Source organism: Parasphingopyxis sp. (genome assembly GCF_052168295.1).
Classification (GTDB): Bacteria; Pseudomonadota; Alphaproteobacteria; order Sphingomonadales; family Sphingomonadaceae; genus Parasphingopyxis.
Genome location: NZ_JBQLZN010000088.1, coordinates 1 through 49,820 on the forward strand (window position 1 = coordinate 1; position 49,820 = coordinate 49,820).

General features: G+C 63.9%; 38 protein-coding genes and 1 pseudogene. 9 read left to right on the forward strand and 30 right to left on the reverse strand.

Annotation, left to right across the window (positions count from 1 at the left end; all coding sequences use genetic code 11):
- On the forward strand, positions 1 to 547 hold a 547-nt coding region (locus ACTS1Z_RS14060), incomplete at its 5' end, for an aminotransferase class I/II-fold pyridoxal phosphate-dependent enzyme (protein ID WP_442625102.1).
- Between the two features lie 71 nt (positions 548 to 618).
- Here ACTS1Z_RS14060 and ACTS1Z_RS14065 read toward each other — a convergent pair.
- The 3 genes from ACTS1Z_RS14065 to ACTS1Z_RS14075 form a co-directional block, all read right to left on the reverse strand.
- Positions 619 to 1,131: a c-type cytochrome gene (locus ACTS1Z_RS14065; protein ID WP_442625103.1), complete on the reverse strand. Its 513-nt coding sequence runs from the start codon at positions 1,129 to 1,131 to the stop codon at positions 619 to 621.
- A 73-nt stretch (positions 1,132 to 1,204) separates the two neighbouring features.
- Complete coding sequence (locus ACTS1Z_RS14070; protein ID WP_442625104.1) at positions 1,205 to 2,503, reverse strand: DUF3422 family protein; 1,299 nt, start codon at positions 2,501 to 2,503, stop codon at positions 1,205 to 1,207.
- 104 nt (positions 2,504 to 2,607) lie between these two features.
- The gene (locus tag ACTS1Z_RS14075; RefSeq protein ID WP_442625105.1) at positions 2,608 to 3,981 is read right to left on the reverse strand and encodes a DcaP family trimeric outer membrane transporter; all 1,374 of its coding nucleotides are present in this window, start codon (positions 3,979 to 3,981) and stop codon (positions 2,608 to 2,610) included.
- Between the two features lie 193 nt (positions 3,982 to 4,174).
- Here ACTS1Z_RS14075 and acs point away from each other — a divergent pair, with 193 nt between their 5' ends.
- Complete coding sequence (acs, locus tag ACTS1Z_RS14080) at positions 4,175 to 6,139, forward strand: acetate--CoA ligase (RefSeq protein ID WP_442625137.1); 1,965 nt, start codon at positions 4,175 to 4,177, stop codon at positions 6,137 to 6,139.
- A 1-nt stretch (position 6,140) separates the two neighbouring features.
- Positions 6,141 to 6,785 (forward strand): response regulator, encoded by a 645-nt coding sequence (locus ACTS1Z_RS14085; protein WP_442625106.1) that lies wholly within the window; start codon positions 6,141 to 6,143, stop codon positions 6,783 to 6,785.
- On the opposite strand, the gene ACTS1Z_RS14090 is transcribed toward ACTS1Z_RS14085, so the two are convergent.
- The 17 genes from ACTS1Z_RS14090 to ACTS1Z_RS14170 form a co-directional block, all read right to left on the reverse strand.
- A complete protein-coding gene (locus ACTS1Z_RS14090) occupies positions 6,782 to 10,159 on the reverse strand; it encodes a hybrid sensor histidine kinase/response regulator (RefSeq protein ID WP_442625107.1) in 3,378 nt (1,125 codons plus the stop codon). The genes ACTS1Z_RS14085 and ACTS1Z_RS14090 overlap by 4 nt on opposite strands.
- A gap of 147 nt (positions 10,160 to 10,306) precedes the next feature.
- Entirely contained in the window at positions 10,307 to 12,082 is a 1,776-nt protein-coding gene (locus ACTS1Z_RS14095; protein WP_442625108.1) for a sodium:solute symporter family protein, read from the reverse strand.
- 12 nt (positions 12,083 to 12,094) lie between these two features.
- Positions 12,095 to 12,391 (reverse strand): DUF4212 domain-containing protein, encoded by a 297-nt coding sequence (locus tag ACTS1Z_RS14100; RefSeq protein WP_442625109.1) that lies wholly within the window; start codon positions 12,389 to 12,391, stop codon positions 12,095 to 12,097.
- Between the two features lie 138 nt (positions 12,392 to 12,529).
- Positions 12,530 to 13,210 carry an exonuclease domain-containing protein gene (locus ACTS1Z_RS14105; RefSeq protein WP_442625110.1) on the reverse strand — a complete coding sequence of 227 codons (681 nt, stop codon included), beginning with the start codon at positions 13,208 to 13,210 and terminating at the stop codon, positions 12,530 to 12,532.
- Positions 13,207 to 15,075, reverse strand: coding sequence for a putative nucleotidyltransferase substrate binding domain-containing protein (locus ACTS1Z_RS14110; RefSeq protein WP_442625111.1), 1,869 nt, complete (start codon positions 15,073 to 15,075; stop codon positions 13,207 to 13,209). The genes ACTS1Z_RS14105 and ACTS1Z_RS14110 overlap by 4 nt, the downstream gene beginning before the upstream one ends.
- A gap of 88 nt (positions 15,076 to 15,163) precedes the next feature.
- Positions 15,164 to 16,102, reverse strand: coding sequence for a glucokinase (locus tag ACTS1Z_RS14115; RefSeq protein ID WP_442625112.1), 939 nt, complete (start codon positions 16,100 to 16,102; stop codon positions 15,164 to 15,166).
- 3 nt (positions 16,103 to 16,105) lie between these two features.
- Positions 16,106 to 17,476 carry an alpha,alpha-trehalose-phosphate synthase (UDP-forming) gene (locus ACTS1Z_RS14120; RefSeq protein ID WP_442625113.1) on the reverse strand — a complete coding sequence of 457 codons (1,371 nt, stop codon included), beginning with the start codon at positions 17,474 to 17,476 and terminating at the stop codon, positions 16,106 to 16,108.
- A 1-nt stretch (position 17,477) separates the two neighbouring features.
- Positions 17,478 to 19,271, reverse strand: a complete 1,794-nt coding sequence (locus ACTS1Z_RS14125; protein WP_442625114.1) for a glycoside hydrolase family 15 protein — start codon at positions 19,269 to 19,271, stop codon at positions 17,478 to 17,480.
- Positions 19,268 to 20,017 carry a trehalose-phosphatase gene (otsB, locus tag ACTS1Z_RS14130; protein ID WP_442625115.1) on the reverse strand — a complete coding sequence of 250 codons (750 nt, stop codon included), beginning with the start codon at positions 20,015 to 20,017 and terminating at the stop codon, positions 19,268 to 19,270. Before otsB ends, ACTS1Z_RS14125 begins: the two co-directional genes overlap by 4 nt.
- Before the next feature lie 96 nt (positions 20,018 to 20,113).
- Entirely contained in the window at positions 20,114 to 21,490 is a 1,377-nt protein-coding gene (locus ACTS1Z_RS14135; RefSeq protein ID WP_442625116.1) for a mechanosensitive ion channel domain-containing protein, read from the reverse strand.
- A 143-nt stretch (positions 21,491 to 21,633) separates the two neighbouring features.
- Positions 21,634 to 22,503 (reverse strand): formylglycine-generating enzyme family protein, encoded by an 870-nt coding sequence (locus ACTS1Z_RS14140; RefSeq protein ID WP_442625117.1) that lies wholly within the window; start codon positions 22,501 to 22,503, stop codon positions 21,634 to 21,636.
- A gap of 97 nt (positions 22,504 to 22,600) precedes the next feature.
- Positions 22,601 to 24,709: a beta-glucosidase gene (locus tag ACTS1Z_RS14145; RefSeq protein WP_442625118.1), complete on the reverse strand. Its 2,109-nt coding sequence runs from the start codon at positions 24,707 to 24,709 to the stop codon at positions 22,601 to 22,603.
- 89 nt (positions 24,710 to 24,798) lie between these two features.
- A complete protein-coding gene (locus ACTS1Z_RS14150; protein WP_442625119.1) occupies positions 24,799 to 26,211 on the reverse strand; it encodes a sulfatase-like hydrolase/transferase in 1,413 nt (470 codons plus the stop codon).
- Positions 26,212 to 26,254: 43 nt separating this feature from the next.
- On the reverse strand, positions 26,255 to 28,639 hold the full coding sequence (locus ACTS1Z_RS14155) for a TonB-dependent receptor (protein WP_442625120.1): 2,385 nt from the start codon (positions 28,637 to 28,639) through the stop codon (positions 26,255 to 26,257).
- 94 nt (positions 28,640 to 28,733) lie between these two features.
- Entirely contained in the window at positions 28,734 to 30,071 is a 1,338-nt protein-coding gene (locus ACTS1Z_RS14160) for a sulfatase family protein (protein ID WP_442625121.1), read from the reverse strand.
- A gap of 14 nt (positions 30,072 to 30,085) precedes the next feature.
- Positions 30,086 to 30,742: a TetR/AcrR family transcriptional regulator gene (locus ACTS1Z_RS14165; protein ID WP_442625122.1), complete on the reverse strand. Its 657-nt coding sequence runs from the start codon at positions 30,740 to 30,742 to the stop codon at positions 30,086 to 30,088.
- A 70-nt stretch (positions 30,743 to 30,812) separates the two neighbouring features.
- Positions 30,813 to 32,198: an MFS transporter gene (locus ACTS1Z_RS14170; protein ID WP_442625123.1), complete on the reverse strand. Its 1,386-nt coding sequence runs from the start codon at positions 32,196 to 32,198 to the stop codon at positions 30,813 to 30,815.
- A gap of 73 nt (positions 32,199 to 32,271) precedes the next feature.
- Between ACTS1Z_RS14170 and ACTS1Z_RS14175 the strand changes: the two genes are divergently transcribed.
- Genes ACTS1Z_RS14175 through xylA form a run of 3 tightly spaced genes read left to right on the forward strand, consistent with a single transcriptional unit; the run spans position 32,272 to position 35,842 of the window.
- On the forward strand, positions 32,272 to 33,111 hold the full coding sequence (locus ACTS1Z_RS14175) for an aldose 1-epimerase (RefSeq protein WP_442625124.1): 840 nt from the start codon (positions 32,272 to 32,274) through the stop codon (positions 33,109 to 33,111).
- Positions 33,111 to 34,529 carry a xylulokinase gene (gene xylB / locus ACTS1Z_RS14180; RefSeq protein ID WP_442625125.1) on the forward strand — a complete coding sequence of 473 codons (1,419 nt, stop codon included), beginning with the start codon at positions 33,111 to 33,113 and terminating at the stop codon, positions 34,527 to 34,529. Before ACTS1Z_RS14175 ends, xylB begins: the two co-directional genes overlap by 1 nt.
- The gene (gene xylA / locus ACTS1Z_RS14185) at positions 34,526 to 35,842 is read left to right on the forward strand and encodes a xylose isomerase (RefSeq protein ID WP_442625126.1); all 1,317 of its coding nucleotides are present in this window, start codon (positions 34,526 to 34,528) and stop codon (positions 35,840 to 35,842) included. Before xylB ends, xylA begins: the two co-directional genes overlap by 4 nt.
- Before the next feature lies 1 nt (position 35,843).
- On the opposite strand, the gene ACTS1Z_RS14190 is transcribed toward xylA, so the two are convergent.
- A complete protein-coding gene (locus ACTS1Z_RS14190) occupies positions 35,844 to 36,815 on the reverse strand; it encodes a Gfo/Idh/MocA family protein (protein WP_442625127.1) in 972 nt (323 codons plus the stop codon).
- Positions 36,812 to 37,696, reverse strand: coding sequence for a phytanoyl-CoA dioxygenase family protein (locus tag ACTS1Z_RS14195; RefSeq protein ID WP_442625128.1), 885 nt, complete (start codon positions 37,694 to 37,696; stop codon positions 36,812 to 36,814). The genes ACTS1Z_RS14190 and ACTS1Z_RS14195 overlap by 4 nt, the downstream gene beginning before the upstream one ends.
- A gap of 68 nt (positions 37,697 to 37,764) precedes the next feature.
- Here ACTS1Z_RS14195 and ACTS1Z_RS14200 point away from each other — a divergent pair, with 68 nt between their 5' ends.
- A complete protein-coding gene (locus ACTS1Z_RS14200) occupies positions 37,765 to 39,408 on the forward strand; it encodes a sulfatase family protein (RefSeq protein ID WP_442625129.1) in 1,644 nt (547 codons plus the stop codon).
- 5 nt (positions 39,409 to 39,413) lie between these two features.
- Positions 39,414 to 40,286: an alpha/beta hydrolase gene (locus ACTS1Z_RS14205; protein ID WP_442625130.1), complete on the forward strand. Its 873-nt coding sequence runs from the start codon at positions 39,414 to 39,416 to the stop codon at positions 40,284 to 40,286.
- A gap of 6 nt (positions 40,287 to 40,292) precedes the next feature.
- On the opposite strand, the gene ACTS1Z_RS14210 is transcribed toward ACTS1Z_RS14205, so the two are convergent.
- The 8 genes and pseudogenes from ACTS1Z_RS14210 to ACTS1Z_RS14245 all read right to left on the reverse strand — a co-directional run bounded on the left by ACTS1Z_RS14210 (position 40,293) and on the right by ACTS1Z_RS14245 (position 49,487).
- On the reverse strand, positions 40,293 to 42,008 hold the full coding sequence (locus tag ACTS1Z_RS14210) for a sulfatase family protein (RefSeq protein ID WP_442625131.1): 1,716 nt from the start codon (positions 42,006 to 42,008) through the stop codon (positions 40,293 to 40,295).
- Between the two features lie 244 nt (positions 42,009 to 42,252).
- A complete protein-coding gene (locus ACTS1Z_RS14215; RefSeq protein WP_442625132.1) occupies positions 42,253 to 43,593 on the reverse strand; it encodes a spinster family MFS transporter in 1,341 nt (446 codons plus the stop codon).
- Positions 43,583 to 45,370 carry a TonB-dependent receptor gene (locus ACTS1Z_RS14220; RefSeq protein ID WP_442625138.1) on the reverse strand — a complete coding sequence of 596 codons (1,788 nt, stop codon included), beginning with the start codon at positions 45,368 to 45,370 and terminating at the stop codon, positions 43,583 to 43,585. Before ACTS1Z_RS14220 ends, ACTS1Z_RS14215 begins: the two co-directional genes overlap by 11 nt.
- Before the next feature lie 9 nt (positions 45,371 to 45,379).
- Positions 45,380 to 45,868 (reverse strand): annotated as a pseudogene (locus tag ACTS1Z_RS14225) (TonB-dependent receptor plug domain-containing protein); the annotation flags it as partial.
- Between the two features lie 35 nt (positions 45,869 to 45,903).
- Entirely contained in the window at positions 45,904 to 47,274 is a 1,371-nt protein-coding gene (locus ACTS1Z_RS14230; protein ID WP_442625133.1) for an aromatic ring-hydroxylating oxygenase subunit alpha, read from the reverse strand.
- Positions 47,271 to 47,540, reverse strand: coding sequence for a hypothetical protein (locus ACTS1Z_RS14235; protein WP_442625134.1), 270 nt, complete (start codon positions 47,538 to 47,540; stop codon positions 47,271 to 47,273). Before ACTS1Z_RS14235 ends, ACTS1Z_RS14230 begins: the two co-directional genes overlap by 4 nt.
- 21 nt (positions 47,541 to 47,561) lie before the next feature.
- Positions 47,562 to 48,365 (reverse strand): SDR family NAD(P)-dependent oxidoreductase, encoded by an 804-nt coding sequence (locus ACTS1Z_RS14240; protein ID WP_442625135.1) that lies wholly within the window; start codon positions 48,363 to 48,365, stop codon positions 47,562 to 47,564.
- A gap of 159 nt (positions 48,366 to 48,524) precedes the next feature.
- The gene (locus ACTS1Z_RS14245) at positions 48,525 to 49,487 is read right to left on the reverse strand and encodes a helix-turn-helix domain-containing protein (protein WP_442625136.1); all 963 of its coding nucleotides are present in this window, start codon (positions 49,485 to 49,487) and stop codon (positions 48,525 to 48,527) included.
- A 193-nt stretch (positions 49,488 to 49,680) separates the two neighbouring features.
- Here ACTS1Z_RS14245 and ACTS1Z_RS14250 point away from each other — a divergent pair.
- On the forward strand, positions 49,681 to 49,820 hold a 140-nt coding region (locus tag ACTS1Z_RS14250; RefSeq protein ID WP_442625139.1), incomplete at its 3' end, for an FAD-dependent oxidoreductase.

A 49,820-nucleotide genomic window follows, 5' to 3' on the forward strand; every position in this document is an offset into this window, starting at 1 on the left:
CGGCGGCATTGCCGAACGCGAAGGGCTGATGGACCGGATCACCGTGATCGAGGGCACACTCGGCAAGGCGTTCGGCGTGATGGGCGGCTATATCGCCGCTTCGGCCGCGCTGTGCGATTTCGTGCGCAGTTTTGCGAGCGGCTTCATCTTCACGACGGCGCTACCGCCGGCGCTCGCTGCCGGGGCCTGCGCGAGCATCAAGCATCTGAAAGCGAGCAGCGCCGAGCGCGATCGGCAGAAGGAACGGGTCGCCAAGGTGCGGCACAAGCTCAATTGTCTCGGCATCCCGCATCTCGACAATCCGAGCCATATCATCCCGGTGATGGTCGGCGATCCGCATAAGTGCAAACGCATCAGCGACTGGCTGATGGACAATCACGGCATCTATGTGCAGCCGATCAACTATCCGACCGTACCGCGCGGCACGGAGCGCCTCCGCATTACGCCGTCGCCCGTCCATAGCGATGCGGATATCGACCGGCTGATCGATGCGCTGACCGATATCTGGTCGCAATGCGAGCTGGCGCGGCGGGCTGTCGCCGCCTGACCGGCTGTTTGGCAGATCAAAAAAAGGGCGGCTCGCGGGCCGCCCTTTTCATATCCGTTGGATGCGTTTCGCTATTCCGAATGCGTCTGCAGGAATGCGATCAGGTCCGCACGGTCCTGCGCTTCGGGCAGGCCGGCAAAGGCCATGCGCGTGCCCGGAATGATCCGCGACGGATTTTCCAGATACTGGAACAATTTTTCCGGCGTCCAGACGATGCCGCTATTGGCGTTCGCGTCGGTATAGTTGAAGCCTTCGACCTGGCCCGCCTCGCGGCCCACGATATTGTAGAGCGACGGTCCGGTGCGGTTCACGCCCGGCTCCACGACATGGCAGGTCCGGCACTGTGCGAACACCGCTTCGCCCGCCGTCGCATCGCCGGTGAAGTCGGCATAGACGGTGCCGTCCAGCGTATCGGTCGAATCCGCAGGCGGCGCTTCGGCCGTCTCGGCGTCCGCTGCCGGCGCATCGGCTTCGGCGTCTTCGCCTTCGGCTGCCGGCGGTCCGTCGCTGCCCCCGCCACAGGCGGCCGTGGTGATCAGGCCCAATGCGGCGACTGCGCCGAGCAGATTATGCATTTTCCTCATATTGCTTCCTTCTCCTCCGAAGACGTCGGATCGCTGTGTATTAGAATTCTTACGTAACCTCAACGGTTCTCGCTCACTTGCGTTCCCCGTTATCCGCCGCGCCTTTGCCGTTCGCATGCTTCTCGTCCGTTTCGAGGATTTTGACCCGCTGGTGGCGCACGAAGAAATAGATGGCGGCGATGACCGGGAAGACGGCCAGCCCGACGATCGCATCCGCGCCGAACCCGTCGCCCAGCGCGTCGCCGCCTTTGACGAGATAGGCGATCAGGCCGACCGCATAATAGGTCGCCGCGATGATCGACAGGCCCTCGATCAGCGATTGCAGCCGGAGCTGGATGCCGAGGCTGCTTTCCATCGAGGAGAGCAGGTCCCGGTTCTGCGCCTTGATCCGCGTGTCGATCCGCGTGTTCAGCAAGGCGATCACGCCGTCCGCGCGTTCCGAAAGATCGCCCAAGCGCGATTCGAAGGATTCGCAGGTGCGTATCGCCGGCAGCAACCGCCGCTCGGTGAAATCGGTCAGGCTCGGAAAACCCGGTATGCGCCGGACTTCGAGCTTTTCGAGCCGGTTGGCCGCGATCTCGGCATAGGCGCGCGTTGCGCCGAGCCGATATCCGGTCTCCACGCGGACCAGCGCGAGTTCGGCGGACAGGCCGGTCAGCTGGTCGAGCAGGGCCTCGTCGTCGCTCTTCGGATCGTGTTCGAGCATCTGGCCATAATCGGCGAGCCGGCGTTCCAGCGCTCCGAGCTGCGGCCCATATTGCTGCACCAGCGGAAAACCGAGCAGCGCCATGTTGCGGTAATTGCCGAGCTCCTGCACGCGCTGGACGATCCGCCCGAGATCGCGCGGAGGCGCGCCGTTCGCCGCGATCAGCGTCCGGCCATAGCCCTCATGGATGCCGAAGTCCGACCATAGCCGTGCCCCGCCGCTCAGATGGCAGGAGACGAGATCGTCCTCGTAAAACTCCATTTCGTCGAACCGCTGCCCGGCCGCGTCTTCGTCCGCTTCGATGGTCAGCCGCGTCGCGCGGACGACGGCGCCGGGCCAATTCTCCATCCAGTCGACGATCTTGCGCTGTCCCTCCTGGGCCTCGGGCGGCAGGATCGCGGTGATCGTCGAAGCTTCGGTATGTTTTTCCCAGATGAACGTGGCGCCGGACTTTGCCGTGGCGGAGACATGGCGCGCCTCCTCGTCGATAGAGAAATCGATACCGCCGGGCGCCGCGTCCATCATCCGGCGTTCCTGTTCGCGCTCGGCTTCCTCGATGACCCAGACCATCTGGACGATCTCGCAGGGCACGGGCACCTGCGGAAACCGCCGCAGATGCATTTCGCGCACGAGCCCGCGCCGCAGCGGATGTTCGGTAAACACCATTCCCGGCCCCTAGCACAGGCCACAACGCTGTACAGAGAATTTGGGGGTGCGGAGCGCGATGCCGACATGCCGCGATCGATACGACCGCCGCACAGTATCCGGTGCTAGAATCGATATCGTGCGGACATCTGCACGCGTTGGAGATTGCCCGACTGTCCGGATTCAAGCGCGCGGCGCGCGTACATATATTCGATGCCGATATCGAGCGGGGCGACCGGCGTATAGATGAGGTTGGCCATCGCATTCCACACTTCGTCGGTGACGCCGAGGCCGGTCAGCGCGACGGGATTGTCGGCGCGGAAATAGCTGGCCGCGACGCTCGAACGCAGCTCGTCGCTCCACACATGGCGGAAGGCGGCAAAGCCCGAATAGGTGAAGATCGGATCGAGATCGCCATCGGCGGTGATGGCCGCGTCGTTTACAATGTTGAGGCCGATATAGCGGCCCAGCCCGTCGCCGACCGTTGCCATGAAGCGGAAATCGTCGCGCGGGCCGAGCGGCACGCGCCCGGAAACGCTGACGCCATAGCCGATCGCGCTGTCCGTCCCCGTGCCGAAATCGTCGTCCGATACGCGCAGCGTGCGCAATATGCCGGCAATGGCCAGTCCGTTGAAATTGTAGCGTGCGACGATGTCCGGCAGCGTGTCGTCGCCGGGCAATACCCGGCTCCCGTCCGGCGCCGTCACCGTCGTCTCCGGCTGTTCGACCGCGATCTGCAGCCCGCCATTGGTGTAGCGCACCAGCGGCTGGCGGACGAAGACCGTGCCCGGCGTCGTCCCGATGAAATCGAGCGTGTCCGGCAGCGCGCCGACATTCTGGAAGGTGGACCAGGCCTGGCCCAGGAGCCAGTTGTCGTAGCTGATATAGGCCTGGCGTACGCGCGGGGCATAGCTGTTGGAAATGCGCTCGTCGCCGCCGCCGGTAACCTGGAAATCGAGTTCGATATGCGAGGACAGCGTATGATCGTCGCCGACTTCGGTGACGGTGTCGAAGAAGAAGCGCGTCTGGCGCACGTTGAAATCCGTGTCGAAGCCGGAAGCCGGGCCGCCGACGGGGATCGCCGCCGGAATGAGGAAATCGCGCAGGATGCTGCCGCCCGGAATCTGGCCGCCGCTCGTGCGCTGCGTCACCGCGTCGAGCTTCACATAGCCGCCGAACGATACGCGTGTACCGCCGACGCTAAAGCCGAGGCCGCTTTCCTCTTCGGCTTCGGCCATCTGCTCTTCGACCGCCTCGGTGCGCGCGGCGACGGCGCGGGCTTCGGTGATCGCGCGCTGCGTTTCGGTCGCGATCGCGGCATCCTGCTCGGTGATGCGCCCGTCCTGGCGATCGATCCGTTCGATCAACCCCTCGACCAGCGCTTCGAGCCGGTCCAGCCGTTCATCGACACTGCGGTCCTGCGCCAAGGCCGGCATCGCCGTCATCGCCGTGGCGGCGAGCAGGCTGGCCCGGACCAGGGCTCTCATCGCTTTTTGCATCACTCTGTCCTCTCCAAGACGTCGCTGTCGGGAGAGGATGGCGCGCGAGATGGGCTCGGCGAAATTGGCAATAGGTCTTACGACCAATGTCGATATCCGGTCCGCCACCGTTTTCCGCTACGGTTCCCAATATATTGCGCCGCGTTTCCGATCCGGAACTGGCGCCGATCACGGAGAGAGGCGGGACATGGATATGCAGACGATCGAACCCAAGGAAGCGGAAACCCAGTCAGCGGTCGTTGCTGCGCCAGACGATCCGGATACGCGCTGCACGCTGGCCGACTATAAGGCGCTCTACGCGAGCAGCATTAGCGATCCCGACAGTTTCTGGGCCGGCCAGGCCGAGCGGCTAGATTGGTTCACGCCGCCGACAAAGGTCGCCGACTGGTCGTTCGACCCGGTTTCCATAAAATGGTTCGAAGATGGCGTGCTCAACATCTGTCACAACGCGGTCGACCGGCATGTCGAGGCGGGGCGGGGCGCGGATACGGCGCTGATCTGGGAGCCCGACGATCCGGCCACCGACACGCGCACGCTCAGCTATGCCGAGCTGCAGACCGAAGTCGTGCGGATGGCGAATGCGCTCAAGGAGCTTGGCGTCGAGAAAGGCGACCGGGTGACGCTTTATTTGCCGATGATCCTCGAAGGCGCGGTCGCCATGCTCGCCTGCGCCCGGATCGGGGCGGTCCATTCAGTGGTATTCGGCGGTTTCTCGCCCGAAGCGCTAGCGGGGCGGATCGAGGATTGCGAGAGCAGGTTCGTCGTCACCGCCGATGCCGGGAAGCGGGGCAGCAAGACCGTACCGCTCAAGGCCAATGTCGATGCCGCGCTCGACCATGCCGGCGTCGATGTCGATGCGGTGCTCGTCGTCCGGCATACGGGCGACGATGTCACGATGACCGCGGGCCGGGATCATTGGTATCATGAGGTTGCCGAAGGCCTGGCCGATAGCTGCCCGTGCGAACCGATGGCGGCCGAAGACCCGCTCTTCATCCTCTACACATCGGGTTCCACGGGCAAGCCGAAAGGCGTGGTGCATACCACCGGCGGCTACGCCGTCTGGACGGAAACGACCTTCCGCTACGTGTTCGATTATCGCCCCGGCGAAATCTACTGGTGCACGGCGGATATCGGCTGGGTCACCGGGCACAGCTATATCGTCTACGGCCCGCTGCAGAACGGCGCGACGAGCCTGATGTTCGAGGGCGTGCCCAACTATCCCGACCATGGCCGGTTCTGGGCCGTGGTCGCCAAGCACAAGGTCAACATCTTCTACACCGCGCCGACCGCGATCCGGGCGCTGATGCGTGAAGGCGAGGGCCCGGTAAAGGCGCATGACCGCTCGTCGTTGCGGCTGCTGGGTTCGGTCGGCGAACCGATCAATCCGGAGGCATGGCGCTGGTATCACGAGACGGTCGGCGATGGCGAACGGCCGATCATGGATACCTGGTGGCAGACCGAGACCGGCGGGATCATGATCACGACGCTGCCGGGCGCGCACGCCATGAAACCGGGCAGCGCGGGCCTGCCTTTCTTCGGGATCCAGCCGCAGCTCGTCGACAATGACGGCAATCCGCTGGAAGGTGCGACCGAGGGCAATCTCTGCATCACCGCGAGCTGGCCGGGCCAGGCGCGCAGCGTCTATGGCGATCATGACCGGTTCGAGCAGACCTATTTCTCGACCTATCGCGGCAAATATTTCACCGGCGACGGCTGCCGCCGGGACGAGGACGGCTATTACTGGATCACCGGCCGGGTCGACGATGTGATCAACGTGTCGGGCCACCGGATGGGCACGGCCGAGGTCGAAAGCGCGCTCGTGCTCCACGACAAGGTCGCCGAGGCGGCGGTCGTCGGTTATCCGCACGATATCAAGGGGCAGGGCATCTATTGCTATGTCACGCTGAACAGCGGAGAAGAACCCAGCGACGAGCTGGCCGCCGAACTCAGGCGCCATGTGCGCAGCGAGATCGGCCCGATCGCGACTCCGGATTGCCTGCAGTTCACGCCCGGCCTGCCCAAGACCCGCTCGGGCAAGATCATGCGGCGCATTCTCAGGAAGATCGCGGAGAATGATTTCGGGTCGCTCGGCGATACGTCCACGCTGGCCGATCCGGACCTGGTGGACGGATTGATCGAAGGACGCCAAAATCGATAACATGTCCGCGCCGGTAATCATCGCCGATGACCATCCGCTGTTCCGCAGCGCGTTGCGGCAGGCTGTCGAAAGCGCGTTGCCGGATGCAGACGTTGTCGAGGTGGCGACGGTTGCCGCCGCGCGCGAGGCCGCCGGCGAGGCCAATGCCCAATTGCTGCTGCTCGATATCCATATGGATGACAGCCAGGGCCTGTCCGCGCTGCTCGATTTTCGCCAGGATTTCCCGGCCATGCCGGTCGCGATCGTCTCGGCGAGCGAGAGCCCGGCGGTCTGGCAGGCCGCGAAGCGGCTTGGCGCATCGGGATTCATCCCGAAATCGGCCGATCTTGCCGCGATGAAGACCGCGCTCGCGGCGATCGGCGCGGGCGATATCTCGTTCCCGGAAGGCAATGGCGCGGCGGAGGAAGACTTGGCGGTCTATGACAAGCTCGCCAGCCTGACGCCGGCCCAGCGGCGCATCCTCGGCTATCTCAATCAGGGGCTGCTCAACAAGCAGATCGCCTATGAGATGGACATTACCGAGGCGACCGTGAAGGCGCATCTGACCGCGCTTTTCCGCAAGCTCGACGTCGTGAACCGCACCCAGGCCGTGCTGATCGCCGGAAAGCTCGACATCGACGAGGCGGCCACCGAACTCGGCCGCTAGGCGGGTATCCTGTCCGCGACTAATCGGCTGAGCAGCGCCCGCAGCACGCCAGCAGGCACCGGCTTCAGCAACCGTTCGGCACCCATTGCCTGCGCTGCCGTCTCGGTCGTCGCACCGTCTTCGGCGGTTAGCAATATAACCGGCGGGCGGGCGCCCCACCGTGTGCATAGCGTCTCGTAGAGATTGTCTCCGGTCAGTCCGTGATCGAGCCGATAATCGATCACGACGATATCGGGCCGCGGTTTGTCCAGCGCGTCCAATTCACCCGCGGCGATCTCGCAGGTCATGTTCCACCGCTCGAACAGTGCGGCCATCGCGTCGCGTGCCGCCGGGTCGTTGTCGATGCACAGGATATGCGCATCGGTGAGCGCGCCGGGCAGCTCTGCCATCGACATCGGCTCGAGCGGTGCATCCGCCTCGGCGAACCGCGCGGGAATCTCGAGACTGAAGCAACTGCCGCGGCCATGGATGGACTGGACCGTGATATCGACGTCGAGCAGATCGGCGATGCGGCGAACGATGGCGAGGCCCAAGCCCAGTCCGTTTACGCCGCGCTCTCCGGCGAACCGCGAAAACTCGTCGAAAATCCGGCCCTGCTCGTCGTCCGGAATGCCGATGCCCGTGTCGGCAACCGTGATCGCAATCCCCGGGCCGCGCCGGCGACATCCGATCAGCACCCCGCCACTATCGGTATAGCGCACGGCATTCGCGGTGAGATTCTGGAAGATGCTCAGCAGCAGGCCGCGATCGGTTTCGATCCAGGCGCTCGACCGTACGGCGCGGAACCGCAGGCCCTTCGCCTCGGCCCGCGCGGCGAATTCCGACTCAATCTCCTCGATCAGGTCGTTGATCGGAAAGCGCGTGGGGCGCGGCTCAAGGCCGCCGCCATCGAGCTTCGAGATATCGAGAAGTGCGCGCAACAGCTGGTCGGCGGATCCGATCGACCGGTCAATCCGTTCAAGCAGTTCGCGCGCCTTGCTTGGCTCCATGCGCCCTTCGCTGCCAATTTCTTCGGCCAGTGCCGAGCTGAACAGGCGCGCTGCGTTCATCGGTTGGACGAGATCATGGCTGGCTGCGGCGAGGAAGCGCGTCTTTGATCGTGTCGCACGTTCGAGTGCCTCGTTCGCGGCCACGAGCTGCTGCGTGCGCTCGGCGATCTTCGCTTCCAGTGCCAGTTCGGCAAGGCGGTCGGCGGTGATATCGGTATAGCTCGTCACATAGCCGCCGCCGGGCGCGGGGCGGCCCTGGATGCGCAGATAACGGCCGTCGGGCTGTTCACTTTCGGCGCTGTGCGGCCGGCCGGCGCGCAGATGGGCAATCCGCCGCTCGACCTGGCGTTCGCACTCCGGGCCTTCGAGACCGGCCTTGCGCAGATTGAAACGGATGAGGTCGGCGATCGGCCGCCCGGTCGTCACGAGCTCCTCGGGATAACCGAACATCTCGACATAGCGGCTGTTCCACGCGGTCAGGCGCAAATCACGATCGACGAGCGAGACGCCCTGGTCGATATTCTCGATCGCGATTTCGAGTGTGTCGGCGCTGAACTGCAGCCGTTGCGACGTCTCCCCGAACATCGCGACGACATCTTCGAGCGCCAGCGGATCGCCTTCCAGCGTGGAAACAACCAGCGCCCGCGCCGAGGACGCGCCCAATATCCCCGATATCTGTCTTTCGACGAGGGCGGCGAGATCGGCATCGGCCGGATCGGAATCGGCATAGGGCCGGGCGCTGCTCACGCGCAGCGCGTCGATGGCCGCGCGGCTGCGCTCGGGTCCGGCGATCTCGGCGAGCAGCAGCCGGAGATCGGCGACGCGCGCCTTGGTGGAGAGGCTGGCGGCCGCGGCGGGCGCGGGCTTGGGCGATGCGAAGGCGGCGGCCTGGGTGCGGTCGATAAGATTCGTCTGGCCGAGCAGAGAGGCGAGCAGCAGCAGCGCGATATTGGCGCCGAGGCTGATCGCGACACCGGAAACGAGTATGTCCTCGCCGATCATCAGCGGCGGCGGGGCATCGAGATAGGCGGGAATGAACAGCAGCAGCAGCCAGGCGGTGAACCCGGCGACCAGCCCGGCGATCATCCCGACGCGGTTCGCACCGCGCCAATAGAGACCGGCGACCAGCCCGGGCGCGAATTGCGCGGCCGCAGCAAAGGAAATCACGCCCAGCCCGGCCAGCAACGTCGTCTCGTCGATCGAGCGATAATAGAAATAGGCCAGTGCCAGCAGGGCGGCGATCGTTGCGCGCCGGATCCTGAGCAGCGCGGGCCCGATCGGCATGTCGCGCCGGCCCTGCCGCATGCGGCCACGATAGACGAGCGGCACGATGATATCGTTAGTGATCATGCCCGAGAGCGCGATCGTCGCGACGATAATCATGCCGGTCGCGGCGGAAAAGCCACCGATAAAGGCGAAGATGGCGAGCCATTCCGCGTCGAACTGCAGCGGGAGCGCGAGCACCGTCATGTCCGGGCTTACGCTGCCCGCCGGGAACAGCGCGACGCCCGCCATGGCGATCGGGAATACCGCGAGCGAGGTCAGCACCAGATAGGCCGGGAAGACCCAGCGCATCGCGCGGTCCGGCCGGTCGGTCTGCGCCTCGACGACCGTCATGTGGAACTGGCGCGGCAGGCACAGCGCGGCGCAGGCCGCAATCAGCACGAGTATCGCAAAACGTATGTCGATCTGTTCGAGGCCGAAGATCGGCGCGGGAGCCGCTTCGCCGACCGCAGCCGGTTCCGCCATCAGCAATATCGCGGCGAAAACCGCGACCGCGCACAGCGCGAGCAGTTTGATCGCCGCCTCGAGCGCGATCACGAGCACCATGCCGCGATTATGCTGCGTGAGGTCGATCCGGCTCGTCCCGAACAGAACGGCGAAGAGCGCCATGGCGACGGAAACGGCGAGCACGACATCGTCCGGGCGGAAGGTCGCGACGATATCGGGCGAGAGGGTGAGCAACGTCTCACCGACCGATTTGAGCTGCAGGGCGATATAGGGCAGGGCGCCGATCGTCGCGATGATCGTGACGAGCGCCGCGATCGACGCGCTCTTGCCGTAGCGCGCGGAGAGAAAGTCCGCGATCGAGGTGCTGTGCTGGGCCTTGCCGATCCTGAGCACGCGGCGGACGATCGGATAGCCGATGGTGAACAGCAGGATCGGGCCCAGATAAATGGGCAGGAACTGCCAGCCGGTCGCGATCGCGGATCCGACTGCGCCGTAGAAGGTCCAGCTTGTACAATAGACGGCGAGCGAGAGTCCGTAGACCCAGCCCATTCGCCGGTCGGCGAGGCGCACCTTTCCGAGATCGCCGGCATGGGCCAGCAGGAACAGCCCGGCGCAATATAATATGGCGGTCGCGAGCGCGATCCAGATCGCCATGGGTCATCCTCTCCGTCCGCCGGCTCGTTGGCCGGGGGATCGATCACAACCTTATCGCCAACGCCCCGAAATCCCAAGAAAAAGGGGCGGCCCCTTCCGGCCACCCCTTTCCGCCCCGACGCGGGGGAGGTTTGAACCTGGGGAGGTTCAGTGCGTCGAGGCCGCTCCCGCGCCTCTGGGCACTCTGATCGAGTCGATCAGGCGCCGGACCTCGATCGGCGGGCTCGCCGTCATCCGCGAGACGATCAGCGCCACCGCGAAGTTGAGCAGCATGCCGATCACCCCGATGCCCTCCGGCGAGATGCCGAGGAACCAGTTGGCCGCGACATTCGCATCCGGATTCCAGAGTTTGAAATAGGCGATGTAGAGGAAGGTGAAGGCGAGGCCCGTGACCATGCCCGCGATCGCCCCCTCCTTGTTCATGCGCTTGGAAAAGATGCCCATGAAGATCGCCGGGAACAGCGAGGCCGCGGCGAGGCCGAAGGCGAAGGCGACCACCTGCGCTACCCATCCGGGCGGATAGATGCCCAGATAGCCGGCGACGAAGATCGCAGCCGTCGCCGCGATCCGGGCCGCCATCAGCTCGCCCCGCTCGCTGATGTTCGGCTTGAACGTCCGCTTGAGCAGGTCGTGACTGATCGAGGCGGAGATTACGAGCAACAGCCCGGCCGCGGTAGAGAGCGCGGCCGCGAGCCCGCCGGCGGCGACCAGCGCGATCACCCAGCCCGGCAGGTTCGCGATCTCCGGATTGGCGAGCACCATGATGTCGCGGTCGACATAGACCTCGTTCGCGCTGTCCGCATTGGGTGCGTTGTCGACGAGCCGTTCGCCCGAAGGCCCGGTTTCGCCAGTGAAGTTCGGCGATCCGGCAAAGGCGTCGCCCGCGCGATACTGCATCACGCCATCGCCATTCTTGTCGGAAAAGGCGATGAGGTCGTTCGCCTCCCAATTGGTGAACCATTCGGGGGCATCCGCATAGCTCTGCTCGTTGACCGTATCGACGAAGTTGATCCGGGCGAACGCGCCGACTGCCGGAGCCGTCGTGTAAAGCAGCGCGATGAAGACCAGCGCCCAGCCCGCCGATTTGCGGGCGTCCGAGGCCTTGGGCACGGTAAAGAAGCGCACGATGACGTGCGGCAGCCCCGCCGTCCCGATCATCAGCGCGGCGGTGATACAGAAGACGTCGATCATCGATTTCGACCCCTCGGTATAGGGCCCGAAGCCGAGATCCTGCAGCACCAGGTCCAATCGTTCGAGCACGTACATGCCCGATCCGTCGTTGACCGTGGACCCCAAGCCCAGTTGCGGGATCGGGTTGCCGGTCACGAGGAAGCTGATGAAGAAGGCGGGCACCATATAGGCGAAGATCAGCACGCAATATTGCGCGACCTGCGTGTAGGTAATGCCCTTCATCCCGCCGAGCACGGCGTAGACGAAGACTATACCCATGCCGATGATGACGCCGAGATCGATCGGCACGTCGAGGAAGCGCGAAAACACGATTCCGACGCCGCGCATCTGCCCGGCGATATAGGTGAAGCTGATAAAGATCAGGCAGATCACTGCGACGACGCGCGCCGCGCTCGAATAATAGCGCGTGCCGATGAAGTCGGGCACCGTGAACTGGCCGAATTTTCGCAGATAGGGTGCGAGCAGCAGGGCGAGCATCACATAGCCGCCCGTCCAGCCCATGAGATAGACCGAGCCGTCATAGCCGAGAAAGGCGATGAGCCCGGCCATCGAGATGAAGCTGGCGGCCGACATCCAGTCGGCGGCCGTCGCCATGCCGTTGACGACCGGGTTCACCCCGCCGCCTGCGACGTAAAATTCCTTGGTGGATCCTGCCCGCGACCAGATCGCGATGCCGATATACAGGGCAAAGCTGATGCCGACGAACAGGTAGATCAGGGTTTGCGTTTCCATCGTCCTGTCTCCCTAGTCGTCGAGATCGAAGGTGCGTTCGATCTGCTTCATGCGGATCGTGTAGAAGAAGATCAGCACGATGAAGACGTAGATCGAGCCCTGCTGGGCGAACCAGAAACCGAGCGGATAACCGCCGAGCGAAAACTGATCGAGGAACGGGCGGAACAGGATTCCCGCCCCGAACGAGACGATGAACCAGATGCTCATTAGCGTGACGAGCAGCCGGATATTGGCCTTCCAATAGGCCTGTTCAGTATCGCTCGTGACGTGATCGTCTTCGCCGGAATTCTGACTGGTATCGTCGGACATGGTCCACCCCTCCTCTAATGCGTGAACCCGGGCGACGCGGCCCGGATTCTATTCTCATCGTCAAAGGCTAGTGGAAAGCGCGCGTATTAACAGCGCGACTTTGGTCTAATGGGGGGTCTAATGGGGATTGTTCGGCGCCTAGCGCGCCAGGAGATCGCCGAGCCGGATCGGGGCATCGCCACGTTTCGCGCGCTGGGCCAGGAACAGCTCGGCACAGGCGAGCGCGTCGGTTAGCCCGTCATGCGCGCGATAGGCGGGGAGGCCGTGCCGTGCGCGCAGCTTGCCAAGGCGAAGCCCGTCCGCCGCGCGGGTCGCTGGATACCAGCGCTGTTCGAGCTGCATCGTGCAGATGAAGGGCGCGACAAAGGGCGCACCGAAACAGCGGCGGCAGGCGGCATCGAGAAAGCCGCGTTCGATCTCGGCGAAATGCGCGACCAGCGGGACACCCGCCAGCGCGGGGAGCAGCGCTTCGAGCGCTTCGGCTTCGGCCAGCCCGTCGGCGGCCGCATCGTCGGTGATATGATGGATCACGACGCTTTGCGCGCTGAGCCGCTGTTCGGGCCGCAGGCGCAATCGCCCGGCCGTCGCGGCGCGGATCGTGCCGGAGGTCAAGCCGACCCAGCCGGCCTCCAGTATCGCGTCCTTCTCGGCATCGAGCCCGTCTGTTTCGAGATCGATTGCGATCATGTCCACCGCATCCGCATCGGCCGCGAAATCCGGCACGCCGACGGCATAAAAACTTTCGAGCGGCGTCCCTTTGGCGGCGGCGGCCGCACGGGCGCGCTGGCGTTCGAACCGGCCGCGCCTGCCGAATATCATGTAATGCCGCCAGCATAGGCGCGGCCGACCGCGTCGAGCTGTTCGCGGATCACCTTGAACGCGTCCTTCAGATGCTCGCGCTCGAAACGCGACAGGCTGGCCGGGGCGAGCTTGTTCGTCGGCGGATCGCCGGCACGGATCTGGTCGGCCTGGTGGCGGAAGCGCACGCCGCGCACGAAATCGAAACAGTCGGCAAGATCGGCCGCCGCCTCTTCGCCGATCACGCCTTCGCTGGCACACGCGGCGAGCCGCGCTTTCGTATTCGCCGCCGCGATTCCGCCCGCCAGCGCGTAGACACGCGCGATATCGACGATCGGTGCGATGGCCTGCAGCTTGAGGTCGAGCACATCGCCTTCGCGTTCGTCATGGTCGAGCAGGAAGGTCCGGAAAAAGCCGAGCGGCACGCGGTTCTTCGCCGCCGCCCGGGCGACGAAGGAGAGGAATATCCCGTTATCGCGCGCCTTTGCGTAAATGTCGTCGCGCAACGCATCGACCAGATCGGTCTCGCCGGCGATACCGCGCAGGTCGAAGAAGATCGTCGCGTTGAGGATCGCATCGGGATCGGGCGTGCTGATCCAGCGATCATAATCGGCCATCCAGTCGGCCGCGCCTTTTCGATAGCGCGTGTTGGTCGCCATGATATCGCCGGGGCAATAGACATAGCCCGCGGCATTGAGCCCATCACTCAGCCGCGCCGCGAGCTCGGAAAAATAGTCGTCATGCGCGTCCGGGTCGTAGCCATCGCCGAAGACGAACCCATTGTCCTGGTCGGAGCCGAGCGCCTGTTCCTGCCGCGCGAGAGAGCCGAATATCGCCAGTGCAAAGGGCGCGGGCGGCGTGCCGAGCGCGTCCTCCGCCAGCGTCAGGAGACGCTGATGCGCCGCTTCGCCGATCGAGGAGACGAAGCGCGAGACATGTTCGGCATCGACGCCGGAATCGACGAGATGGATCAGCGCCTGGGGCAACCGGTCGGTCGCCTCGGCCACCGCTTCAGCATCCGCGGCGGCGCGCACCCGCGACACGACATGCACGGCGCTCGTGCCGAACCGGTTCAGCAGGTCGCTGGCGCCCAGCACGCCGATCAGCGCATCGTCCGGGTCGGTGACGGGCAGATGATGGATATTGCGTTCGCTCATGGTCAGCATCGCGGACAGCATGTCCGTATCGGCGCCGACCGTGATCGGGTCGGCCGTCATGATCGTTTCGACCGGCGCATCGGCCGAACGGCCCGCGCCCAGCACGCGCCGCCGCAGATCCTTGTCCGTCACGATGCCGACGAGGCGGCCGTCGGCGATGAGCGGCAGTGTCGATACATCGGCGTCCGTCATCAGCCGCGCCGCATCGCGGATCGGCGTTTCCGGATGAGCCGAAATCACGTCGCGGCGGCGCAGCAGCGCACCGACCTCGACCTGCGCCGGGCCGGAACCCGCGCCTTCACGCATCGTCTCGAGCCGGCTGACGGCCTTTCTGAGCCGGGCATTTTCGTCCGCGATGAAGAAGGCGCGGAAGGCTTCGCTTTTCTCGTTCAACGCGCGGAAATTCTTGGCCGGCAGCCGGTAGAGCAACGTATCCTCGCGCGCGACGACGGCATTGCGTGCGATCCCGTCGCGCAAGAGCGATGGATAGCCGAAACACTGCCCCTCGCCGAGCCGCGCGCTCAGTTCGGTGCCGCCGAGCCGGAGTTCGACCGCGCCGGAACGGATGATACCGAGATGCGCGTTGGTTTCGCCTGCTTCGATCACGCTCGAACCGCGCGGAAAATAGCGGATCTCGATCGCGCGGCTCAGCGCCTCGCGCAGTGGATCGGGCAAGCTCGCAAACGGCTCGTGCCGCGCGAGAAAAGACGCGATTTCGGCTATTTCCATCTTCCGATTCCCGGGCCTTGGTCAGTGTTGCGCTTGGCCGAGGCTATCATAATGTGACGCGTGATTTCAGTCGCCAAAAGTCGAATGATTATCGGAAGAAAGCGAGGGCAGCACCTGTCAGGCCCGGCTCCGCCTTGCGCAAAAAACTGATTGGCGTGTCGGCCATCTGGCTTGCGAAGCGCCCTTTCTCGCGAAATCGCTCCATGAAATCGGATTGCGGCAGTTGCTCGAGGAGGCGCTCGGTGAGCCCGCCGACGAGCACGACATGGTGCGATCCATGCGCGAGCGCGATATCGCCGGCAAAGCTGCCATAGGCGGCCAGGAAGCGGGCGAGCGCAGCGCCGGCCGTGCCGTGACCATCGAGCGCAGCTTGCCAGAGCGCCGCATCGGAAGACTGCTTGCCGGAATCGTCCGATAGCGCTGCCATGTGCGCCGCGAGGCCGGGGCCGGCGACGACGCGCTCGGCCGAGACCCGCCCGAACTGTGCGCGCAATCGTGCGGTCAGTCCGTCTTCGAACGCGTCTTGCGGCGCGAACCCGATATGGCCGGCCTCGGTCGGGACGACGCGATAGCTTTCGCCATTGCGGATAAGCAGCGCGACGCCGAGACCCGTGCCCGGCCCCAATATCGAGACCACGTCTTGCGGACCGATCTCCGCGCTCCCCGCCAGGCTGACAAGATCATCCGGTTCCGCATTCGCAACCGTGTGGGCCACGGCCTCGAAATCGTTGACGAACAGGCAGGATTGCAGGCCGAAAGCACGTTCGATGGCCGCCCGATCGAATATCCAGCAATTATTGGTCAGCTTGACGACATCCTCGGCCGGCCCGCAGGCGAGCGCGAGGGCGGCATCGGTCGGGCGTGCCGGCGCGACGGACTGCAGATAGGCGCGGCATGCCGTTTCGAAATCGGGATAATCGTCCACGGCGAGCGTTTTCGCGGCGTCGAGCTCGACGGTCCGTTCGGATCGCCGCGCCATCGCAAATCGCGCCCGCGTGCCGCCGATATCCGCAACCAACAGCCTCATCGCTCACCCTTTCAGCGCGGCGATGAACCGGTCGCGCCACCAAGAAACGTCTTCCTGGCGGAGATTGTCGATCATGCCCTGCCAGCGGCCGACGCGCTCGTCGAGCGGCATGTCGAGCGCTTCGCGGATCGCCTCGGTCATGCTTTCATGGCTGTGGGGATTGACGCTCAGGGCACCGTCGAGTTGGTCGGCGGCACCCGCGAATTGCGAGAGCACGAGCACGCCGGGATCTTCGCCATCCTGTGCCGCGACATATTCCTTCGCGACGAGGTTCATCCCGTCGCGCAGCGGCGTGACTAGCCCGACATGGGCCGCGCGGTAGAAGCCGAACAGTTCGCGGCGCGGATAGCCCTGGTTGACGTAGCGGATCGGCACGAGATCGACTTCCGAGCGCGCGCCGTTGATCCGCCCCGCCATGCTTTCGAGCTCGGCGCGGATCTCCTGATACGATCCGACATCCTGCCGCGAGGGCGGCGCAATCTGGATGAACAGCGTTTTCGCCGTGCGCTCGGGATGGAGATCGAAAAAGCGGCCGATGGCGTCGAACCGTTCTGGCAGGCCTTTCGAATAGTCGAGCCGGTCGACGCCGATGATGACCTTGCGGCCGCGGCTGCTCGACAGGATGCGCTGCTCGGCCTGGCGCGCGTCGCCGGACCCTTCGAACGCCGTGAATTCCTCGAAATCGACGCCGATCGGGAAGGCGTCGGCGCGAACGCTGCGCCCCTCGAAATGGATGGTCCGGCCATCGACCTCGGCACCGAGTTCCTTCTCGCAATAATAGAGAAAACTGTCGAGCGACTGGACGGTCTGGAAACCGATAACATCGTAGGACAGCATCGTGCGCACGAGCCGCGCATGATAGGGCAGCGAGACGAACAGGCTGGTCGGCGGCCAGGGAATATGGAGGAAAAAGCCGATCCGGTTCTTCGCGCCGAGCGACCGCAAGCGTTCGCCGAGCGGCATCAGATGATAATCGTGCACCCAGATAAGGTCTTCGGGCTCGACGAGCGGAATCAGGTTTTGCGCGAAACGGTCGTTGACCCGCTCATAGCCCTTGCCGAAATCGCGCTCGAACTCGGTAAGATCGATGCGGAAGTGGAAGAGCGGCCAAAGCGTCCGGTTGGCATAGCCGTTATAATATTCCTCGACATCCTGCGGCTCGAGATCGATCGTCGCCGTGGTCACGCCGTCATGGCGCTGGAAATCGATCTTGCCCTCGAAGGCCTCGGTTTCCTCGCCCGACCAGCCGAACCAGATCCCCCGGCTTTCGCGCAGCGCCGCGAGCAGCGCGACGGCGAGCCCGCCCTGCGCGCCGCCGGCGCTTTGCGCCTTGGGTACGGAAACGCGGTTCGAAACGACGACCAGCCGGCTCATATCACCTCATCTGGCTCCAGGGCACCGACAGCAGGCCGGCGCAATTGATTATGCCAACCAGCGAATAAGTCTGCGGAAAGTTTCCCCAGAGCTCGCCGGTCTCGAAATCCATATCCTCCGAAAGCAGTCCGGATTCGGTGCGCCGGGCGAGCATCTGTTCGAACAGGGTGCGTGCCTCCTCCTTCCGGCCGACGAGGAACAACGCTTCGATGAGCCAGAAAGTGCAGATGTTGAAGGCGGTTTCAGGCAGGCCGAAATCGTCCTCGCTGTCATAGCGCAGCATATGCTCGCCGCGCCGAAGCCGTTCCTCGATCGCCTCGAAGGTCGCGATGAAACGCGGATCGTCGGGCGACAGGAAGCGCATGTCGACAAGCTGCAACAGGCTGGCATCGACGTCATCGCGACCGAAGCTTGCGCCGAAGCGGCCGGACTCCGCGTGCCACGCCTCGGCTTCGATCGTCTCGCGGACCTTTTCGGCGCGGTCCGACCAGAACTTCGCCCGGTCGGCGAGCCCGACCATCGCCGCCGCCTTGGCGAGCCGGTCGCAGGCCGCCCAGCTCATCACCGCGCTATAGGTGTGGACCGCCGATCGCGTGCGAAATTCCCACAGGCCCGCATCGGGCTGGTCGTGCATCTTCCAGGCCAGTTCGCCGACCGATTCCAGCCGTTCGAAATCGGCCCGTTCGGACATGCGGAAGAGACGCTGGTCGCAGAAGGACTGGATCGTCGGCAGGATGATCTGGCCGTACACGTCGTGCTGGGTCTGCAGCGCCGCCGCATTGCCGATGCGGACCGGGCCCATGCCGCGATAGCCGGGCAGTTTCTCGGCCTCCGCCTCGGGCAGCTCGGATTCGCCCGAAACCGCGAATAGCGGCTGGATCGCGCCCTCCTGCATCTCGTCGACGATGTTGCGCAGATAGCTCAGATATTTTTCGAGCACGTCGAGCGCGCCCAGCCGGTTCAATGCCTGCACCGTGTAATAGGCGTCGCGGATCCAGCAATAGCGATAGTCCCAATTGCGCTCGCTATGCGGCGCTTCGGGAATCGACGTCGTCAGCGCCGCGACGATCGCGCCGGTTTCCTCATGCTGGCAGAGCTTCAGGGTGATCGCGGCGCGGATCACGGCATCCTGCCATTCGAACGGCGTTGCCAGGCTGCGCACCCAATAGCGCCAATAATCGATCGTGAGGTCGCACATGCGCGATACTTCGCGTCCGATATTGCCCACGAACGGCTCGTCCGGGCCGAGGAAGAAATGGTGCGCGCGCTCGACCCGGAAGGCGCGCTCCTCGAGGATATGCCCGACCGGCGCGTCGGTGCTGAGCCGCAGCGTGTGCGCGTCGCACAGATAGCGGGCATGGTTTGTGCCATTGGTCCGCGCGACATCGGGATCGCCCCAATTCTTCGTGGGCGCGAGGCGCATGCGCAGCCGCGGCGAACCGGCAAGCGGCCGGATGATGCGGCCATAGGCGACCGGGCGATACATCCGCCCCGAGCGTTCGAAACGCGGGCAGAAGCTGAGCATTTCGACCGAGCCGCCCCGGGCGTCGGTCAGCACGGTGGAGAGCACCGGCGTATTGCGCAGGTAGCGCGAGCGCACTTCGACCTGGTCGACGAGTTCGGCCGACCAGATCCCGCGCGGCGGATTGCCGTCCTCGGCCGTATCGAGCAGCGCGCAAAAGGCCGGATCGCCGTCGACGCGCGGCACGCAGCTCCAGACGATCGATCCGGCGGCATTGAGCAATGCGCTGACCTGGCAATTGCCGATCGGCCATAGCTGGAGATCGGCGGTCATCGCGGCGCTCCGGCAATCGCTGCGATGAGCGCATGGACATCGCGCGGTGCGGCCAGCCGGTGCGCCGCATTCTCGCTCTCGCGCTCGCCGACGATGATCGCAGTACCGCCCAGTTCGCGCGCCGCGCGAAACCCGTCCTCGTCGGTTACATCGTCGCCGATATAGAGCGGCACCGAGCCCGCAAACGCGTCCTCCCGCATGATCGCTTTCACCGCCATGCCCTTGTCATAGCCGGGCGGAACGAGCTCGACGACCATCTTGCCCTTCTTGACCGAAAGCCCGTGGCGCGCGGCGAACTCCTCTCCGAAAGCGGTAACCGTATCGGCCAGTTCCGGCGACTGGCGGTAATGGAGCGCTGCGCCGAAGCGCTTGCGCTCGATTTCGAGGCCAGGCTGGTCGCGCCGATAGCGTTCGAGTTCAGCGAGCAAGGCGGCAAGATCGAAATCCTCGGCCGCCAGCCGCTCCCCGCCGCCCGCAATCCGCATTTCCAATCCATGCGATCCGCACAGCGAGAGCGCGTGCGTATCGAGATAATGGTCGAGATCCGCGATCGTCCGGCCACTGATGACGAGCTGACGGCCATCCAGCCGCTGCGCGCTGCTTTCCAGAAGCGGGGCGAGACCGGCGGGTACGTCGATCGCATCGGGACGGGCGGCGAGCGGAACCAGCGTTCCGTCGAAATCGAGGAACAGGCTCAACGAACCGACGGGCGCGGGGAGGAGCGAAAGCGGGCCATTGCCTGTCATCGTGACAGCTGTGCCGCATAGCGGTTCCGCCAGCAAGGCGGCGCGGCGACGATTGTCGTTCCGATACCGGAGATTATGGGCAATCCTGACGCGCCGCTATTCGATCGGCCGCCGATCATCGAGCAGGTCGTCCTCGACCGTTTCCGCCCGTTCCTCGTCGACGAGCCGCTCGATATGCGTATCGGGCCGGGTATCCTGATCCTCCGTCTCCGGTTTCGGCGATTTTCGCGTCTCGCCCCGGTTTCGATCCGGTGCATCGGACAGCGCCTGCTTGATCGGAAGGGGTGCCATATCGTCGAAGCGCACACGATAGATGGGCTCGGGAAGCGCGAAACCCTTCTCTTCCAGTGCGGTCTTCGCCCCCTGGATCGCCCGGCTGCGGCCCTTGAGAAAATCCGTCTTCGTCTGATCGACCCAACCCTGGAAGGAGAGCACGATGTTCGAATCGCCCACCTCGCTTATGATGCCCGTGGCCTCGGGCGTCGACAGCACGAACGGCAAGGCGTTGATCGCCGCAAGGCCAACCGCGATGCCGTCCGCCGCATCGTCCTCGGCATCGATGCCGAGCGCGAAGTCGAAGCGCCGTTCCGGATTGCGCGTATAGTTGAGGATGACCGATTTGAAGACGACCGAATTGGGCACGCGCAGGTGATTGCCATCGAGGGTCATCAGGATGGTCGCGCGCGATGTCAGCCGCACGACACGCCCCTCATGCTCATCGACCACGATATGGTCGTTGGCGCGGAACGGCTGGCGCAGGCTCAGCATCAGGCTCGATACATAATTGTCGACCGTATCGCGGACGGCAAAGCCGATCGCGAGACCAATTACGCCCGCGCCGCCGAGCACCGCCCCCAGCAGCGCGGTCGCGCCCAATATCTGCAAGAGCGCGACGATAGCGAGCACGATCGCGATAAAGCGGATCGACGTCGCGATGAGCTCGGCCATGAAAGCGTTAGGCGCAACCCATTCCCATAGGCGCTTGCGTGCCGCGAGCCAGTAACCGAGCAATCCGATCACTATCGCGATACCGAACGCCACGGCGATCAACGGCAAGGCATGGGCAAGCCCGCGCAGATCCTCCTGAAGGGCCGTCACCGCCGGCGTGACATTCGTATCGACATCCAGATTGCGTTCGATGCCATTCTCGACCGTGACGACACCGGTTACCCGATTGGCGATCGCTTCGGCGCGGTCGATATCCTCGGCGGTCGGCACCGATCCGCCAAGCGCAACGACGCCGGCCGCCGACGAGACCGTCACGTCGGACAGTGCATCGATCTGGCCGAAAATGTCGGTAATCCGATCGGTGATCTCTGCATCGCTCGGTCCGTTATCGGCGGTCTCGATATTCTGCTCTGCGGGTTCGGCGCTCTCGGGCGATTCCTCGCCGAGCAAGTCGGGCACCATTGCCGGAGCGATTGCGGGAAATGACAGAGCGAGCCACAGAAGGGCGATAATTCGGAATTTCATCGTTCGAGCCTGCCATGATTTAGCGGCATTGATAAGCCGCACGCTGGATGCGGCGTCCCGAATATCGGTGTCTGAAGTTCCAAAGCGCGCAGCCAGGGCCTCAATTCTGTGTCACCGGAACGGGACGGTCCACGAAATTCACCCTAATCGAGGTCGCGCACGATCCGGAAGCCGATATGGCTGGCCGAGAAATCGCTTTCCTGCGGCTGGCGCGAGGCGGGCCGATAACGGCGGCAGTAATTTTCGGCGCACAGATGCGATCCGCCCTTGATCGTATGACGGCCCGGGCCGAACGGCGTATCGGTCCATTCCCAGACATTGCCGATCATATCGTACAGCCCGGCTTCGCTTTCCGGAAAGCAGCCGGCGGCGGCCGTCGTCAGGAAGCCGTCGGTGCCGGTATTCTGATAGGGGAATATGCCCTGCCAGACATTCGCAAGCGGCCGTCCGGCATCGTCGAAAGCGCCGGAGAAGGGGTTTTCGGGGTCGCGCAATCCCTGTGCGGCTGCATATTCCCATTCGACTTCGCTCGGCAATCGGCCACCGGCCCATTCCGCATAGGCGCGGGCATCGGCATGGCTGACATGGACGACCGGGTGACCGCCGCGGCCTTGAATCGTCGATCCCGCCCCCTCCGGCGTGCGCCAGGTCGCGTCTTCGGCCAGCCGCCAGTTGCTGTTTTCGAACAGCGCCGATCCGGCGCGCTCGGCATCGGTGACATAGCCGGTCGCATCGACGAATGCCGCGAACTGATCGTTGGTGACCTCGTGAATCTGGATCGCGAACCCCTCGACGGCGAGCTGCATCGGCACACCCTCTTCAGGATAGAGTGCATCCCGGCCCTTTTCGAAGGACCCGGCGGCGATCTCGACGAACGCACCCTGCTGCGCGTCGGCGAGACCGCAGGCGGTGTCGGCGACTTCCTGCGCCTCGAGCCCCTCATCGGCAGGATCGTCCGCGCAGCCGGCTATCAGAGAAAACATTGCGACGATGGCTGCAAATAGCGCTTTCATGATCGTATTCCTGCTCCTTGGCGGTCTGCGGCCAGCATGCTGGTTTTGCATGGCGACACAAGCCGGGGCGTTTCCGGCTGGCTTGCCGTCGGCTCGCCTATAGGTCCAGCTCGGCTGTCAGAAGCGCGGCATCGTCCGACGATCCGCCGACGGCAATCCGGTATCGGCCGCTTTCGTGCCGCCAGCCCTGCCGGTTTTCGTCCCAGTATCGCAATTGCGCCTTGTCCACGGTCAGCGCGATCGTCCGCGTCTCGCCCGGATCCAGTGCGACCCGGTCGAAAGCCATGAGCTGCTTGGCAGGCCGCTCGACGGTGACGCCCGGCGCTCCGACATAGAGCTGCACGATCTCCTCCGCCGGGGTTTCGCCGCTGTTCGTGACGCTGACCCAAGCGATGATCGCATCGTCCGTCTCGCGGAGCCGCAGGCCGCGATAGCCGAATTCGGCGTAGCTCAGTCCGTGACCGAACGGATATCGGGGCTTCGTGCCGTCCCGCTCGAACTTGGTATAGCCGTGCCACAGATCGTAGGTGATCGCCGTCGCGGTCCGGTCGAAAAAGGGATAGTCGGCCCCGTCGCGCGCCACGGTGAAGGGCAGCTTGCCCGATGGCGATACGTCGCCGAACAAGAGGCGCGCCAGCGCATGGCCGCCCTCCATGCCCGCATAGAATGTCTGCAGGATCGCGGCCGCGCCGCCCTGCCAGCCTTCGACCATTACCGCCGATCCCGCGACGATCACGACTATCACGGGCTTGCCGCTTTCCGCCGCGGCGTCGATCAGCGCGACCTGGTCGTCGGGGAGATTGAGGTTCGCGCGGTCGCCGCCGCGCGGCTGGTTGGGCCGATCGCGGCCGACCGCTTCGGCCGCTTCTGCGACCTGCTTCGACATGCCCGGCGGAACGAGATCGCCAGGTATGAACTCGCCCTCATCGTCCGCCGTGTAACCGACGACGACGACGACGGCATCGGCTTCGCTCGCCGCCCGTCGCGCCGCGTCCAGCTCGCTCTCGACGCCGGTCAGGATGGCGCTCTCGCCGAGATACTCGCGCAAGCCCTGAAGCGGCGTCACGACATAGGGTGCGCGCACCCGGCTCGAGCCGTGATCGCCGGTATTTTCGGTCGCCGCGAGCCTGCCGAGCACGGCGAGTTTGCCGGTCTTCTCTTTGTCGAGGGGCAGAACAGCATCGTTCTTGAGCAGCACGGCGCTCTTTTCCGCGGCCTCGCGGGCCAGCATGCGATGGCTTTCGCTCGCGACGAGCGTCTCGGTGTAGTCCGCGAGCGGGTCTTCGGCGGCCATGAAGCGATAGAGCGTCGTCAATATCCGGCGGCAGGCGCGGTCGATGACTTCAGGTTCGACATGACCGGCTTCGACGGCCGCGACGAGCTTTTCGCCATAGACCAGCGGTTCGGGATTTTCGATATCGAGCCCCGCGCTCGCGCCATAGGGTTTGTAGACGCCGAGCATCCAGTCGGAATGGACGAACCCTTCAAATCCCCAATCGCCGCGGAGTATGTCGGTGAGCAGGATGCGGTGCTGGCCGCAATATTCGCCATTGAGCTTGTTGTATGCGCTCATCACGCTCGCACAGCCGGCGTCGAGTACGCGCTTGAAATGCGGCAGATAGACTTCGCGCAAGGGCCGTTCGCCGATCGTGACGTCGATCTGGAAGCGCGTATTCTCGATCGAATTGAGCGCGAAATGCTTCACCGTCGCGATGACATTGTGGGTCTGGAGGCCGGTGGCGAGCGCGGCGCCCATTTCGCCGAGATGATGCGGGTCTTCGCCATAGGTTTCCTGCGCCCGGCCCCAGGCCGGATGGCGGAGCAGGTTGATGCAGACCGCGCCGGAAAGGTTGCAATCCTGCGCGCGAATTTCGATCCCCATCGCCTCGCCGATCCGGCGTTCCAAGTCGACGTCGAAACTCGCGCCGCGCGCCATCGAACAGGGAAAGGCGGTCGATTGGCCGCGCGCCACGCCACGGGGGCCGTCGGTGAACCAGAGGCACGGGACGCCCAGGCGCTCGATGCCGCCGCCCGCGCGATAGGGCCGCGCGCCCCACACGCCCTCATCCTCGGCGATCTGCTTGAGAAAGCCCTTGCCGGACATCATGCCGACCTTCTCCTCGAGCGTCGCCTCGGCGAGGATTGTGTCCACCGTCTCGGCGATCTCGGCGCCGGTCATGCCCTTGCGGGGCCCATAGTCAGTCAAGAGAATTTCCCTTCGCTTCGCGCTGATCGTTCGAGAATGAGTGGTTGGCTGGGCACAGCATAGCGGCCGTCGCGCAAGGCTTCGCCATGCTAATAGACTGCATAGGATTCGCGTCCGCAGACCTCGACCGGTCGTTCGAAGAAACTCGGCCAGCTCGGCTCGGGCAAGTCGCGCTCCCAAAGTGAGAGGCGGTCGTCCATTGCCCGGGTCCTGTCCGGAAAGGCCGATGAAAGGTCCGCGGTTTCTGCCGGGTCGTCCCCGAGATTGTAGAGACGGCCCATGGCGTTCGGTGCACGGACGAATTTCCAGTCGCCATCGCGCAGCGCGCTTACCGGCCGCTGCCGCCAGAACAGCGCACGCTCGCGCGCCGGCGCCATGTCGTCGCCGAGCGCCGCGACGAGATCGATCCCGTCAAGTGCGGCGGGACCGGGCGCGTCTGCCACGGCGGCCAGTGTCGGAAAAATGTCGAGCAAAGAGACGGGCTCATCGACGAAGCCGCGTCTGTCGATCCCATTGGGCCAGGACATCAGGAACGGTACCCGGATGCCGCCTTCGAGATGTGTGAACTTTCCGGCATTGATAGGCGCCGAACAATCGCACACGCCGAAGCGCGACGGACAGCCATTGTCCGAGGTGAAGATCACGATCGTGTTCTCGCGGAGCCCTCGGGCTTCGAGTGCGTCGAGAACGTCCCCGATGCCTTCGTCCATCGCCGCGATCATGGCCATATAGACGCGGCGATCATGATCGGGTTCGTCGGCGAACATGTCGTAGTAGCGTTGCGGCACCTGGAAGGGCCGATGCGGCGCATGATGCGCGAGATAGAGGAAAAACGGCTCTTCACCGCCCGTTTCGATGAAGCGCACGGCTTCGCGCGTCAGTTCGTGAGTCAGATAGCGGTTGTAATTGTCAACAAGCTGCCGATCGGCGCCGGTATAGACCGATGAGGCCGCGTCGCGCGGGGTCGTTTCCGGCGTCTCAGGGGGCCGCGCATTCACGATGCCCGGCGCTGCAGGATCGATATAGGTGATCGTACCGGACAGAAAGCCGAAAAACTCGTCGAATCCCCGGTTCGTCGGATATTGATGGTCCTGAACCCCCTGATGCCATTTGCCGACCAGTCCCGTGCGATATCCGGCAGCGTCCAGCGTTTCGGCGATCGTCGTCTCGGATTGGGGCAAGCCGCGCGTGCCGTCTTGCGGAAACATGTTATATTCGAAACCGAAACTTTGAGGGTAGCGGCCCGTCATGAGTGCGGCACGGGAAGGTGCACAGGCCGGCGAGGTCACATAGCCGTTCGTAAACGCTACCCCGTCCGCCGCGATCCTGTCGATGTTCGGCGTTGGAACACGGTCCAGACCGTAGCTCGATACGTCGGACCAGCCGAGATCATCGGCGACGATCAGCACGATATTGGGGCGATCCGCACCCGGCGCTCCGGCCGCTGGAGCGTTAGGCGGCGCGGCCGAGCAGCCCCAGAGCAGGCTGAGAAGCGCGACCATCAAAAGCCTCATCTGCCTGCCCATATATCGAACCGCCGCCGCGTCAGAACCGGAACCGCACCGAGCCGCCGAAATAGCGGTCCGCGTCCCTGGGCCGGAACTGTTGCAGGTTGACCGCGCCGGTAAGCAGCGGGTCCTGGAATATCAGCGCCGCATAGTTGGTATCGAACAGATTCCGCACGAACAGGCTCACCGTAAAATCGTCGTCGATATCACCGATGCCGATGGTAGCATCGACAATAGCATAGCCGTCCTGGATCGTGTTGGGATTCTGGTCGAGTCCGAACTGGACTTCGCTCTGAAAGCGCATCGACGCCTGCACAAACGCCTCGAGCGAATTGCTGATCGGCGCTTCGTAGCGACCGTTCAGCAGCACCCGATATTCGGGTGCGAATGGCAGGCGGGCACCCGACAGGTCCTTCACCCCGCCGACGCAATTCGGATCGAGGACGTTGGGAACGAAGCATTGTCCGTTCGGGAAGCTGCGGATACTGGCATCGGTATAGGTGAACCCGGCATCGAAGGTCAGTCGGTCGGACGGCCTGGCCGAAATCTCGAACTCGACACCCTGGGTGCGCACTTCACCGACATTGGACAGCACGAAGCTGGCCGATTGCAGGTCGAAGGACTGGGCCTGGAAATCCTGATAGTCGGCAAGGAAAGCCGATACGTTGACGGTCAGCGCGCCGTCCAGCCATTGCGAGCGCAGGCCTATCTCGAACGCGTCGGAAGATTCCGGATTGACCACCGGGAATACGTTCCGGTTGCCGGGAATGAAGTCGGGATCGAACGCGACATCGGCGGTCGGCCCCTTATATCCGCGCGCATAGCTCGCATAGACGTTCACATCCGGCGAGAACTCATACTGCACGACTGCACGACCGGTTACCGCCGTGTCCCGGAAGCTGCTGTTCTGGACGATCGGATCGAGATCACCATCGCCGTCATCGTCGACGAAGATGTTCGCCGGCGCGATCTGCGCATTGAGTACGGCATCGCCGGGGAATAGCGGTTCGAGCGGCCGGATGAGGCTGACATCGAGTTCCTCGCGCAACACGCGGATGCCGCCGATCACACGAAAATTGTCGGCGATATTCACGGTGACGTCGGCAAAGGCGGCATAATTCCGGTTGCCGACATCGCCTTCGAAGAAACCCGATTGCGAGAGCGGCAGGATCGGCGGAAAGCCGGGGGCTGGCGGGATCGATATCTGTGGGCAGGCTTCGGGTCCGAGCCCGGCCAGGCAGAGCTTTCTTTCAAAGCGCCGGTCGAGATTGAGGTCGAAGAAGAAGGCTCCGACGATATATTCGAACAGACCGCCCGACGGCGATGTCAGCCGGACTTCCTGCGTGAACTGCTCGAGCCGCGTGCGGCCGCGATTGATGTCGAAGCCCAATATTCCGGGCACACCGACCGATGGCGTGCCGTCGACATCGACATTGTTCTGGAAATCCCACTCGCGATAGCCGGTAACCGACGTGAGCGTATGGTCGCCGATGTTCAGGTTCGCCTCGCCCGAAAAGCCGATCGTTTCCGCGAAATTGGCCGGCACGGCATTGACGTTCACCTCGCGATTGGTCGGGCTTGGCGTGATATTGGGATTGGCCGTGAAGAAGGCCGGCGTGCTGATCTGGCGCGCCTGCCACTGGTTGAGGTCGATATTGCTGTCCCGATACTCACCGATCAGCAGCAGGTCGAAATCGGGCGTGAATTCGAATTCCAGCTTGCCGCGCAGGCCCCAATTTTCCGAACCGTTCACGTCGCTATCGTCGAACTGATTGCGAATATGGCCACCGATATGGGAGTAGTACCCGGTCAGCCGCGCGCCGATGCCGTCGGCGAGCGGTCCCGATACGGTGCCCCGCATTCGATATTCGTCCTGCTCGGCGATGAGCACGTCGCCCTCGAACTCGAACTCGTCGCTCGGCCGACGGGTGACGACGTTGACGACACCTGCCGACGCGTTCTTGCCGAAAAGCGTGCTCTGCGGACCGCGCAGCACCTCGACCCGTTCGATATCGATGAGGTCGGTGAAGGCCTGGCCCTGGCGCGACAGGACAACACCGTCGACGACAAAGGAAACGCTGGGTTCGACTGCGGAACTGAACACCTGGGTGCCGATACCGCGAATCCGAACCGCGCTGTTGATGGTGTTCGTGCCGGTCCCGAAGGTCACGGAAGGGACGAGTTGTTCGATCTCCGAAAGCTCGTCCACCTGGCGGTTGGCCAGATCTTCGGCCGAGAAGGCGGACACCGAAATCGGCACGTCCTGCAATTGCTGTTCGCGCCGTTGCGCGGTGACGATGATCGGCGCGTTGCCGGTCGTGGCCGCCCCTCCCGATGCGGTCTGCGCCGTCGCCGGCGTGCTCAGAAGCGCTGCGGCGATGGCGCCCGGTGCGACACCAGATAGAATCCGTTTGCCTGTCATGATCCCCATTCCTCTCCCAAAGGTCAGACCGGTGCCGGCTTTTGCCGTTCGTTATCCGGTCGGATAACGAACTACTCGCTCACCAATTGGAAAGTCAACTGTCGGGTTCGGAATCGGTATCCTGAGGATCCGGCACGGGCAACCGGAACGGCGGGCGTTCGGGCACGTCGAACCGTTCGCGCGCGGCCATGAGACGGGCCTGCATCTCGGCCAGAATGTCCGGAAAACTATCGGCCAAGCTATAGCGTTCGGCCGGATCGCGGCTCAGGTCGAATAAGAGGAACCAGCCGAACTGGTCGAACGGTAGGTCGAAAGTGCGGTAATAATCCTGGACGACGAGCCGCCAGTTCCCGGCCCGGACCGCGGTCAGATAGGCATTGTTGAAAAAGTAGAGTGCCTCGTGCGGCGAATCGGCGCCGTCGGTCAGCACCGGCCAGATGTCGCGGCCGTCGATCGGCCGGTCGTCTGGCATGGCGGATCCCGTCAGGCCTGCGAATGTCGGCAGCAGATCGATCATCATCGCCGATGCGTCCGATACCGCGCCCGCCGGCAACTGCCCCGGCCACCAGGCGATGAAGGGTACGCGATATCCGGCATCCCAGCTGCCGCCTTTGCGGCCGCGATGGACCCCGGTGGAACCTTCGAACCACGGGCCGTTGTCGCTCGTGAAGATAACCAGCGTGTTGTCCGCCTGTCCCGAATTGCGCAGCGCGTCGAGAAGCCTCCCGGTGTGCCAGTCCAGTTCCTCGACGACATCGCCATAGAGTCCGGCCTCAGAGCGCCCGCGAAACTGTTCGGTCGCGTAGAGCGGAATATGCGGCATCGGATGGGCGAGATAGATGAAAAAGGGGCGCTCGTCCTCGGCTTCGACGATCGCGATCGCGCGGTCGGTGAAGCGCTGCGTCATCGTCGCCTGTTCGACCGGCTGCTCGACCGCCGTTTCGCCCTCGTACAGCGCGAGCGGGTTCATATCGTTGCTGTAGGGAATGCCAAAAAAGGTATCGAAGCCGTGCCTGAGCGGATGATATTCGGGCTGATGTCCGAGATGCCATTTCCCGATCAGCGCCGTGCGATAGCCATTGCCGCCCAGCATCTCGGCGATGGTGATCTCGTCGGCCGGCAGGCCGTGCGTGCTCCAGGGCTGGATCACCTGTTCGGCGAGGCCCGAGCGGATCGCATAGCGGCCGGTCAAGAGGCTCGCGCGCGACGGCGTGCAGACATTGGCGGCAGCGTAGAAGCTCGTCAGCCGAACGCCCTCGGCGGCCATCCGGTCAAGCGCCGGCGTCGCTATCAGGTCGGCGCCGTAGGAGCCGAGATCGCCATAGCCGAGATCGTCTGTGAAGATGACGATGATGTTGGGGCGCTGGGTTCCGGTCGATGCGGCTACGGGTATGGCCGCGACCAGAGAAAACAGTATCAGCAACAGCCTCATAGGCGCCCCTTTCGTCAGTCGTCCTCGACCTTGTGATTGAAAAACAGCTCGATCATCGCCTCCGCATGCGCATCGACGACCTCCTCGGAGAGCGTGTCGACGCCGTAGAGCCGCCGGATTTCGGGTGCGAGCACGAAAATCATCTGGCTGGCGGCGACCAGGATGTAGCTGATCGAGATATCCTGGACGTCGGGCCAGAGCCCCTCGCGCATGTGGCGCAGGAAAGCGGGCCGCGCATCGGCATGCTGCGGCCCGATAAAGTTCTCGACCGCCCAGTCGAGCCGCTTGCCGTCGCGGATCGATTCCTGAACCATGATCCGCGCATGTTCGGGATGACGCGCGCAATAGCGCACATAGCGCCGGATTGCGTTCTTGAGCCGGTCCAGCTCGCTGAGTTTGGCTTCTTCCTTCGCGTCGACCGCAAGCTCCTCGTGCATCCGTTCGAAAAGGAAGCGGACGGCCTCTTTCCAGAGATTGTCCTTGCTGTTGAAATGATATTTGATCAGCGCGTGGTTGACGTCCGCCTCGGCCGCAATATCGCGCAGCGTCGCACCCTCGAAGCCCTTGGCCGCGAAGGTGGTGAGCGCGACATCCAGTATCTTCGCGCGCGTCCGGATCCGCTGCTTCTCCCGCTGGTTCAGGTTGCGCTCGATCTTCGTTGCCTCGTTCATGGAGCCGTCCTCCTCGCGACGGTCCTTAGGCGGCATCCCCGCAAATTGTCCAATCCGGTGAACGCGCTAGTCATGCGCTGCTCGCGCGCCGTTCGCGCCGTTCGAGCACGCGCCCGATCCGCCCGTGCAACCGGGCGTCGATCGGGTAGGCGCGGATGAGCAGGAAGGCGCACACACCGAACAGGGCCGGCAGCAGGGTCATGATCGCCTTGATGCCGTCCATCGTCTCCGCGCTCTGTTCGACATTGGCGCGGTAGCCGACCAGGTCGAGCAATATGCCGAGCAGCGCGGCCGCCAGCCCGAAACTCACTTTCTGGGCGAAGGACATGAGGCCGAAGACCAGGGATTCGCTGCGGACCCCGGTACGCCACTGGCCGAACTCGACCGTGTCGGGCAGCGTCGACCAGAAGGAGAGGACGCCGGCAGCCGAGCCGAGCGCGCCGATGGCGAACAGGGCGGTGACGACGGGCACGGTTTCGTACGGGTTGAAATAGAGCGCCAGCGAGACGGCGATCGAAATCGCGGTGCCCGTCGCCCAGACGAACCGCTTGGAGGTCTTGGCCGTGATCAATGCCCAGACCGGCACGAACAGGGCCATGCCGCCGGTCATCACGGCGAGCGCGGTCCCGGACGCCAGTTCGTCGCCCAGCGTATATTTATAGTAATAGATCAGCGTCTTGCTGGTCAGCACGCTGGCGCCCATGCCGAGCATCGTCGCACCGAAGACGAGCAGGAACGGCCGGTTGGTCTTCAGGGCCGACAGGGCGGACAGCAAGGAGGCCGGCCGCATTTCGGCGTCGACCGGTTGCTCGGGTTCGCGTGTCGTCAGGAAGACGAAGAGAAAGACGGGCAGCGAGAGGGCGGCATAGAGTATCGCCGTCCAGTAGAAGCCCGTCGCCGCATCGCCTTCGCCGAACCAGGCGACGAGGCGCAGCGTGAAGAAAGCGACGAACAGGCCGCCCAGCGTGGCGGCGACCATCCGGTAGGCGGCGAGCTCGTTGCGGACTTCGCTGCTCCGCGTCATTCGCGCCGAGAGCGAGCTGAAGGGGATGGAGAGGATCGTATAAATGGTGCGGAACAGCACATGAGTCGCGCCGGCATAAAGGGCGAGCGCCATGCCCTCGGTGCCCGGATCGGAGAACATGAGGACGAGCGTCACTGCGAGCGGCACGGCACCGAGCAGGATATAGGGCCGATAGCTGCCCCAGCGCGAACGCGTGCGTTCGGCGATATAGCCCATGATCGGATCGGTAATCCCGTCCCAGACCATGGCGATCAGGAAGATGAAGCCCGCCGTCTGGTTGGGCAGGCCGAGGACGTCGGTATAGAAATAGAGCAGGAAGAGGCTGGCGCTGGACCAATAGAGATTGAATCCGAAATCGCCGAAGCCGTAGCTTATCCGGCGCCAGCGCGGCAGATCGGGCGTATGGGGCTGCGCGATTGCATTTCTCTCCAAAGACTGCTTGTTACATTAACCCGATGGTTAGCGAATTGCCAAGTGCGAAGATGAGATGACCGGACAGGCTGGGATGACCGAGGATTTGGCGGCGCTGTCGCTGGCCGCGCGCGACGTCCGGCTTCAGGTGGATCTTGATGGCGGGATCGTTGCGCGCTGGACGATTTCCGACCGCGAGATATTCCGCCCGCTGCCGGAGAATGTCTGCGACCCGATGGAGAAGCCACTGCAATCCGGCTGCTTCCCGCTCGCGCCCTATTGCAACCGGATCGCCGAAGGGCGCTTCGCATTTGCCGGGCGCGACTATCGGGTACCGCTCAACTTCGGCGATCATCCGCACGCGATTCACGGTCTCGCCTGGCAGCGCCGCTGGACGCTCGAAGATCGGGGGCCGCAGCATCTGACGATCGCGCTTGCCGAACCTGCCGGCGACTGGCCCTGGGCGTTTGGCGTCCGGCAGACATTTTGGCTTGAGCCGAATTCGCTCGACATCGCCATCGACCTGACCAATCGCGATGAGCGTGCAATGCCGGCCGGTATCGGTCTCCATCCCTATTTCGCCGACCCGATGGGCGGCACGGTGGAGATCGCCGCCGATACCGTCTTGCTCACGGATCGAAACGGGATCCCGACCAAAGAGGCGCGCTACCCGGATGGCTTGCCCACGCCGCCCGACAATTGCCTGTCGGGCTGGAGCAAGCGGGCGGCGATTGCATGGCCCGATCGCAGGCTCGAGCTGCGCGCATGCGGCCCCCTGGATTATCTCCACTACTTCCAGCCGGCGGATGCGGACTTCCTCTGCCTCGAGCCAATCAGCCATGTGCCGAACGCGCTCAACGGTATCGGCGCGCCGATGACGGTTCTCGATCCCGGCGAAACACTGAGCGGCACCGTGCATATGGATGTGCGGTGATGTGGCTGGGCATCGATATCGGGACGTCGTCGATAAAGACGCTGCTGCTTGGGAGTGACGGCGCGATCGCCGCGCAGGCCGAAGCACCACTCACCGTGTCCCGGCCTCAGCCGCTCTGGTCCGAGCAGGACCCGGAGGACTGGTGGACGGCCACCGAGCGCGCAGTGCTGGACCTGCCGCCGGAACTCCGCAAGACTGTGGGCGGGATCGGGCTCAGCGGCCAGATGCACGGTGCGACTGTGCTCGGTGCAGACGACTCGGTTCTGCGGCCCGCCATCCTGTGGAACGACGGACGCAGTACCGCGCAGTGCGAAGAACTGATGCGCCGCGTTCTCGCCGCAACGGAGATCACCGCCAATCTCGTCATGCCCGGCTTCACGGCGCCCAAGCTGCTCTGGATCGCCGAGCACGAGCCGGACGTCTTCGCGGCGATACGAACCGTCCTGCTGCCCAAGGATTTTGTGCGCCTGCGCATGACCGGCGACAAGGCCAGCGACATGAGCGACGCAGCCGGCACAAGCTGGCTCGATATCGCGGGGCGCGCATGGTCGGACGCGATGCTCGACGCGACCGGCCTTTCCGAACGCCATATGCCGCGACTCTATGAGGGCTGCGAGCCGACCGGCATGTTGCGTCCCGCCGTCGCTGACCGCTGGGGTATGGAAGCGGTGCCGGTCGCGGCCGGGGCAGGGGACAACGCCGCCAGCGCAATCGGGCTCGGTGCCGCCGATCCGGGCGACGCCTTCATATCGCTCGGCACGTCGGGCGTCTTCTTCGTCGCCGACGAGAGTCCGCGCCCGAATCCGGATGCTGCGGTGCATTGCTATTGCCACGCTCTGCCGGAGCGATGGCATCGAATGGGCGTTATCCTGTCTGCGGCCGCGACGCTCGATTGGGCCGCGCGATTTGGCGGATTCGCCAGCGTCGCCGAGGCGCTCGCTGCCGCGGAAAGCGCTAAAGCCGGTCCCTATTTCCTGCCCTATCTGTCCGGCGAGCGCACGCCGCATAACGATGCCGAAGCGACCGGTGCTTTTGCCGGCATCACCGCCGACACCGGACCCGGCGACCTCATTCGCGCGGCGCTGGAGGGCGTCGCCTTTGCACTCGCCGATTGCCACAATGCGCTGGGCGAAGCCGGAGACACGGTCGTCCATCTGGTCGGCGGCGGCAGCCGGTCGGACCACTGGGCGCAGATGATCGCCGATGCGCTGCGCCGTCCGGTTGCCCAGGTCGCAGGCGGCGATGCGGGGGCTGCGCTCGGTGCCGCACAGCTTGGCGCGTTGGCGTCCGGCGCGCCGCCCGATGCGATCCTCTCGCGGCCCGATCCCGGCAAGGTTTTCGAACCCGAAAACGATCTTTCGGACCGCTACGCCGCCTGGTCCCGTCTCTATCCCGCGCTCAAGGGAGTCCACGCATGACCCACTATTTCGACCATATCCCGCCCATTGCCTTCGAAGGCCCGGACAGCGACAATCCGCTCGCATTCCGTGTCTATGAGTCCGAGCGCGTGGTATTCGGCAAGCCGATGCGCGAGCAGTTGCGTATGGCGGTCTGCCTCTGGCACAATTTCGCTTGGGGCGGGCATGACATTTTCGGCGATCCGGCGTTCGAGCGTCCTTGGCTGACCGGGCGCTGGGATGCCGAGAGTAATCGCGTCCGCCTCGATGCCGCCTTCGATTTCATCGCCAAACTTGGCGCGCCCTATTTCTGTTTTCACGATCTCGACGTGATGGAGACACCGGAATCGCTGCGCGACCATGAACGCAAGCTCGCCGATGCCGAATCGATTATCGCGGGGAAGATGGAGGAGACGGGGCTCGGCCTCTTATGGGGTACGGCCAATCTGTTCGGCCATCGCCGCTTCATGGCCGGGGCGGCGACCAATCCCGATCCCGATATTTTCGCCTATGCCGCAGCGCAGGTGAAACTCGCGCTCGAAACGACGCACCGGCTGGGCGGCGAGAATTACGTGCTCTGGGGCGGGCGCGAAGGCTATGACAGCCTCTTGAACACCGATATGCGGCGCGAGCTCGACCAGCTTGGCCGCTTCCTCGCGCTCGTCGCCGAGCACAAGCACAAGATCGGTTTCAAGGGGCTGCTGCTCATCGAACCCAAGCCGCAGGAGCCGGCCAAGCATCAATATGACTATGACGTTGCGACCGTCGCCGGCTTTCTGCGCCGCTATGGGCTCGAGAAAGAATATGCCGTCAATATCGAGGTCAATCACGCGACGCTCGCCGGGCACAGTTTCGAGCATGAAGTGGCGAGCGCCTATGCGCACGACATATTCGGTTCGATCGACATCAATCGCGGCGATCCGCAGAATGGCTGGGATACCGATCAATATCCGAACAATGCCGCGGACCTCGCCGCGGCGATGACGATGATCATGGAGCAGGGCGGCTTCACGAGCGGCGGCTTCAATTTCGACACCAAGCTGCGCCGCCAGTCGATCGATGCCGAAGACATGTTCCACGCGCATATCGGCGGCATGGATACGCTGGCTCGCGCCCTGCTGATCGCGGAGAAGATCATAGAGGACGGCCAGCTCGCCGCCTTCCGCGAACAACGTTATACCGGATGGACCGGCGAGAAGGGGCAGAGAATACTATCCGGCGACCTCAGCCTTGCCGATCTCGCCGAAGAGGCACTGGCCGCCAATCGCGATCCGAGGCCCGTGTCCGGGCGGCAGGAATATCTCGAGAATCTCGTGAACCGGCAGACCGGCTGAATCAGCGCGCTACACCCGCCGCATCGTACAGCGCGTCGATCAGCGCCATATTCGCCACGGCATCGGCGCCACCCGTTTGCGGGTCGGCGGTGCCCGTCAGAACTGCCGCGACGTGATCGAGCTGATGCCAATAGGTGGACTCGCCGTCGATGCTCTCGGTCCGCTCGCGGCAGCCGGTCTCTATCCGGATCTCATGTCCCATATGGGGCGCAAGCGGATTGGTGAAATCGATCCGGCCGGCTGTGCCTTCGATCGAAAGCCGCGCGGCGAAGCTGCAATCCATATCCATCGAACATGCGAGTGAGCCGGTGACGCCCGAGGGAAATGCGAGATCGGCGGTCAGTGAGAGATCGACGCCCGTTTCGCTGAGCAATGCCTCGGCTTGGGTCACGCGTGGTTCCTCTCCGATCACGGTCCGCAGCCAATGAGCCGGATAGCAACCCAGATCCATCAGCGCGCCGCCGCCAAGTTTTGGATCGTGGCGCAGCTCGCCGTCCTTGGCCGGGATCGGGACGGTGAAGAGCCCCTCGACGGACACCGGATCGCCAATCGCGCCTTCGTTCAGCAGGCCGAGAAAGTGTTCGAATGCCGGATGAAAGCGATAGTGAAAGGCTTCGATCAAGTGCCGGCCGCTTGCCTCGGCCGCCTTCACCATCGCGCGCGCTTCGCCCGCGTTCATCGCGAAGGGTTTTTCGCACAGGACATGCTTGCCGGCTTCCAGCGCGACGATCGACAGATCGGCGTGACGCGACGGCGGCAGTGCGTTGTAGATCAGATCGATATCCGCCCTGGTGATCAGCGCCGCATAACCGGACTCGACATCGGCGATGCCATGCTTTTCGGCATAGGTTCGGGCTCTCTCCGCATCGCGGCTGGCGACGGCTACGATCTCGACATCCGTCCGTTCGGCCGCCGGCGCGATCAGCGCATATTCGGCAACCCGCGCCGCGCCCAATATGCCGATCCGGATCATGCGTCCGTCTTGCGCTCCTCGGCCATCGCGATCAACCGCTGGAACAGCAGCCCGGCCTGGGCCGGATCTTCGGGTCGGACGAAGGGGAAGGTGATCTCCTCCTTGCCCTTCCATGCATAGGGGTCCTCGCCCGCGACAAGCACGAAATCGCGCACATCGACATGCGGAGCGGGCGGCAGTCCGAACGTCCAGGGCAGGTAGGACCGTGCGTTCATATAGTGATTGACGATCGCGCGCCGGAACCCTTCGGTCTGCGTGTTCTCGAGCGACCGGTGCAGCACATAGCCGTCGAAAAAGACGACGCTGCCGGCGGGCACCTCGACCGCCACGCCACCCTCGCACTCATAGGGAAAGTCATAGGCTTCCTCGGAACTGTCGAAGCGGGGATCGCCATGCGGTTTCGTCGGCCACAAGATGCCATGCTTGTGACTGCCCGGATGCATCCACAGACAGCCATTCTCTACCGTCGCATCGTCGAGCGCGATCCATACACCGCATAGCGAGCGGTCGCGCGTCGCGATGTAATGCTCGTCCTGATGCCAGGCCTGGCCCGGTTTACCGGCATTCTTGGCGAACAGCATCGATTGCATGCATTTGACGTCCGGCCCGATCAGCGCGGTCAGGACGTCCGCGACCCGCGCATCCTTCACCACATCGAGCATGACCGGCGATGCCTTGTGCGGGAAGTGGATCGCGAGCACGTTCGAGATTGTCGGCCCGTCGCCTTCGATCAGATCGGTGCCCATGATCTCGCCGCGCTCGCCCTCGACGATCGCCGTCGCTTCGTCGCGCAGCCGCTCGATTTCGTCGCTGTCGAACAGTTTTTCGATCGCGATATAGCCGTCGCGCGCATACGCCTCGCGCATTGCATCCCGGTCCATTGGCCTCTCCCATTGCCGACTCGCGCCAGAATAGGCTAACCATTTGGAGAATGAAAAGGGGGGATGCGATGAAAGGATCGCCGATCGGCCGTAAGATGCTGCGCTGGGCCGCCATGTGCATGGCTTTGCTCGCCGCGCCCGGCGCCTTGGCGCAGACCGATCAGCGTCCCAACATCATCCTGATCCTCACAGACGATCAGCGCTTCGACGCCTTTGGCGCGCTCACCCCCGGCCTAGAGACCCCGGCGATGGACCGGTTGCTGCGCGAAGGCCTGCATTTCCGCAATGCGTTCGTCACGACCTCGCTCTGCTCGCCGAGCCGCGCCTCGCTCATCACGGGCATGGCGATGCGCAATCATGGCGTGGTGGATAACAACAGCCCGACGCCCGAGAATTTCCGCCCCTTTTCGGTGCAGCTCGACGAGGCCGGCTACGATACGGCGTTCATCGGCAAATGGCATATGGGCCATGCCGATGCCTCGCCCAAGCCGGGTTTCGACCGCTGGGTGAGCTTCGAAGGGCAGGGCAATTACGGCCCCGTCGACGCCTTTGGCCGGCCGAGCCTTTTCAATGTCGACGGAGAAGAAGTGCCGCAGCGCGGTTATATCACTGACGAACTCACCGATTATGCGCTCGACTGGCTCGAAGACCGTAGCGAGACGCCCTTCTTCCTCTATCTCTCGCACAAGGCCGCACATCTGCCCTTCACGCCCGCCGCGCGCCATCGCGGCCAATATGCGGAGACCGATTTCCCCCGTCCGCCGAGCTGGTCGCCAGACGCACGGACCGGCCCGGTGCCGATGTGGCTGTCGATGCAGCGCAACAGCTGGTCGGGCGTCGATTTCACCTATTACAGCCACAGTCCGCTGATCGCCTTTCAGCGCGACTATTATGCCTCGCTCTCGGCGGTGGACGACAACCTTGCGCGCATTCTCGCCTGGGTAGAGGCCAATCCCAATGGCCGCGACACGATCATCATCTTCACGAGCGACAATGGCTTCATGTTCGGCGAGCAGGGGTTGATCGACAAGCGTGCCGCCTATGAGTCTTCGATCCGCGTGCCGCTGATCGTCCATGCGCCGGCGCGTTTCGGGCAAGGGCGGGCGGTCGAGGCGATCGCACGCAACATCGATATCGCGCCGACTATCCTCGACCTCGCCGGCCTTGCCGTTCCCGACCATTATGACGGCCGCAGCCTGCTTCCGGCGGTGTCCGGGGCGGAAGGCGAAAGCCCGGCGCTGGTCTACGAATATTTCTGGGAGTTCAACTATCCGCAGACCCCCTCGACCTTCGCGCTGCGCACCGATCGCTACAAATATATCCAGTATCACGGCGTCTGGGACACCGAGGAGCTGTTCGATCTCCACGCCGACCCGGACGAACTCGTCAACCTGATCGGCGATCCGGATCACGCGGAACGCGTTCGCACGATGCGCGCGGAGCTGCATCAGGCCCTCTCGCGCGGCGATGCGCGCCCGGCCATACCCTTTACGACCCGGTTCAATCAGGGTGCGGTCTTCTGGTCGCCCGATGCCGCCGCGTCGGTCCCGTTTCCGCCGCGCTGGCGCCGCACGCCCGATGCGGCTGACCGCTATGAGCATATCCTGCCCGACGGTCCCGAAAAGGACCAGCAATTGCAGGCGATCACGCCGGCCGTCGGACGGATCCTCAACCCCGGCGCGGATGACGGGGAAGAGGTGGAGAGGGAGTAAGTCCGATGAACGCCGAGATCGAACAGCTGAAGGCGATGATCGCCGCCGGCATGCCGGACGGGCCGCAGACTCTTGATGAGCGGCGCGCGGGCATGGAAGAAATGGCGCGTGCCTTTCCGGCGCCCGCCGGCGTTGCATATCAGGAAACCGAGATTGCCGGCGTATCCGTGCTCGAGGCGCAGCCCGAGGCCGGCGTCAGTGATGGCCCTCTCATCCTCTATTTCCATGGCGGCGGCTATGTCAGCGGATCGGTGCGCACACATCGCAACTTTGCGGGCGAACTGGCGCTGCGAACGGGGCTCAAGCTGGTTTCGGTCGATTACCGGCTGGCGCCCGAACATCCCTATCCCGCCGCGCTAGACGATGCGCGGGTCTTATACGATGCGCTCGCCGGCGATACGCCGCTCGTGCTCGCCGGGGACAGCGCCGGGGGCGGGCTCGCACTATCGCTGGCCCTGGCCGTCAAGGCGGCGGACGGGCCTCAGCCTCAGCGGCTCGCCCTACTCTGCCCCTGGGTCGACCTTTCCTGCACCAATGTGAGCTTCGCCGAAGTCGCCGAGCATGACCCGATCATCGATCAGGAGCGGCTGGCCGGGGACGGGCGGCACTATCTCGGCGGTGCGGATGCGCGCGATCCCGGCCCGTCGCCGCTGTTCGGCGATCTTGCCGGACTGCCGCCGCTGCTGATCCAAGCGGCCGAGCATGATTCGCTGGTAGGCGAAGCGCGGGAGCTGGCCGAGAAAGCCGAAGGCGCCGGCGTCGCCGTCACCTATCGCGAATATCCGGAAATGGTGCACGTCTTCCAGCTGTTCCACGCCATGCTGACGCCCGGCCGCGCGGCGCTCGACGAGGCGGCGGAGTTCCTGAAGAACGGCTAGCCGCGATCAGCCGCCGATTTCGAAGCGCACGGCTTCGCTTTCGGCATAGCCATAGCGGATAGCCTTGGCCCAAAGCGTCTGGCCTGCCGTCACCATGACCGGCCCGGCATAGATGCGCCAAGCGGTCGGCTCCGTATCGCCGAAACCATAGGCGATCGAGGCACCGTCGGTATCGCTGAGCAGCCGCGCTGCGCCGTTCTCCATCACGATCTCCGGCGCCGCCGTTGCCGGCTGTTCGCCGCCCGGCCACATCGCCTCGATCATCTGCATCTCGGGTACGCGCGCCCAGTCGCCGACGCGTGCGATCCAGTCGTCCATCGCCGCGCGCATTCTGGCGAGCGTCGCCGCATGGGCCGGATCGTCGGCGAGATTGACGACCTCATGCGGGTCGGCTGCGGTGTCGTAGAGTTCCTCGCGCGGCCGGTCCGGATCGACGAGGCGCTGCTGGACGGGCGTCAGCTCGCCGGCCGCCGCAAGCCGCCAGATTTCCTGCGTCGTCGGCAGCGCATCGCGAAACGGTACAGGGCGCAGATAGGCGAATTCGGGCATATAGTTGCGGATATATTTGAAGCGATCGTCGCGCACCGCGCGCGAACGGTCAGTCACCGTGTCGACGCGGTCGTGCGCGGCGAAGATGTAGCGGCGCGCCGCATCCGCGATGAAATCCCGCCCCTGATGCCAGCTCATCGGCTCGCCGCCCGCCCAGCCGAGGATCGTCGGCGCGAGGTCGACGAAGCTGATCAGCCGCTCGTCCACGGTCCCCGCGCCGCGCAGATCGGGGAAGCGGATCATCATCGGCACGCGCAGGCCGCTGTCATAGACGCTGCGCTTCATCCGCGGTAGCCCGTCGCCATGATCGGTGGTGACGATGACGATCGTCTCGTCGAGCAGCCCGTCTTCCTCTAGCAGTTCGAGGATCGTCGCGAGCTGCCGTTCGGCAAAGGCGATATTGTCGTAATGGCGGGCGATATCGGTACGCACGACCGGCGTATCCGGCAGATAGGGGGGCACTTCGACCGATGCGGGATCGGTGATGTGCGGCTTGTCGGCGAGATCGCGACGGTTGCGTTCGGTGACGATGCGGATCAGCGGATTGTCGCTCTCGCGCTCCTCGGGCCAGATATAGCTTTCGTGCGTCAGCAATATGTTGAACATCGAGAAGAAGGGCTGGCCCGGCGCCCGACCGCGCCAGTCGGGCGTCTGGCTCGCCTCGGAGATCGGCACGTCGCGATCCCAGATCGTGAAGGGTTCGCCGAACTGGTAATCGGTCTTGCCGTTATTGGTCGTGTAATAGCCGAGACCGCGCAGAAGTTCGGGAAAGGCGCGGATGCCGGGCGGCGGCACCGCCTCATATTCGATCGGCCCGCCCCCCGTCATGCCCGCGATCGGCGCGCGCGTACGCATGTGGTGGGTGCCGAGCGTCTGCTGGTGGACGCCGGTGATCAACGAGGAGCGGCTCGGCGCACACACGCCCGAGGTCGTGAAGGTGTTCGGAAAACGGATGGCCTCGCGTGCGAAAGCATCGAGCACCGGCGTTTGCGCGACAGGGTCGCCAAACGCGCCAATCCGCGGGCTCATATCTTCGAACACTATGAGGACGATGTTCGGCGTTGCGGCCGTGTCGCCCGACATATCGGCCGCTTGCGACTGGCCATGCCAGAGCGCGACGCCGAGCAGCGCCATACCGACGATAGCCGCGCGCAGATACCACAGAAAAGCCATTCGCCACCCTCCCTTATTTCGTTAACCAATCGGATAGCAGAGAAGCGCGCAATATAAAAGTCAGGGGCTCGGCGACTCGTGATCGCTACTTTATAAGACCACTACGAAAGATACGAAGCCGCAGAAACTTGTTTGGAAAACAATGATGCGCGACGCAGTCTGGAGCGAATGCGTCTCTGGCAGCGAGTTTGCTGCTAGCCATGAAGTACGTGGAAATTTCCCGCGCCCGCAGAATGTCTCGCGGTCAATTTGGCCGAAAAGCTCCGGCCTGACCCAGGGCGCGGCCGGCGAGGTAATAGTGGAGCCCGCACCAGATGTTTACCACGGCCGGGACGAGCAGCGCCATTCTAAGGGACTCTTCTCCATACTGCCCGGAGAAAAGGTCGGACAGGATGCCCACGACTTGGGGACCGAGACCCATCCCGATGATGTTGAGCAGGAACAGCAGGATGCTCGACGCTACGGCGCGCATCCTGATATCGACGAGCGATTGAACCAGGGCGAACGTAGGGCCCAGCGAGAAGCCGCTGAGGAACGCGGGGACCGCAAAGAGCAGCAGCGCGGTGCGCGTGTCCTCCGCCATGAAGAAACCGACGAAGAACGGCACGGTCAGAACTTTCGCCGCGCCGACGACCCATGCCCGCCAGCGCTCGTCTCGCTTCGCCAGCCCGTCCGCCAGATAGCCGGCCGAATAGGTGCCGATGCCGCCGAGCACGCCGGACATGAGCGCCAGCACGATACCGACTTCCGCCGGCGAAAGGCCGTGCGAACGCATCAGGAAAGTCGGCGTCCACATGACGATCCCATATCCGCTGAAGCCCGCAACCGCCGCCCCCAGTGTCAGATGCCGGAGCGCCGGAGTCCGCCAGATCTTGCGCCATACGTTGCGGAGAGGTGGCGCCTTTTCGTCGGGCTTTGCGACTTTGGTTTCCGACGCACCGCGCTTGGGTTCGATCAATGTAAAGAATGTGATTGCCGCAATCAGCAGTCCGGGCAGACCGACGGCGATCAGCGTCCAGCGCCAGCCCCAGGCCTCACTCATGAAACCGCCGCCCAGATAGGCGATCAGGACACCGAGATTGACGCCGACGGCAAACATCCCGAGTGCCGTCGCGCGGAGGCTCGCGGGGAACAGGTCGGAGATGAGCGAATGCGACGGCGGCGAAGATCCCGCCTCGCCAACCCCCACGCCGATCCGCGCCAGCGCCAGCTGCAGGAAATTCTGGGCATAGCCGCACAGGACCGTCATGCCGCTCCAGATGACGACCGCGGCCGTGATGATGTTCCGCCGATTGCTGCGATCGGCGATCATCGCAATCGGGATGCCGAGCGTCGCATAGAAAACCGCGAAGGTCAGTCCGACCAGAAAACCGAGCTGCGTATCGCTCGCTCCGAGATCCTGGCCGATCGGCTCGAGCAGGATCGCGACGATCTGGCGGTCGACATGGCTCGACGTGTAAACGAGCGTCAGGACGCCGAGCGCATACCAGCGATACCAGGACCGACGTGCAAACCATTGACGGAGACGGGTATCTCCTTCCGCGCCGACCGCGGGGGCCGGCTGCTCGACGGCATCAATAGTCATATGAGAGAGAAAAGCCGACCTGCCGCCCAATGCCAAGGAATTGTGCATATCCGCCGGAGAAGGCTGCAACGTCGAGGATCCGGGTCGGGTAGATTTCGTCGAACGCGTTGCGGATCCATACAGAGAACACCCCGCCCTCAAACGGTTCGAAACCCGCCTCGAAATTGGCGACCCAATAGGAAGGGATCCGCGTGTTCGGATCGAGATCGAGATCGGAGATCACCGAATCCTGCCAGGCGGCATCGCCGCGCAGGAAGACGGGCACCGATCCGAGATCGAAGTCGTAGCGCGCGCCCAGCGTAAGCGCCAGTTCGGGCACCTGATTGACTGCGCGGCCGGACAGATCCTGCCCGCCCGCCGCGTTGGAACAGCTTCCCGCGGACACTTGAGGCACGGTGCACGGCACGCCGAGGAACTCGACAAATTCAGCGTCCGTATAGGCCAGGTTGAAATAGGTCTGCAGCCCCTCGATCGGGGTCGCGCTGAAATCGATTTCGACGCCCATGCTGCGCACCTTGCCGGCATTGCGCAGAACGAAGGTCGCCGTCTGTGGGTCGAAGGCCGTCGCCTGAAAATCCCGGACGTTGCTGAGATAGGTGACGATATCGAGCCGGATATCGCCGCCGAGCAGCGCGCTTTTGAACCCCAGTTCGTAGTTCGTCACGATTTCGGGCTCGAGCGTCGGATCGGAGCCGGGATTGGCGATGCCGCCACTGATGCTGACATCGATCGCCGGCCCCTTATAGCCGCGCGAGGCCGCCGCATAGACCATGATATCGTCGGTGATGTTGTATTCGATGCCCGCGGTGCCCGCCCAGTTCGTATCCGTCGCCCGCGCATTGCCGGTCCGCAAACCGGTCGGGAAGAAGAAGAAATTGCCGTTGCTTACGAAATCCGCTTCGATCTCGTCGCGGATGAGCCGCGCGCCGGCGAATATTTCCCAATTTTCGCTGATTTCAAACGTCGCATGTCCGTATAGCGCGAAATTCTCGCTCTCGACGACCGTCGTCTGCAGCGTCTGCAGCGGAACGCCATTGGTCAGGAAAGTGCCCGTACCCAGATCCGCATCGACATCGAAGCGCTGCTCGAAATGATAGAGGCCGAGAATGTAGGAGAAGCGATCCTCGGCCGGGGAAATGAATTGCAGCTCCTGCGACGTCACTTCCATGTCGCGGAAGATATCGAACACGTTGGCGAGATCGATATCGAGCATGTCGCTGTCCGTCAGCGCACGCTGCTCCCAACTGCGATATCCGAAAATGGCTCTGATTTCGGACCCGTCGTCGAAACTGTAAGACGGGGTCAGCGTCGCGTGGATCACGTCGTTCGTATGCCGGATCGGGGCGTCGGAGATGTTCACGGTATTGCCGATGCTCGGCTGCACGCCGTTGGCCGCGATCCGCGACAGGAACAGCCGGCCGAACGTGCTCTGGTTCGCGATATCCGTATCGACGAAGCTGAACGTCCGCGCACAGCAATCCTGCTCCTGCTCGAACACTTCGATCGAGCCGTCTAGGCGGAACGCGCCGAGGTCCAGCCGGCTCTTCAGCCGCACACCCCAGCTCTCGCCCCGATTTTCGGTTACATTGCGAACCGGATTGTCGATAAAGCCTTCGTCCTGGTTCGAATAGAAGCCCGACAGACGCAGGCTCCAATTATCGGTGATCGGACCGCTGACATGCGCTTCCAGCCGCGTGGCATCGAATGTCGGGCTATACTCGGCGTCGACGCCCGCTTCGAAAACGTCGGTAGGGTCCGCCGTCAGGATCGAGATCACACCGGCCGAGGCGTTCTTGCCGAACAATGTACCCTGCGGGCCGCGCAGTATTTCGATCCTTTCGATGTCCCAGAATTCCAGCAGTCCCGAGCCGCTCGATCCGGTGACGACTTCGTCGACGAGCACGCTGACGCTTTGCTCGATCCCGTCCGCCAGCGTCGATCCCCCGATACCCCTGACCTTGAAGCCTTCGCCGGCAACGCCGCTCGAACCGTTCAAAGTCAGCGAAGGGGTAGTCAGGGCAAGATCGTTCACCTCGCGCACGCCGAACGACTCCACCGTTTCGGGCGACAATACGCCGATCGACACGGGTACGTCCGTGATGCTTTCGTCCCGGCGTTGGGCGGTGACGACGATAACGCCTGACGATTGCTGCGTCCCGGCGGCGCTCGCCTCTTCCGTCTGCGCCAGGGCGCCAGTCGACCAGCCCCCCAGGGCCATCGGCGCCATGAGCGCCAGCAGCGAACAGTTTCTCGATATTCTCGACCTTACAGCCATTTCCGCTCCCCTTCCATCATACTGTTTTTACAGTTTTATTCGGTCTTTCGTTCGATCGCCCCGACATGCTCGTCGAGCAGACGATGAAAATGCCGGATCAGCGATTCCTGGTATTTTGCGAGCGTCACCTCGTCGTGCGACGCGCCTTCGAGGCCGATCTGGACGGCCTCCAAATTGGTCGCGTCCTGATCCTCGATCAGGGCGAGACCGCCGAGTTCACTCGCGACCCGCCAGGATTCGTCCGGCCCCACGGTCCTGTGTTCGGCCGCTTCGGGCCGCTCACCGTCGAACGGCGCGAGCAGCACGACGTCCATGACGCTCATGTCGTGCCGGTTCTTGTAGGGCCGCCAGCGATACATCTGCCTGACACCCGGGCCGCCGAAGAGCAGGAAGTTCGGGAAGACCGAATAGGCGATCGTATCCATCAGCTCCGAGTTGCAATATTCGTCCGCCTTGTCCCCGATCGAGTCCTTGAGCGCCGCGCGCCCCTGCGTCGCCGCATAGTCGCGCGCGCGTTCGCCTTCCGGCACGGGTGGCCCTTCGGCACCGGCCAGATATTGATAGGTCAGCGAGTTGAGCCGCTCCTGTTCGGTGGGCTTGTTGGCAAGCGCGGGCGTATCCCCCATCAGCGGGGCCATGCCACGCCCGACGGTATCGTATACGTCGAACTGCGAGGTGAATGCGCCGAAACTCGCCAGCAATTGCGGGTGGGTGGCGTAGACGTGCCAGGTTTCGAGGAAGCCCTCCTTGTTGATCTTCCAGTTGCAGCGCATGATCTTGGAAACGTCGGCGATGATCGCGCGATCCTGCAGGTCCCAGCGCGCGAAGTGGTCGGGCAATATGTCCAGCGTATCGGCCAGCGGACTTGGATCCTCGTCGAGATTCACGAAGACGAAGCCCGCCCATGTATCGACATGGACTTCGGGCAGGCTGAATTTCTCGCGCTCGACGTGCGGTAGGTCCCAGGGCGTCGGCACCGTTTTGAGATCGCCGTCCAGCTTCCAGGCGAAACCGTGGAACGGGCAACGCAGCTCGCTTACGCGGGCATTGTAATCGCACAGACGCCGGCCGCGATGGAGACACACATTGCGGAACGCCTTGATGGCCCCAGAACGCTGCCGGACCAGCACGATGGATATGCCGCAAATATCGTAGACGAACGTGTCGCCGGCCTCGGGGATCTGTTCCTCGCGGCAGGCCCATTGCCACGTTTTCTTCCAGACGCCTTCGATCTCCTTTTCGTGATAGTCGCGCGAGATATATTTCTCGATCGGCACCGTATCCGGCCCCGTCGTATCGGGTCGGATTTCGCGCAGGAAATCGGGGATCGGCCGTTCTTCGCGATCGAGCTCTTTCTGGTAATGCGCGCCGGGCGCTGGCGCGGCGGTTTTCTCTTTGGATTTCATTGCGATTCCTCTCCGGCCTCGGTCTTGCGACGGCCCGCTCCATGATCTTTTTGCAGACGCTGATTGCGGAACGGCACGGAGTCGCCGTAATTGTGGCCCGCCATCCAGATGCACATCATCGGGTCCGCCTCGCGCAGCTCCCCGCTGATCCAGGAGCCGTCTCGCCGGAACAGCCCGTTCTTGTCGCCCCGCTCGACCCGCACATCGCCGTCCTCGTCGGTATAGATATCCCCCGTGATCGGGTGTTTCATTCGTGCCGTGCCCATATCGCGCGACCTCCTTTCCGCTCAGATCACGACGGCGGACATTCCGCCGTCCACGGTCAGGATAGCGCCATTGACGAATTTCGCCTCTTCCGATGCGAGATAAGCGGCGGCAAAGGCGACATCGTCCGGCTCGCCCCAGCGGCCCTGCGGGTTGCGCGCCTTGACCCAGCTGTCCGCTTGGCTGTTCTCGCGTATGGCCGCGGTCATGTCCGTCGCGATAAACCCCGGCGCGATCGCATTGGCCGTGATGCCGAAAGGCGCAAATTCGAGCGCGAGCGACTTGGTCAGTCCCATCAGCGCATGTTTGGTCGTGACATAAGCCGCCCGGTCCCGCGCCGCGAAAAGGCCGGCGGCAGAGGAAATATTGATGATCCGCCCATATTCGCGCTCGCGCATGTGCGCGCCGGCGCGCTGTGCGAGCAGGAAACAGGATGTGAGGTTCGCATCGAGCATAGTGCGCCAATCGGCGAGCGCAGTTTCCGCGATTGATGAGCGGCTGGCGAGGCCTGCATTGTTCACCAAGATGTCGAGGCGGCCATGATCCGAAACGATGGCGTCGATCGCGCGTTCGCAGGCCGGCATGTCCGTGACGTCGAACGAGGCGGTCCCCGCGTTCGCGCCGCTCTCCTCCAACCGCTCCGCCAGCGCGGCGAGCTGGTCCGGATCGCGGCCATGCACGATGACGTGCGCGCCCTGCCGGGCGAAAGCAACGGCCATCGCATGACCCAGTCCGCGGCTGCTCCCGGTCACGAGAGCTACCTTTCCTTTCAATGAAAAGAGAGGATGGGCGCCGGTTTCTTGTCGCTCGGACGTCGCTGTCGCCATGTACGTGCCTCGTGCCGTTTACGTGGCGACACCGTAGCGAGCGGGATTTGTCCGAGCTTGCCTGTGCGTGCCCGATACATGCCCAGGCGTGCCTTTCACGGGAGTCAGGTATGATTTGACCGCGATTTGAGCGGGGTGCCGTACGGTTCCGGCGACAGGCTAGGCCGACAGCCGGTCCTCTTTCGGCGACAGGCCGAAACGCTGTTTATAGCTCCGGCTGAAATGGCTGAAGCTGGAAAAGCCGGTGCTCATCGCGACGTTGCCGATCGACAGCGACCGGTTTTGCGGCGCCTTGAGCAAACGGCGGCTCTCCAGAAGCCGGCGTTCGATCAACCATTGGTTAGGCGTGGTCCCGTCATCTTCGAACAACCGGTAAAGCTTGCGGAGTGACATGCCGCACCCTTGCGCGATCGTCCGAGGATCGAGGTCGGGCCGCGACAGGTTCCGCTCGATAAAATATTTCACGAGCAGCAATTCCGCGCCCGATCCGCCATCGTCATCTGCGTCCGTGCCGTTTCGGCCGCCATCGAGGCCCGGTATGGCCGTGCCGATCAGATCGAGCAGGTTGGTGACCAGCAGGTTGGCCTTGGGCGCATCGAGATTCATCGCGCCGCTCGACAGCGACACGATCATGCCCCTGATAATCTCGGTCATGATATCGCCGCCGGAAAGAATTTCGCCGACCGGTACGCTGCCGCCAAACCTGTCCGCCACCGAGCCATGGCCGAGCCGGACGCTGACCTGCCGATAGGGCTGAACGAAATCGAAGCGAACCGGCCGCGTCCCGTCCACCAGCGTCAGATCGCCCGGACGCAGCGATACAAGGTGATTGGCCTGTTCGACCTGCGCCTCCCCCGCCATCTGCAGGATCAGGCAGCAGCCGGGGCGCATCGCCGCACGCTGATGCAGCCGGTCATGTGCCACAAGGCAGCGCCCGGCGTGCATATCCGCGATATCGAGGTCGCCGACCATCCAGTGGCTTATCCGGGCCTCGAACGGATCGCCGCCATGCGGTTTGGGATCGAAACCCGGGAAAAGCTCCTGGATCGCATCGCGCCATCCGGAAAACGACTTGATCGTTTTCGGCTTGGTCAGTGTGCTGAGAGGCGCGATACTGTGCATGTCAGATTTGCGACACTACCGCCGTTTCGCCAAAATTCAAAACGCTTGCCGAGTTGCCACGAACGCGCGGCTCGTTTAGCGAGAGCGGCCGCCATACCGACAGCCGGTTCAGCTGGGGGCGTTCCGCTTTTCCGATTGAACAGGCGCTTGCACTGCGCCTAAGGGCATGCCCGCATGTGGGAGATCGGTAGCCATGGCGGATGTTGACGAAGTCGAATGCGTGGTAATCGGGGCGGGTGTCGTCGGCCTCGCCTGCGCCGCGGCAATCGCCAAATCGGGTCGCGAAGTGCTTGTCCTCGAAGCGGAAAACGCGATCGGCATGCACAGCAGCAG

Coding starts and splice junctions, on each gene's coding strand:
- ACTS1Z_RS14065 (WP_442625103.1), bottom strand. CDS start 1,131: ATGAGGAAAATGCATAATCTGCTCGGCGCAGTCGCCGCATTGGGCCTG.
- ACTS1Z_RS14070 (WP_442625104.1), bottom strand. CDS start 2,503: ATGGTGTTTACCGAACATCCGCTGCGGCGCGGGCTCGTGCGCGAAATG.
- ACTS1Z_RS14075 (WP_442625105.1), bottom strand. CDS start 3,981: ATGCAAAAAGCGATGAGAGCCCTGGTCCGGGCCAGCCTGCTCGCCGCC.
- acs (WP_442625137.1), top strand. CDS start 4,175: ATGCAGACGATCGAACCCAAGGAAGCGGAAACCCAGTCAGCGGTCGTT.
- ACTS1Z_RS14085 (WP_442625106.1), top strand. CDS start 6,141: ATGTCCGCGCCGGTAATCATCGCCGATGACCATCCGCTGTTCCGCAGC.
- ACTS1Z_RS14090 (WP_442625107.1), bottom strand. CDS start 10,159: ATGGCGATCTGGATCGCGCTCGCGACCGCCATATTATATTGCGCCGGG.
- ACTS1Z_RS14095 (WP_442625108.1), bottom strand. CDS start 12,082: ATGGAAACGCAAACCCTGATCTACCTGTTCGTCGGCATCAGCTTTGCC.
- ACTS1Z_RS14100 (WP_442625109.1), bottom strand. CDS start 12,391: ATGTCCGACGATACCAGTCAGAATTCCGGCGAAGACGATCACGTCACG.
- ACTS1Z_RS14105 (WP_442625110.1), bottom strand. CDS start 13,210: ATGATATTCGGCAGGCGCGGCCGGTTCGAACGCCAGCGCGCCCGTGCG.
- ACTS1Z_RS14110 (WP_442625111.1), bottom strand. CDS start 15,075: ATGGAAATAGCCGAAATCGCGTCTTTTCTCGCGCGGCACGAGCCGTTT.
- ACTS1Z_RS14115 (WP_442625112.1), bottom strand. CDS start 16,102: ATGAGGCTGTTGGTTGCGGATATCGGCGGCACGCGGGCGCGATTTGCG.
- ACTS1Z_RS14120 (WP_442625113.1), bottom strand. CDS start 17,476: ATGAGCCGGCTGGTCGTCGTTTCGAACCGCGTTTCCGTACCCAAGGCG.
- ACTS1Z_RS14125 (WP_442625114.1), bottom strand. CDS start 19,271: ATGACCGCCGATCTCCAGCTATGGCCGATCGGCAATTGCCAGGTCAGC.
- otsB (WP_442625115.1), bottom strand. CDS start 20,017: ATGACAGGCAATGGCCCGCTTTCGCTCCTCCCCGCGCCCGTCGGTTCG.
- ACTS1Z_RS14135 (WP_442625116.1), bottom strand. CDS start 21,490: ATGAAATTCCGAATTATCGCCCTTCTGTGGCTCGCTCTGTCATTTCCC.
- ACTS1Z_RS14140 (WP_442625117.1), bottom strand. CDS start 22,503: ATGAAAGCGCTATTTGCAGCCATCGTCGCAATGTTTTCTCTGATAGCC.
- ACTS1Z_RS14150 (WP_442625119.1), bottom strand. CDS start 26,211: ATGGTCGCGCTTCTCAGCCTGCTCTGGGGCTGCTCGGCCGCGCCGCCT.
- ACTS1Z_RS14155 (WP_442625120.1), bottom strand. CDS start 28,639: ATGACAGGCAAACGGATTCTATCTGGTGTCGCACCGGGCGCCATCGCC.
- ACTS1Z_RS14160 (WP_442625121.1), bottom strand. CDS start 30,071: ATGAGGCTGTTGCTGATACTGTTTTCTCTGGTCGCGGCCATACCCGTA.
- ACTS1Z_RS14165 (WP_442625122.1), bottom strand. CDS start 30,742: ATGAACGAGGCAACGAAGATCGAGCGCAACCTGAACCAGCGGGAGAAG.
- ACTS1Z_RS14175 (WP_442625124.1), top strand. CDS start 32,272: ATGACCGAGGATTTGGCGGCGCTGTCGCTGGCCGCGCGCGACGTCCGG.
- xylB (WP_442625125.1), top strand. CDS start 33,111: ATGTGGCTGGGCATCGATATCGGGACGTCGTCGATAAAGACGCTGCTG.
- xylA (WP_442625126.1), top strand. CDS start 34,526: ATGACCCACTATTTCGACCATATCCCGCCCATTGCCTTCGAAGGCCCG.
- ACTS1Z_RS14190 (WP_442625127.1), bottom strand. CDS start 36,815: ATGATCCGGATCGGCATATTGGGCGCGGCGCGGGTTGCCGAATATGCG.
- ACTS1Z_RS14195 (WP_442625128.1), bottom strand. CDS start 37,696: ATGGACCGGGATGCAATGCGCGAGGCGTATGCGCGCGACGGCTATATC.
- ACTS1Z_RS14200 (WP_442625129.1), top strand. CDS start 37,765: ATGAAAGGATCGCCGATCGGCCGTAAGATGCTGCGCTGGGCCGCCATG.
- ACTS1Z_RS14205 (WP_442625130.1), top strand. CDS start 39,414: ATGAACGCCGAGATCGAACAGCTGAAGGCGATGATCGCCGCCGGCATG.
- ACTS1Z_RS14210 (WP_442625131.1), bottom strand. CDS start 42,008: ATGGCTTTTCTGTGGTATCTGCGCGCGGCTATCGTCGGTATGGCGCTG.
- ACTS1Z_RS14215 (WP_442625132.1), bottom strand. CDS start 43,593: ATGACTATTGATGCCGTCGAGCAGCCGGCCCCCGCGGTCGGCGCGGAA.
- ACTS1Z_RS14230 (WP_442625133.1), bottom strand. CDS start 47,274: ATGAAATCCAAAGAGAAAACCGCCGCGCCAGCGCCCGGCGCGCATTAC.
- ACTS1Z_RS14235 (WP_442625134.1), bottom strand. CDS start 47,540: ATGGGCACGGCACGAATGAAACACCCGATCACGGGGGATATCTATACC.
- ACTS1Z_RS14240 (WP_442625135.1), bottom strand. CDS start 48,365: ATGGCGACAGCGACGTCCGAGCGACAAGAAACCGGCGCCCATCCTCTC.
- ACTS1Z_RS14245 (WP_442625136.1), bottom strand. CDS start 49,487: ATGCACAGTATCGCGCCTCTCAGCACACTGACCAAGCCGAAAACGATC.